55 protein-coding genes (1 of these 55 only partly in view) are annotated in these 57,671 nt (G+C 46.6%); 27 read left to right on the top strand and 28 right to left on the bottom strand.

The features are described 5' to 3' along the window. Nucleotides 1–16: 16 nt before the first annotated feature. Nucleotides 17–1,087: a tellurite resistance TerB family protein gene (locus DF182_RS14205; protein WP_113616251.1), complete on the bottom strand. Its 1,071-nt coding sequence runs from the start codon at nt 1,085–1,087 to the stop codon at nt 17–19. A gap of 41 nt (nt 1,088–1,128) precedes the next feature. After that, the gene (locus DF182_RS14200) at nt 1,129–1,614 is read right to left on the bottom strand and encodes an RNA polymerase sigma factor (protein ID WP_113616250.1); all 486 of its coding nucleotides are present in this window, start codon (nt 1,612–1,614) and stop codon (nt 1,129–1,131) included. A 385-nt stretch (nt 1,615–1,999) separates the two neighbouring features. Between DF182_RS14200 and kbl the strand changes: the two genes are divergently transcribed. The 4 genes from kbl (at nt 2,000) to DF182_RS14180 (ending at nt 6,172) form a co-directional block, all read left to right on the top strand. Next, a complete protein-coding gene (gene kbl, locus DF182_RS14195) occupies nt 2,000–3,187 on the top strand; it encodes a glycine C-acetyltransferase (protein WP_113616249.1) in 1,188 nt (395 codons plus the stop codon). 164 nt (nt 3,188–3,351) lie between these two features. Then, entirely contained in the window at nt 3,352–4,155 is an 804-nt protein-coding gene (gene blaOXA / locus DF182_RS14190) for a class D beta-lactamase (protein ID WP_113616893.1), read from the top strand. A 193-nt stretch (nt 4,156–4,348) separates the two neighbouring features. After that, the gene (locus tag DF182_RS14185; protein WP_113616248.1) at nt 4,349–5,371 is read left to right on the top strand and encodes a VWA domain-containing protein; all 1,023 of its coding nucleotides are present in this window, start codon (nt 4,349–4,351) and stop codon (nt 5,369–5,371) included. Between the two features lie 15 nt (nt 5,372–5,386). Continuing rightward, nucleotides 5,387–6,172 carry a tetratricopeptide repeat protein gene (locus DF182_RS14180; protein ID WP_113616247.1) on the top strand — a complete coding sequence of 262 codons (786 nt, stop codon included), beginning with the start codon at nt 5,387–5,389 and terminating at the stop codon, nt 6,170–6,172. A 500-nt stretch (nt 6,173–6,672) separates the two neighbouring features. On the opposite strand, the gene DF182_RS14175 is transcribed toward DF182_RS14180, so the two are convergent. Beyond that, nucleotides 6,673–7,536, bottom strand: coding sequence for a helix-turn-helix domain-containing protein (locus DF182_RS14175; protein ID WP_113616246.1), 864 nt, complete (start codon nt 7,534–7,536; stop codon nt 6,673–6,675). Nucleotides 7,537–7,663: 127 nt separating this feature from the next. Between DF182_RS14175 and ispG the strand changes: the two genes are divergently transcribed. The 3 genes from ispG (at nt 7,664) to DF182_RS14160 (ending at nt 11,131) form a co-directional block, all read left to right on the top strand. Further along, complete coding sequence (ispG, locus tag DF182_RS14170; RefSeq protein ID WP_113616245.1) at nt 7,664–9,625, top strand: (E)-4-hydroxy-3-methylbut-2-enyl-diphosphate synthase; 1,962 nt, start codon at nt 7,664–7,666, stop codon at nt 9,623–9,625. A gap of 80 nt (nt 9,626–9,705) precedes the next feature. Next, nucleotides 9,706–10,104 (top strand): hypothetical protein, encoded by a 399-nt coding sequence (locus DF182_RS14165; RefSeq protein WP_113616244.1) that lies wholly within the window; start codon nt 9,706–9,708, stop codon nt 10,102–10,104. Nucleotides 10,105–10,237: 133 nt separating this feature from the next. Continuing rightward, nucleotides 10,238–11,131: a LysR substrate-binding domain-containing protein gene (locus DF182_RS14160; RefSeq protein ID WP_113616243.1), complete on the top strand. Its 894-nt coding sequence runs from the start codon at nt 10,238–10,240 to the stop codon at nt 11,129–11,131. 26 nt (nt 11,132–11,157) lie between these two features. On the opposite strand, the gene DF182_RS14155 is transcribed toward DF182_RS14160, so the two are convergent. From DF182_RS14155 to DF182_RS14125, 7 genes are all read right to left on the bottom strand, one after another. Then, the gene (locus tag DF182_RS14155) at nt 11,158–11,694 is read right to left on the bottom strand and encodes a GNAT family N-acetyltransferase (RefSeq protein WP_113616242.1); all 537 of its coding nucleotides are present in this window, start codon (nt 11,692–11,694) and stop codon (nt 11,158–11,160) included. A gap of 25 nt (nt 11,695–11,719) precedes the next feature. Continuing rightward, nucleotides 11,720–12,466, bottom strand: coding sequence for a metal-dependent hydrolase (locus DF182_RS14150; RefSeq protein WP_161964143.1), 747 nt, complete (start codon nt 12,464–12,466; stop codon nt 11,720–11,722). 117 nt (nt 12,467–12,583) lie between these two features. Then, nucleotides 12,584–13,075 carry a lipocalin family protein gene (locus DF182_RS14145; RefSeq protein WP_113616240.1) on the bottom strand — a complete coding sequence of 164 codons (492 nt, stop codon included), beginning with the start codon at nt 13,073–13,075 and terminating at the stop codon, nt 12,584–12,586. A 127-nt stretch (nt 13,076–13,202) separates the two neighbouring features. Further along, complete coding sequence (locus DF182_RS14140; RefSeq protein ID WP_113616239.1) at nt 13,203–13,688, bottom strand: hypothetical protein; 486 nt, start codon at nt 13,686–13,688, stop codon at nt 13,203–13,205. A 129-nt stretch (nt 13,689–13,817) separates the two neighbouring features. Beyond that, a complete protein-coding gene (locus tag DF182_RS14135) occupies nt 13,818–14,297 on the bottom strand; it encodes a hypothetical protein (protein WP_113616238.1) in 480 nt (159 codons plus the stop codon). Next, a complete protein-coding gene (locus tag DF182_RS14130; RefSeq protein WP_113616237.1) occupies nt 14,288–14,767 on the bottom strand; it encodes an RNA polymerase sigma factor in 480 nt (159 codons plus the stop codon). Before DF182_RS14130 ends, DF182_RS14135 begins: the two co-directional genes overlap by 10 nt. Before the next feature lie 131 nt (nt 14,768–14,898). After that, complete coding sequence (locus DF182_RS14125; protein WP_113616236.1) at nt 14,899–15,399, bottom strand: GNAT family N-acetyltransferase; 501 nt, start codon at nt 15,397–15,399, stop codon at nt 14,899–14,901. Nucleotides 15,400–15,562: 163 nt separating this feature from the next. On the opposite strand from DF182_RS14125, the gene DF182_RS14120 reads away from it, so the two are divergent. From DF182_RS14120 to DF182_RS14110, 3 genes are read left to right on the top strand one after another with little or no spacing between them, the layout of a single operon-like run. Further along, nucleotides 15,563–16,834: an acetyl-CoA hydrolase/transferase family protein gene (locus DF182_RS14120; RefSeq protein ID WP_113616235.1), complete on the top strand. Its 1,272-nt coding sequence runs from the start codon at nt 15,563–15,565 to the stop codon at nt 16,832–16,834. Nucleotides 16,835–16,859: 25 nt separating this feature from the next. Beyond that, nucleotides 16,860–17,867 (top strand): lipid A deacylase LpxR family protein, encoded by a 1,008-nt coding sequence (locus DF182_RS14115; RefSeq protein ID WP_113616234.1) that lies wholly within the window; start codon nt 16,860–16,862, stop codon nt 17,865–17,867. Nucleotides 17,868–17,899: 32 nt separating this feature from the next. Then, on the top strand, nt 17,900–18,439 hold the full coding sequence (locus DF182_RS14110; protein ID WP_113616233.1) for a hypothetical protein: 540 nt from the start codon (nt 17,900–17,902) through the stop codon (nt 18,437–18,439). A gap of 4 nt (nt 18,440–18,443) precedes the next feature. On the opposite strand, the gene DF182_RS14105 is transcribed toward DF182_RS14110, so the two are convergent. Further along, nucleotides 18,444–18,908 carry an SRPBCC family protein gene (locus DF182_RS14105; RefSeq protein WP_113616892.1) on the bottom strand — a complete coding sequence of 155 codons (465 nt, stop codon included), beginning with the start codon at nt 18,906–18,908 and terminating at the stop codon, nt 18,444–18,446. A gap of 108 nt (nt 18,909–19,016) precedes the next feature. Between DF182_RS14105 and DF182_RS14100 the strand changes: the two genes are divergently transcribed. Further along, entirely contained in the window at nt 19,017–20,480 is a 1,464-nt protein-coding gene (locus tag DF182_RS14100) for an Ig-like domain-containing protein (RefSeq protein WP_113616232.1), read from the top strand. A 63-nt stretch (nt 20,481–20,543) separates the two neighbouring features. Beyond that, a complete protein-coding gene (gene recR, locus DF182_RS14095; protein WP_113616231.1) occupies nt 20,544–21,161 on the top strand; it encodes a recombination mediator RecR in 618 nt (205 codons plus the stop codon). A 102-nt stretch (nt 21,162–21,263) separates the two neighbouring features. On the opposite strand, the gene DF182_RS14090 is transcribed toward recR, so the two are convergent. Beyond that, the gene (locus tag DF182_RS14090; protein WP_113616230.1) at nt 21,264–21,476 is read right to left on the bottom strand and encodes a hypothetical protein; all 213 of its coding nucleotides are present in this window, start codon (nt 21,474–21,476) and stop codon (nt 21,264–21,266) included. A 414-nt stretch (nt 21,477–21,890) separates the two neighbouring features. Between DF182_RS14090 and DF182_RS14085 the strand changes: the two genes are divergently transcribed. The 6 genes from DF182_RS14085 to DF182_RS32865 all read left to right on the top strand — a co-directional run bounded on the left by DF182_RS14085 (nt 21,891) and on the right by DF182_RS32865 (nt 27,790). Then, nucleotides 21,891–22,907: a homocysteine S-methyltransferase family protein gene (locus DF182_RS14085; protein WP_113616229.1), complete on the top strand. Its 1,017-nt coding sequence runs from the start codon at nt 21,891–21,893 to the stop codon at nt 22,905–22,907. Nucleotides 22,908–22,949: 42 nt separating this feature from the next. Then, entirely contained in the window at nt 22,950–25,724 is a 2,775-nt protein-coding gene (gene metH / locus DF182_RS14080) for a methionine synthase (RefSeq protein ID WP_317048422.1), read from the top strand. An 86-nt stretch (nt 25,725–25,810) separates the two neighbouring features. After that, nucleotides 25,811–26,575: an exodeoxyribonuclease III gene (locus DF182_RS14075; protein WP_113616227.1), complete on the top strand. Its 765-nt coding sequence runs from the start codon at nt 25,811–25,813 to the stop codon at nt 26,573–26,575. Between the two features lie 49 nt (nt 26,576–26,624). Then, entirely contained in the window at nt 26,625–26,927 is a 303-nt protein-coding gene (locus tag DF182_RS14070; RefSeq protein ID WP_113616226.1) for a DUF4286 family protein, read from the top strand. Nucleotides 26,928–27,243: 316 nt separating this feature from the next. After that, the gene (locus tag DF182_RS14065) at nt 27,244–27,513 is read left to right on the top strand and encodes an HU family DNA-binding protein (RefSeq protein WP_012788562.1); all 270 of its coding nucleotides are present in this window, start codon (nt 27,244–27,246) and stop codon (nt 27,511–27,513) included. Between the two features lie 151 nt (nt 27,514–27,664). Further along, the gene (locus DF182_RS32865) at nt 27,665–27,790 is read left to right on the top strand and encodes a 30S ribosomal protein THX (protein WP_113616225.1); all 126 of its coding nucleotides are present in this window, start codon (nt 27,665–27,667) and stop codon (nt 27,788–27,790) included. Nucleotides 27,791–27,870: 80 nt separating this feature from the next. Here the strand turns inward: DF182_RS32865 and pdxH are convergent, their stop codons facing one another. Continuing rightward, nucleotides 27,871–28,518, bottom strand: a complete 648-nt coding sequence (gene pdxH / locus DF182_RS14055; RefSeq protein ID WP_211327108.1) for a pyridoxamine 5'-phosphate oxidase — start codon at nt 28,516–28,518, stop codon at nt 27,871–27,873. An 86-nt stretch (nt 28,519–28,604) separates the two neighbouring features. Here pdxH and DF182_RS14050 point away from each other — a divergent pair, with 86 nt between their 5' ends. Next, on the top strand, nt 28,605–29,720 hold the full coding sequence (locus DF182_RS14050; protein WP_113616224.1) for a DUF3298 and DUF4163 domain-containing protein: 1,116 nt from the start codon (nt 28,605–28,607) through the stop codon (nt 29,718–29,720). Nucleotides 29,721–29,800: 80 nt separating this feature from the next. Here DF182_RS14050 and pyrH read toward each other — a convergent pair whose 3' ends face one another. The 6 genes from pyrH to DF182_RS14015 all read right to left on the bottom strand — a co-directional run bounded on the left by pyrH (nt 29,801) and on the right by DF182_RS14015 (nt 34,651). Further along, nucleotides 29,801–30,514, bottom strand: coding sequence for a UMP kinase (gene pyrH, locus DF182_RS14045; protein WP_113616223.1), 714 nt, complete (start codon nt 30,512–30,514; stop codon nt 29,801–29,803). Nucleotides 30,515–30,714: 200 nt separating this feature from the next. Further along, nucleotides 30,715–31,539: a translation elongation factor Ts gene (gene tsf / locus DF182_RS14040; RefSeq protein WP_113616222.1), complete on the bottom strand. Its 825-nt coding sequence runs from the start codon at nt 31,537–31,539 to the stop codon at nt 30,715–30,717. A 114-nt stretch (nt 31,540–31,653) separates the two neighbouring features. After that, nucleotides 31,654–32,658 (bottom strand): 30S ribosomal protein S2, encoded by a 1,005-nt coding sequence (rpsB, locus tag DF182_RS14035; protein ID WP_113616221.1) that lies wholly within the window; start codon nt 32,656–32,658, stop codon nt 31,654–31,656. Between the two features lie 62 nt (nt 32,659–32,720). Then, nucleotides 32,721–33,110 carry a 30S ribosomal protein S9 gene (gene rpsI, locus DF182_RS14030; RefSeq protein ID WP_078669826.1) on the bottom strand — a complete coding sequence of 130 codons (390 nt, stop codon included), beginning with the start codon at nt 33,108–33,110 and terminating at the stop codon, nt 32,721–32,723. A 14-nt stretch (nt 33,111–33,124) separates the two neighbouring features. Then, a complete protein-coding gene (gene rplM, locus DF182_RS14025; RefSeq protein ID WP_113616220.1) occupies nt 33,125–33,568 on the bottom strand; it encodes a 50S ribosomal protein L13 in 444 nt (147 codons plus the stop codon). Nucleotides 33,569–33,958: 390 nt separating this feature from the next. Further along, the gene (locus tag DF182_RS14015; RefSeq protein WP_113616218.1) at nt 33,959–34,651 is read right to left on the bottom strand and encodes a zinc metallopeptidase; all 693 of its coding nucleotides are present in this window, start codon (nt 34,649–34,651) and stop codon (nt 33,959–33,961) included. Between the two features lie 555 nt (nt 34,652–35,206). Between DF182_RS14015 and radA the strand changes: the two genes are divergently transcribed. The 6 genes from radA to DF182_RS13985 all read left to right on the top strand — a co-directional run bounded on the left by radA (nt 35,207) and on the right by DF182_RS13985 (nt 41,392). Next, entirely contained in the window at nt 35,207–36,586 is a 1,380-nt protein-coding gene (radA, locus tag DF182_RS14010; RefSeq protein WP_113616217.1) for a DNA repair protein RadA, read from the top strand. A gap of 26 nt (nt 36,587–36,612) precedes the next feature. Beyond that, nucleotides 36,613–37,302 (top strand): ComF family protein, encoded by a 690-nt coding sequence (locus DF182_RS14005; RefSeq protein WP_113616216.1) that lies wholly within the window; start codon nt 36,613–36,615, stop codon nt 37,300–37,302. A 110-nt stretch (nt 37,303–37,412) separates the two neighbouring features. After that, a complete protein-coding gene (locus tag DF182_RS14000; RefSeq protein ID WP_113616215.1) occupies nt 37,413–37,934 on the top strand; it encodes a glutathione peroxidase in 522 nt (173 codons plus the stop codon). Between the two features lie 164 nt (nt 37,935–38,098). Continuing rightward, complete coding sequence (locus DF182_RS13995) at nt 38,099–38,596, top strand: hypothetical protein (RefSeq protein WP_147243437.1); 498 nt, start codon at nt 38,099–38,101, stop codon at nt 38,594–38,596. Between the two features lie 34 nt (nt 38,597–38,630). Then, nucleotides 38,631–39,770, top strand: a complete 1,140-nt coding sequence (locus DF182_RS13990) for a DNA polymerase III subunit (RefSeq protein WP_113616213.1) — start codon at nt 38,631–38,633, stop codon at nt 39,768–39,770. A gap of 146 nt (nt 39,771–39,916) precedes the next feature. Further along, nucleotides 39,917–41,392: a PSP1 domain-containing protein gene (locus tag DF182_RS13985; protein ID WP_113616212.1), complete on the top strand. Its 1,476-nt coding sequence runs from the start codon at nt 39,917–39,919 to the stop codon at nt 41,390–41,392. 189 nt (nt 41,393–41,581) lie between these two features. Here the strand turns inward: DF182_RS13985 and DF182_RS13980 are convergent, their stop codons facing one another. Further along, nucleotides 41,582–42,634: a nucleoid-associated protein gene (locus tag DF182_RS13980; RefSeq protein WP_113616890.1), complete on the bottom strand. Its 1,053-nt coding sequence runs from the start codon at nt 42,632–42,634 to the stop codon at nt 41,582–41,584. A 146-nt stretch (nt 42,635–42,780) separates the two neighbouring features. Between DF182_RS13980 and DF182_RS13975 the strand changes: the two genes are divergently transcribed. Further along, nucleotides 42,781–43,656 (top strand): SMP-30/gluconolactonase/LRE family protein, encoded by an 876-nt coding sequence (locus DF182_RS13975; RefSeq protein WP_113616211.1) that lies wholly within the window; start codon nt 42,781–42,783, stop codon nt 43,654–43,656. Nucleotides 43,657–43,814: 158 nt separating this feature from the next. On the opposite strand, the gene DF182_RS13970 is transcribed toward DF182_RS13975, so the two are convergent. The 8 genes from DF182_RS13970 to lptB all read right to left on the bottom strand — a co-directional run bounded on the left by DF182_RS13970 (nt 43,815) and on the right by lptB (nt 56,887). Beyond that, on the bottom strand, nt 43,815–46,841 hold the full coding sequence (locus DF182_RS13970; protein ID WP_245957440.1) for a glycoside hydrolase domain-containing protein: 3,027 nt from the start codon (nt 46,839–46,841) through the stop codon (nt 43,815–43,817). A gap of 126 nt (nt 46,842–46,967) precedes the next feature. Continuing rightward, nucleotides 46,968–48,455 carry a RagB/SusD family nutrient uptake outer membrane protein gene (locus DF182_RS13965; protein ID WP_211327107.1) on the bottom strand — a complete coding sequence of 496 codons (1,488 nt, stop codon included), beginning with the start codon at nt 48,453–48,455 and terminating at the stop codon, nt 46,968–46,970. A 24-nt stretch (nt 48,456–48,479) separates the two neighbouring features. Next, nucleotides 48,480–51,647, bottom strand: a complete 3,168-nt coding sequence (locus tag DF182_RS13960; protein ID WP_161964142.1) for a TonB-dependent receptor — start codon at nt 51,645–51,647, stop codon at nt 48,480–48,482. 247 nt (nt 51,648–51,894) lie between these two features. Then, a complete protein-coding gene (locus tag DF182_RS13955; protein ID WP_113616209.1) occupies nt 51,895–52,992 on the bottom strand; it encodes a FecR family protein in 1,098 nt (365 codons plus the stop codon). A gap of 71 nt (nt 52,993–53,063) precedes the next feature. Beyond that, nucleotides 53,064–53,696: an RNA polymerase sigma-70 factor gene (locus tag DF182_RS13950; RefSeq protein WP_211327106.1), complete on the bottom strand. Its 633-nt coding sequence runs from the start codon at nt 53,694–53,696 to the stop codon at nt 53,064–53,066. A gap of 107 nt (nt 53,697–53,803) precedes the next feature. Beyond that, a complete protein-coding gene (gene fabG / locus DF182_RS13945) occupies nt 53,804–54,553 on the bottom strand; it encodes a 3-oxoacyl-[acyl-carrier-protein] reductase (protein ID WP_113616208.1) in 750 nt (249 codons plus the stop codon). A gap of 17 nt (nt 54,554–54,570) precedes the next feature. After that, on the bottom strand, nt 54,571–56,103 hold the full coding sequence (locus DF182_RS13940; protein ID WP_113616207.1) for a GH3 auxin-responsive promoter family protein: 1,533 nt from the start codon (nt 56,101–56,103) through the stop codon (nt 54,571–54,573). Between the two features lie 22 nt (nt 56,104–56,125). Beyond that, nucleotides 56,126–56,887 (bottom strand): LPS export ABC transporter ATP-binding protein, encoded by a 762-nt coding sequence (gene lptB, locus DF182_RS13935; protein ID WP_113616886.1) that lies wholly within the window; start codon nt 56,885–56,887, stop codon nt 56,126–56,128. 172 nt (nt 56,888–57,059) lie between these two features. Between lptB and metF the strand changes: the two genes are divergently transcribed. Next, a protein-coding gene (gene metF, locus DF182_RS13930; RefSeq protein ID WP_113616206.1) for a methylenetetrahydrofolate reductase [NAD(P)H] crosses the window boundary here: on the top strand, nt 57,060–57,671 show its 5' portion. It continues 342 nt past the right edge of the window; only the first 612 of its 954 coding nucleotides appear in the window; its start codon is at nt 57,060–57,062; its stop codon lies off the right edge, out of view.

Raw genomic sequence — 57,671 nt, 5'->3', positions numbered from 1 at the left:
TGTTTTTACCATCATTTTATTTATTCCTTTTTCGGGAGAAAAATTTTGCAACATTGGTGACTTTGTCCAGAATACGGCTGTCACTTCCGCTGACAGATAGGATCAGTTCTCCTTTTATCGGAGAAGGAGCAGGTGTTGCGGCTACCGGGCTTGCAGCAACGGTTTTGCTGGCTGCCGGGATATTAGCGGCCATTACCGTTTCCCTGGGGTGATTGTTATCTGCCGGACTCGAGGCAGCAATACCGGTATTCTGCAGGTGTTTTTCCACTACTTCATCGGATGTATTCCGGGGAGAAGGCAGTGCTGAGATCACAGGGGCCTCTGCCGGTGCAGGTGCTACTGCTACAGTATTGTTTGCTGCTGTACTAACATCCGGAGTAGAAGAAGTGTTCTTTTTAGCCGGGACAATTTCCTTTTTTCTGATGTTCAGCCGGGCTGCTTCACCAGCGCCTGCTGTCCGGGCAGCGGCTGCAACGGCCGGGGACTCGTGTGGTACTGGGCTGGCAACCGGAGCCTCATGCATTACCGGTGCTATAGTGTTATGAGCCATAGGGCTGGTCACAGACTGGCTGGTATGCCGGTTACCGGCAGGCAGCAGCCAGATCAGCAATCCTGCTACCACAGCAGCGGTAGAGGCTGCCCCCCACCAGTAGGCCGGAATAATCCGTCCTTTGCTGGTACTGCGGTACAGACTGGCTTTGTTTTCAAATACTATCCGGTGGTCTGGTTCCAGTTTGACCAGCTGCAACAGAGCCAGCTCCTGTTGTGCCTGGGGCTGATGCTGCAACCAGGACTTTAACCCGGCTGTTTCTTCAGCAGACAGCTCTCCGTCTACCAGGCTCAGCATCAAAGACTCGTAATCTGTGGTCTCAGCAGAGGAAGTCCGGTATAGGGCTGCTTTATTATCGAATACCAGCTGCTCATCGGGCGCCACGCAGATATTTTCCAGCAGTTCCAGCTCAGCCCGCAGTTGTGGGTGCTGTTCCAGGAACTGCATAAGGGCAGCTTTCTCCGACTCATTCAGTTCATTATCCACATAACTGAGCAGGTAGGACTCGTAATTTGATATGTTAATACCTACAGCCAAAAAATCTATTTATTATTAATCAATTAACAATTATAAAAATTTTATATAACGTTTTCCATCTTTACCAGGTAATTTTTCAGATGTATCCTGGCCCGATGGAGGTAAACCTTTACCTGAGAAGGATTCAGCTCCATAATTTCCCCGATCTCTTCATAGCTGTAACCTTCATAGTCCTTCAGCAACACCAGCGACCGCTGCACCTCACTTAGATTAGCTAATGCCCTGGCAATCACTTCTTTAGCATTATTAATCTTATGATCTGCCACCTTCATCTCATCTCTAAATTCATCTACCAGTGTTACCCGCTTTGTTTTACGTACATGATCGATCATATTATGGTACGCAACTGTAAACAGGTATGACTTTGCCTTTTCAAAAGGCACATCCTGACAGTGCTTCCATAATATTTCGAATGCGTTCTGTACTACGTCTCTGGCATCCTCCGCATGATCCAGATTTTTAATAATAAAGCGGAATATATTGTCCGAATACAGATCCACACATTTATTGTACTCCTTTTCCGTCATTCCGGTTGGTGCGGGATTTTTGTGCTAAGTTCCGACATTTACTTTTAATACCTATCATGGCCATCATCCAGCCTTACCCACACCTTCTCATTCATTGGCATCCTCATTTCTGATTTGCATAGCAGGAAAAGTATCTTAAAAACTGATCATCAACCCATTATCCAGCATATCATTATTTTATCTGTTTTTCTCCGGTTCAATCTCCAGTTTTCCGCTACATGGCATCGTTAAGCATGATAGTACTATGACGGAATGCTGCCGGCAAATGTTACACCTCGGTCAAACTTTTTACAGTCGAAGCCCTTACCTGTTCATGCCACACATAATCGTAATACATTTATTGCCTATAACTTTGCAAAAGCGTTATTAAAATATTGTACTTACTATGAATGAGAAGTTTATATCCCGTTTACGGGAAGAACTGGAGGAAATCAACAATGCCGGTCTGTATAAGAGAGAACGTATCATTACGTCTGAGCAGGGAGCAGAAATACAGGTTGGCGGTAAGACTGTCGTGAATTTCTGCGCCAATAACTACCTGGGACTGTCTTCCCACCCAGCTGTGGTAAAGGCCGCCAAAGAAGCCATCGACACCCATGGCTATGGCATGAGTAGTGTCCGCTTTATCTGCGGTACTCAGGACATACACCGTGAGCTGGAGCTGAAAATCGCCAAATTCCTGGGCACAGAAGACACCATTCTGTATGTGGCCGCTTTTGATGCCAACGGTGGCGTATTTGAGCCGCTGTTTGGTGAACAGGACGCCATTATCTCTGACGCCCTGAACCATGCCTCCATTATCGACGGGGTACGTTTGTGTAAAGCACAACGCTTCCGTTATGAACATAACAACATGGCCGACCTGGAAGCCAAGCTGCAGGAAGCCAAAGACTGCCGTAGCCGTATCATCGTTACCGACGGCTCCTTCAGCATGGACGGAACCATCGCCCAACTGGACAAGATCTGTGAACTGGCCGATAAATATGACGCTATCGTTATGACCGACGAAAGCCATTCTTCCGGTTTCCTCGGCAAAACCGGCCGTGGTACCCACGAATACCGTAATGTAATGGGCCGGGTAGACATCATCACCGGTACCCTCGGTAAGGCCCTCGGCGGTGCTTCCGGAGGTTTCACCAGCGGCCGCAAAGAGGTGATCGACCTCCTGCGCCAGCGCAGCCGTCCGTACCTGTTCTCCAACTCTGTGGCGCCCAGCATCGTAGGTGCTTCCATCGCTGTACTGGATATGCTGAGCGAAACTACCGCCCTGCGCGATAAACTGGAGTACAACACCAAATATTTCCGTACCAAAATGACGGAAGCCGGCTTCGATATCAAACCCGGTGACCACCCTATCGTACCCGTAATGCTGTACGACGCCGTGCTGAGCCAAAAGATGGCAGAAAAACTGCTGGAAGAAGGTATCTACGTGATCGGCTTCTTCTTCCCCGTAGTTGCAAAAGGACAAGCCCGTATCCGCGTTCAGCTCAGCGCTGCCCACGAACAGGCCCACCTCGACAAAGCCATCACCGCATTTACCAAAGTAGGCAAGGAACTGGGTGTGATCAAATAATCACAACCCATTGAAAATAAAGGACCAAGCCGTTTCTATAGCCTCCAGGACTGAAGTCCTGGGCTATTAGAAACGGCTTGGTCCTTTTCAGGAGACAATTCTCTAATCGTAACTTTTCTTCCCTACTTTTGCACCTGATTAATTTACCAAATCTCATTATACTGATGAAACGACTCGGCTGGATGGTATTAGCGCTGGGGCTTCTGATGACGGCCTGCGCACCGAATAATGTCAAGGAAGAAAAAAGCTGGGAAAAATATTTTACCCAGTACAAGGTGGAAGGCACCTTTATGTTATTCAACAATGCCCAGGGAACATTTAAAGTGTATAACCTGGACAGGGCCAAGGAACGTTTCCTGCCAGCATCCACCTTCAAGATCTTTAACTCCCTCGTAGGTCTGCAAACCGGTGTGATCTCCGATACCAGCATGGTCATTCCCTGGGATGGCGTTACACGCCCCGACCTGGAATGGAACAAAGACATGAGCATGCAGGAGGCCTTTAAAGTATCGTCTGTTCCTTACTTTCAGGAGGTGGCCCGCCGCATCGGCAAAACCAATATGCAGTTATGGCTCGACTCCGTAAAATACGGTAACATGAAAATCAGCCGTATCGATACCTTCTGGCTGGACAATTCCCTGCAGATCTCCTCTGATGAAGAACTGGGCTTTGTAAAAAAACTGTACTTCGATCAGCTACCTTTTGCCAAAACCAACATGAAAGCAGTACGTGACGTGATGCTCATGGAAAAAACGCAGAAGTATGAGCTGTCTTACAAAACCGGATGGGGCATTGTAGGACCTAAACAGATTGGCTGGGTAGTAGGCTGGATAGAGGAAAACAGACATCCCAGCTTCTTTGTGCTCAACCTGGAGAGCGAAGATCCGAAGTTTGACATGACCAAAGCACGGATGGATATTCTCCGGAATATCCTTACAGATGCCGGTTATTTTAAAGGCGAAATGTAATCAACAAAGGCTTTCTATAAAGCAGGAAAGGAGCGAAAGGAGCGAAAAATTTTCACGCTCTTTCGCTCCTTTCCTGCTTTATAGCCCATCTCTGCGTTAAAAAAAACCTAAACCCCTATCCCCGCTCTTGTAATACGTGACAAAAAAATTATTTTTGAGATCTTGCCCTGGGCAAGCGATCTTAAAATTGTATATGTTACGTTTTCAGCATAGTGAATATTTATGGGCGCTGACTTTATTGCTGGTACTGCAGCTGGCGTTCCTGGGCGTGTCCTGGTGGAAGCGACGCTCCATACGCCGCATGGGTGATCCTGCCCTGGTAGAGAAACTGTTTACCGGCTACTCCCGCAAACTGTTTGTGTTTAAATTTCTGCTCATTTTCCTGGCTTTCTTTTTTGGTGTGCTGGGACTGGCCAATCTGCAGAAAGGCAGCCGCATGGAAAAAATCACCCGTAAGGGAGTAGATGTAGTAATCGCCCTCGACGTGAGTAAAAGTATGATGGCCACGGATATTCAGCCCGACAGGCTTACCCGTGCCAAACAACTGATCAGCAAGTTGATGGACAAACTCGACAACGACCGTATCGGCCTGGTTGTATTTGCCGGCAACGCTTACCTGCAAATGCCGCTCACCATCGACTACTCCGCTGCCAAAATGTATCTCAGCACCGTATCCCCCGATATGATCCCTACACAGGGTACTGCCATCGGACAGGCTATTCAGGTAAGTGATGATGCATTCAACAAAAAAGAAAGGAAACACAAAGCGCTGATCATCATCTCCGATGGAGAAGACCATGATGAAACAGCCCTCCAGAAAACCAAAACAGCTTTTGATAACGGCGTAGTCACCAACACCATCGGTATCGGCTCCGTAGCCGGATCCCCACTCCCCGACCCGGAAACAGGCGGTTACAAAAAGGACCGGGAAGGCAATACCGTTATCTCCAAACTCAATGAAGGTGAACTGAAAGGGATCGCTGCCGCCGGTAAAGGTATTTATCAGCATCTGGACAACAATACCGATGATGTGGTGAACTCGCTGGTAAACAAGATCGACAGCATGGAACAGAAAGAGTTCGGGGAAAACGTATTTACAGATTATAACAGCTATTTTCAATATTTCCTCGGCCTGTGCCTGGTGCTGTTGCTGATTGAATTTTTTATTCCTGAAGTACGCCGCCAACGCGTACCCGCAGAAACAGCCACCGCTTAATTTATACAACGGATCATGAAAATTACTTTTATAAAACAAACCTGTTTCATCATCGCCATTATGCTCAGCGGCTTCTCGGCCTTTGCGCAGAATGGCACCAACAAGTTTATCCGTAAAGGCAATGAACTGTATCAGAAACAGCTGTTCAGCGATGCAGAAGCCAACTACAAAAAAGCGCTCGAACAAAACGCTCAATCTGCAGTAGGTAGCTATAACCTGGGCAACTCCCTCTATCAGCAGAAACGGTACGACGATGCGCGTACCCAATACGCCAACAGTCTTAAAACGGCCGATAACAGCCACATCAAATCAGATGCTGACTATAATATCGGCAATACCTTCATGGAAGCAAAAAAGTGGGAAGAAAGCATCAAGTCTTACAAACAGGCGCTGAAAATAAACCCTTCCGATGAGGACGCCCGCTACAACCTGGCTTATGCCCAGTCTATGCTGAAAAAACAGCAGGACAACAAAGACAAGAAGGATAACAAGGATAAAAATAAAGACAAGAATAAAGATAAAAATAAGGATAAGGATAAGGATAAGGACAAAGACAAGGATAAAAACAAAGACGAGAAAAACAAGGATCAGAATAAAGACCAGAACAAAGATCAGAACAAAGACAAGAATAAAGATAATAAAGACCAGCAGGAGCAACAAAAGCCTGAACCGCAGCCTAGCAAGCTGAATAAACAGGAAGCAGAACGTTTATTGCAGGCCCTGTCCCAGGAAGAAAAGAAACTGCAGGACAAAGCCAAAAAGATAAAAGGTCAGCCTGTTCCGGTAGAGAAAGACTGGTAAAATACCTTATACTCAACAAATGGTTAGAATCCGGTAGTACCGTTGGTGCTGCCGGATTTTTTATGGCACAAAAAAACCGGAACAGGAATATTCCGGCCATTTTACCTAAACCTACAACAGTTACGCATGGTAACAGTACCTTGCGACTGTAATAAAGTAAGGAGGAGATGCCTGCGTCCTGACTGGTTACTCTTTACCTGTTTCTCCAGCCTTAACATTCATTTATTCATCTTTTGTTATCAGCAAGCATCCCCCCACACTTTAAAACACACATATTTTAAACAGCATGATGCTGCATCACATTTTTCTGTGGTTTTGCTGGCATAGACCATCACTTTTCGGGAAGACAGGTGCTGGCCGGGGAGCAATTCTCTTCTTACAGCACAGTAATTTTTGTGGGCAACCTCAGCATGATTTTCTTTTTTTAAAGCATCCAATAAGTACACAAAGCTAAGCAGCAGGTATCCAACCTGCTAGGACAATTAAGCTATTAACTTGGACTATTTGAACATCATGTCCCGGAAATCCTGAGGAGAGATGCCGGCATTATTTTTAAAGAAGCGACTAAAATAGGCAGGGTCTTCAAATCCAAGCTCGTAGCAGATCTCTTTCACGCTTTTATGGCTGAAAGCCAGGTTACGCTTGGCCTCCAGCACAATACGGTCATGTAACAGCTCCGTTACCGTACGTCCGGTAGTTTCCTTGGTGATCTCGTTAAGCCTTTTAGGCGTGAGGGCAAAAGCATTAGCATAAAAAGCTACCTGATGCTCTCTTTGATAATGTTTCTCCAGCAGACGGCGCAGTTGTACCACCCGGGCATCATGGTGATCAGGCCCCATGGCTTCTGTGGCATTCCGCTTTTTTTCTCTTTCTGCGAGTAGTAAAAAAGCGTTGAGATAATGTTTGATAATGCTGCGACTGTTGGTCCCGGGCACCCGCTGTTCCCTGCTCATCAGTTCTACCAGGCCCATCAGTGAAGGGATGGTATTTTCTCCGATGGAGATCGGTCCATAGCCATGCCAGTTATCAAAAAGGTTGGAAAAATCGTACAGGGTTTCCTTATCGTGTTTGTTGGCAAAATAAAAGCGTTCTGAAAAAAGCAGGCAATAGCCTTCTCCTTCGCAGTCCAGTTGGTGAACCTGTCCGGGGCGGAGCAGGAACAACATGTCATCTTCCAGTTCATACCACACAAAATCCACCATGTGGCGGCCACGGCCCCTGGTAAACCACAGGACCTGGAAGGTGTGATGCCGATGAGGCTGATTAGTGATGTCTGTCACATACGTCCCCAACGGTGAGATGTTGAACTGTGTTTTCAGCGGTCCATCCTGATAAGGGATGTCCAAGCCTTTATTGATTAACATATGTGTTTCAAAATTAACGGATTACTCTTCTTACCCACCACCGTTCGTGGAATTTAATGTAGCTTTAAGGCAGGCGGCAATTGCCACCCAGGTTTATTAACTTTGCACCTGCAGAAAACAAACACGTATGCAGCTTTATTGCAACTCATTAACAGAATACAAGCGACTGGCCACACTGGAAGTAAAAGTAGGTGACCTACTCATCGGCAACTTCAACCCTATCCGTATCCAGACAATGACCACCACAGACACCATGGACACAGCAGCCACTGTGGCTCAGTCTATCAGGTGTATCGAAGCAGGGGCTGAACTGGTGCGTATCACCGCTCCCAGCAAGAAAGAAGCCGAAAATCTGTTACATATTAAAAATGAGCTCCGTCGCCAGGGATACCATACTCCCCTGGTAGCAGATATACATTTTACCCCCAATGCGGCAGAAATAGCCGCCCGTATTGTGGAAAAAGTAAGGATCAATCCCGGCAACTACATCGATAAAAAGAAATTCGAAACACTCGAATATACTGATGCAGAATACCTGGAAGAAATAGACCGTATACGGGAACGTTTTACTCCGCTGGTAAACATCTGTAAGGAATATGGTACCGCCATGCGTATTGGCACCAACCATGGCTCCCTGAGTGATCGTATTATGAGCCGTTACGGAGATACACCCATGGGCATGGTAGAAAGTGCCATGGAGTTTCTGCGTATCGCCGAAGATCTTCATTACCGGAATATCGTGCTGAGCATGAAAGCCAGCAACCCTCAGGTAATGGTACAGGCCTACCGGTTGCTGGTACAAACCATGCAGCAGGAACTGGGGCATTGTTATCCACTGCACCTGGGTGTTACAGAAGCCGGCGATGGAGAAGACGGCCGTATCAAATCCGCCATCGGGATAGGTACCCTCCTGGAAGATGGTGTAGGCGATACCATCCGGGTGTCGCTGACAGAAGATCCGGAGTTTGAATTGCCCGTATGCCGCGATATTGTTAAACGGTATACCAACAGACAACCGGAACAAGCAGCTTCTACCCATCCGATCGGTACGCTTCCTTACTCTCCCTACTCCTACAAACGCAGGGAAAGCAATGCAGCCGATAATATCGGCGACAAACAGGTGCCGGTAGTAGTAGCAGACTATCAGGGGAATACCCATCTCCAACCATCAGACCTTAACGCTATCGGCTATACATATGATGAACCATCCGATAAATGGAACATCGCCGATGCCGCTGCAGACTATATCTATTGCGGTGCTCAGACGCCATCTTTTGCACTGCCGGGAACACTTCAGGTAGTGGTAGATGCCGCCCACTGGCAAACCCTGGCAGACAAACAGGCTGCTGTGCCGTATTTCGATGCCGGCACCTATCAGGATGCCATCGCCGCCGGCCAGACCGGACCAAAGAACTTTGTGGCCGTTGCCTGCGACAACCTCGACACAACAACCGTGAACGAACTGCTGAAGCAGCTGCAGCATCCGGACATTGCCCGCGCTACCGTCCTGATACCCTATGCTACCGGGCACAACGCCATGGCCAGCATCAGAAGGTTCTTTATCCTGCTGGCAGAAAACCAGCTGACAGTACCGGTGATTATTCACAGCATCAGCCAGCATGCAACTGCAGACGAACACCTGATCCATCATGCCACCGAGGCCGGCGCCCTGCTGCTCGACGGCTTTGGAGATGGCCTCTGGTTGAGCAATCACGGTCCTGCTCAACACGCTACCGTCAACAATATTGCTTTCGGTATTCTGCAGGCTACCCGTACCCGCATCTCCAAAACAGAATATATTTCCTGTCCTTCCTGCGGCCGCACTTTGTTTGATCTGCAGGAAACTACCGCCCGCATCAGAGCGGTGACTCATCACCTGAAAGGTGTTAAAATAGCCATCATGGGCTGCATCGTAAACGGCCCCGGAGAAATGGCTGACGCCGATTTCGGTTATGTAGGCAGCGGAGTAGGAAAAATCACGCTCTATAGAGGAAAAGAGATTGTAAAACGTGGCCTCAACAGCGATGTAGCAGTTGACGAGCTCATCAATCTTATCCGTGAAAATGGCATGTGGGTAGATAAGAATTAATTATTAAATATTGCTTAAAATGAGGGGGTAAAATATTTTATCCTCAATAAAAAAGCTTAATTTTTGACAAAACATTTCTTATGAAAAAGTTCCTCACAGGTGTTCTGGCAATGTTTATGGGCTTAACCGTAGCAATGGCGCAGGCTCCTGCCACCACCACCCAAAAAGAAGCTAAATCTAAAGCTAAAACAGAAGAAAAGGCAGCTAAGAAAGAAGTTGCCAAAAAGGACAAAGAAGTAAAAGCAGCTACCAAAGAAGCAGCTAAGCCTGCCCCAGCTGCAAAAGAAGCTGCAAAACCAGCCGCTTCCGCACCTGTAGCGAAAACAGAACATGTTACCAAAAGCGGTACTCCTGACAAACGTTTTAAAGAAAACAAAGGTGCTACCACTACTCCATCAGAAGGACCTAAAAAGAAAGACGGTACTCCTGACATGCGCTACAAATCCAATAATACAAACGCAGGAAAGAAAAAATCCTGATTTTATAAGAGCTAATTAGCATAAGGATTAAACCTTCAGTGGTTTAATCCTTATTTTTTTACCTTTAACGGGATAACACGTTATCTGCCAAACAAACCAACCACGGCCCTCTAAAAAACAGTACTTTTATTGCATGTTCGATTTCAGACTCAGGGTATTCCATACCGTAGCCAAAAGGCTCAGCTTCACCAAAGCAGCAGAAGAATTGTATATCTCCCAACCAGCTGTTACCAAACATATCCATGAACTGGAACAACAGTTGGGCATGGCCCTGTTTGAAAGGATCGGCAACCGCATCAAACTCACCCGCGCCGGACAACTTGTACTGCATCATGCAGAGATCATCTTCACCGATTACCGCAATCTGGAATACGAAATCAACCAGCTGAAACATACACAGGGTGGCTTGCTGGCCATCGGCGCCAGCACTACCATCGCACAATACCTGATACCACCGCTGCTGGCCAAATTCAATCAACGGTACCCCGATGTAAAAACATCGCTGAGCACCGGCAATACTGAGCAGATTGAACAGGCCCTCTTTGAAAAGAGTATTCTGCTGGGCATCATCGAAGGCAGCTCCAAAAACCCATTGCTGAAATATGTGGAGTTTGCCCGTGATGAAATAGTGCTGATCGGCAATCCCAAACATCAATACGGCAACGGAGAACCGCTTACTGCCAATGACCTGAAAACGATCCCGCTACTGATGCGGGAACATGGTTCCGGTACCCTGGAGGTAATCACCGATGAACTGAAACGATTGAAACTGAAGATCACAGACCTCAACGTAGCCATGTATATGGGTAGTACCGAAAGTATCAAATCTTACCTCCATCATTCTTCCTGTGCAGCATTTATATCATTACAGGCGGTACAAAGAGAAGTGGAAGCCGGCGAATTTGTAGTGCTGCCGGTAAAGAACTTCAGGGTTATCCGTAAACTGCATTTCACTTATCTACAGGGCTTACAAGACAAGCTGGCACAGCTTTTCATCAAATTCGCCAAACAACATATAACGGAGTAGTCTTTCATACAAAACATGACATCAGGCTATTTTATGTCTTTGCGCAGTGCGGTAAAATCCTTCTCCAGCAACTGCCAGCGAATCATATAGTCATAAATACCTGTTTGTCGCATTCCCAGGCGCTGCAATACTTTTCCGGAGGCGATATTACTGATATCGCACTCTGCTTCGATTCCTTTTACAGCAGGTTGCTGAAAGGCCCAGTCAATCAATGCGGTGGTGGCTTCCTGCATATATCCCTGGTTACGGTGATCCGGGCGTAGGGAATAACCTATTTCCACCATTCCATTTTCATCGGGGCGTCCTTTAAATCCAATATCTCCCAGTACCGTTTTACTGGTAGCTGAGACGATCACCCAAAGTAACCAGGGAAAAGATTTGGGATCATGCTGCAGTAGTTTTATGAGATGTGGCAGTAATTCTTTCAGTTCAGCCTGCGGCCAATCCGGAGGTATCTCCGCATTGAGTGTAGCAGCGGCCTGTGGATCCTGCAGATAGATCGCAGTGATTAGAGGCAGGCGGCAAGGGTATATTAATAAGCGGTCTGTGGTAAGGGGTAACATATAAGGATGGTTTTAAAAAGGGCAGCTACCGATGGGGCTGCAGGATAGCAAGGTCCAGTTCGTCCCCTGACTTAAGTGCATGTATCTGCAGGCGCTCCTGGTCTTGTGTCAGCTCTTTCAGCCGCTGCGGAGTACCGGTCAGCGTGGGCATGGTACCATAATGGCAAGGGATCACATGTTTTACTTTCAGTAGCCGGATAGCAAAAGCGGCTTCCAGGGGCCCCATCGTATAGCGGTCACCGATAGGAAGGATAGCGACGTCTGGTTCGTAGATTTCGCCTAGTAATGCCATATCACTGAAAACAGAGGTATCTCCTGAATAATAAACAGAGACATCATCGCTCATCCAGATGATAAAACCATTGGCAGCGTGTGTATAGCCGATTTTACCATCGGGCTGGTATACCTGAGCAAAATGGAAGGCGTTGGTCATCGTCACCTTTGTATGCAGGATGGATACGGTACCGCCGGCATTCATCTGTTCGAATACATGTTCCGGAACACCTTGATCCTGCAGGAAAAGCCGGACGATGGGGTTAGCGATTACTTTAGGGGAGTGTGTACGGATCAACTCAATGATTTTACTATCAAGGTGATCGCGGTGGCCATGTGTAATCAGGATCAGGTCTATTTTTTCCGGGAGGGTATAACCTTCCGGCAGGGCCGGATTACCGGTAAACCAGGGATCTATTAAGATCGTATGATCTTCCGGTGTTGTTAGTTGAAAGCTGGCGTGTCCCAGGAATTTGATTTTGGAGTTTTGCGTGCTCATATTCATCCGGTTTTTTACCTTATCTAAATATACTATTTCTTCCAAGACACCGGTAAGGAAAAAAAAATCCTGCCCCGGAATAACCAAGGCAGGACGGTTTTGTATAAACGGGTAAAATTATCTCCGTTGCAGGCTGTAGATGATAGCAGCAGATTTGCCTTCGAAGTTTACGTTTGCTCTCCAGGTCATTGCGCTACCAGCTTCTGTTACTTCCATCAGGTAACCACTGGTTACATTTTTAGCTTTTGTGCCGCTGTACAGTTTTTTGAACCCGAACATGGTCACATTACCCTGTTTGGTCAGTGTCCATACGATGTTCTGGGTAACCGGGCTGCAGCCTTCGGCAGTAGAAGATAATGTATAGGAACCATTTGCATTATTGTCAGGTAATACCCACTGGCTACCGATAAAGCATTTGGCATTAGCCTCATCAAAAACGGTTACTTTGGCATTATCGGGGATACCTTCATAACGGATGTCCGTCAGTACCCAGTTGCCTTTTACAGCGCTTTTGTTAATATTAGTGGTAACACCCTGTTTAGGGGAACAGGCAGTACCGAGGATTGCGACCAGTGCCAGAAACAATGCTGCTAATGATAAATTTTTCATGGATTAATGAATTTGTGATTAAAGCCTCTTTGTATTCAAACAGCTGTATTCAAATAAGGTTTAGCTGCCGGAATGCGGTGGCAAGTTCAGCATTTACAAGAAACGTACCAAATGAATACCTGAGTGATCAGTGGCCGGACGGGGGTAATAATGCTTCAGCGGGGGTTTTGAGTTTTATCAGAACTTGTTCCAGCTGGGAAGTTCGTTGGTACAGATACCAGGTACTGGCGGCCAGTGACATGGTGAGTACACAGAGGGCGAGGAAAGCGCAGCGCCACCAGATGCTGACGGAGATCTGCCGGTTCCATCCGGGTTTAATATTGATATAAACGGGATCGGTGGGTGGAGGATTGTGTTGATGCCTGCTATAATAGGATTCGTGATGTTTATAGCGCCTGGCCTGTTCCATCACATCATCTTTCAGGTGGGCGGGAGGTAAAACAGCTTCTGCCAGGATCTGTTTTTCGATCCGCAGCTCTGCTTCCGCTATTTCCTGTTCCAGTATAGGGTGTAATCTTCTCATGTACATTAATTCCCTTTCCTGCTCAGGTGTGGCAAGGCCGAGTAAATAACGCTCAATTACTCCACTGTCTATATAGTTTTTTAAGTCCAAAGCACTGATTTAAAAAACCGCATACCATCAAAAGACATGATTGATAAACACAATATTTACGAACCGGAACGGCTGGTTGGATTGTAAAATGAGAAAATAATTTAAAATAACGATTGGCAGACAGGAATATTATATATAAAAAATATTTTCTTTTTGCTGATGTATAAAAGTGGTAACAACAGTACGTTCCTGTTCTTTTTCCTTTTCCTGCCGATATTTCAGATAATAGAAAATGGCAAAGAAGAGGAAGATTTTGGAGAGAATGAAGATGATGATGAAGAAGATTTTCCACCAGCGGTGTACGGAGATATGACTGCCGTCTTTTGGCTGGATATTGATAAAAGTATAGTTGGAAGACTGTGAATCGGCGCCTGCGCCGGCATATTCCCAGCGGACTTTTTGCAGTACCCGTTCCCGTGTTATCATCGGGGGCAGGACCGCTTCATCAAAACAGGCTTTTTCCAGGCGCCGTTCCACCAGTTCAACTTCGGTGTCCAGCTCCGGGAATAGCTTTCTCATATGTTCCAGTTCTTCCACCTCTGTTTCGGAGGCAAGTCCAAGCACATAAGATTCGATGATGCCGCTTTCTATGTAAAATTTTAGTTCCAATTGTCCTTTAAAAATTTTCTGAAGGCTTTCATTGCTTCCCCCAGTATTTCATTTACCTGCCCCTCCGGCATTGCCAGCATACGGGCTATTGTCGTGATTGATAATCCTTTAAAATAACTAAGCCGGAACACCTGTTGTTCCGATGCTGGCAGTATGATATAAAACTGCTGTAAAATACCTTCTTCTTTCTTCATCAGCTCTGTACCCGTGAGCGCTGTTTCCGGAATGGCCTCCTTAATGGCCAGTTCCCTTGTTTTACGCAGTAACCAGGCAAATAAAGTGCGGTAACCTGATGAATGGAATGCGTTAATATGCTGGAACACCCAGGCAAAAACCTTTATGATTACATCGTTGGCCCTATCTTTTATAGGCACCAGCTGCAGCACAACTCCATACAGTGCGCCGGCGTAACGATCATAAAGCAGCTCCTTTGCTGCAGGATCCCCTGACACCAGCCTTTCAATAAGCATTTGCTCACTTATATGTGTCAGATCTCTCCTCAAACAGTTGTGCTACCTATTTAAGTTTGCTAATATAAGCAATCTGTTGATTGTATTCTGCTGCAATTTATTCACATCTAAAGCTGAATTGGACAATCATCTTATAAAGCCATCTTGTAGAGCCAGTATTGTTGTCCGAGTATCTGTGGTAATTCCCGTATCAGAGAGAAGCCAAGCTGATCATACATCCTGCGGGCGCTCGGCATCATGGTGCTGGTATGCAGTCCCAGGATTTTCTCACCTGAATTCCGTGCCTGTTCTATCGCTATTTCCATCAGCCGCCGGCCTATGCCCATCCGCCGGAAGGCAGGGTCTACTCCCAGCCGCCGGATATGCGCCCAGTCTGCCGGATAAATGGAAGTAGCCATACCGGAAGGCACCAGAAAAACGACGCCTACCAGCTGGTCGCCCGACCAGCAAACAAAAGTAGCCGAGCCCTTCATGAGCGAGGTCAGATTTTCCATGTCTGACTGATTTTTATGCATGGTATTCCAGTGGGCAGGCTCCAGCACATCGGCAAATTCGCCGTAGCTTAAAAGAGAGAGGTCGCGTATCGCCACAGCATCTGCCAGCGTGGCCATTTGATAAACAAGAGTATCCATTACTGAGTTTCCTGATGTTTGTTTAATCCAACAAATAACGATAGCTGGTTGTTGGATTAATACAGCGTGTACTAAAAGTACAAAACATGATATAACTCATACATGATTTAACTCATAAATATTCTTTTCAACGCACGATAAATTTGTTCAAAACAACGAAGGAATGTCATATACTACTATCGAGAATGCCGTGCAACTTATTCAGTCTGGTCAAACCGTGTTTATCCACACCGCTGCAGCCACTCCCCGGGAACTTGTGAAAGCCATGTCTGCCCGCAGCCATGAGCTGCAACAGGTAAGGCTTGTGAGTATTCATACCGAATGGGATGCCCCCTATGCGAGTCCTGAGCATGCCCATGCTTTTCACATCGATACTTTTTTTGTTGGCAAGAATATCCGTAAAGCTGTCAATGAGGGAAGGGCCCACTATATCCCCATGTTTCTCAGTGAAATACCCCGATATTTCAGGACCCTTGAACCCGGCATTGATGTGGCACTGATTACAGTATCTTCTCCCGACAAAAACGGGTATTGTACACTGGGGGTTTCCTGCGATGTGTCTAAAGCTGCTATTGATGTAGCAAAAGTTATTATTGCAGAAGTAAATCCGAATATGCCAAGGGTGCTGGGTGATGGTGTAATCCATATTTCCCGCATCACAGCAGCGGTAGAGGTAGACTATCCCATCTATACACAAACGATACATCCACCAAGTGATGTGGAACGCTCCATCGGCAAACATGTGGCTTCGCTGATAGAGGACCGGGCTACCCTGCAGATGGGCATCGGTGGTATACCTAATGCAGTGCTGCAATGCCTTTCCGGTCATAAAGACCTGGGCATCCATACGGAGATGTTTTCCGATGGCATTATAGACCTGGTAGAGCAGGGTGTTATTACCAACAGGTATAAAGCTATTCATCCGGGATTGCTGGTATCAAGCTTCGCCATGGGTAGCCGTCGGCTATATGATTTCATGGATAACAACCTGATCATCCGGCTGATGGATGTGGAGTATGTGAATAATCCAACTACCATCCGTAAGAACCCCAAAGTGACTGCTATCAATAGTGCGATAGAAATTGATATTTTCGGACAAGTATGTGCTGACTCTATCGGGTTCCGTCAGTACAGTGGTGTTGGCGGTCAGATGGATTTTATGCGTGGAGCAGCCCTCTCCGCCGGAGGGAAGCCCATTATTGCCATCCCGGCCGCTACCTCAAAAGGGATTTCCCGAATCGTCTCAAGATTGCAGCCCGGTGCCAGTGTTGTTACTACCCGTGCCCATGTGCACTATGTGGTGACGGAGTATGGCATCGCCCATCTGCTGGGCAAAAATCTGAAACAACGTGCGCAAGCGTTGATCAATATAGCCCATCCAGATCACCGGGAACAATTGCAGAAAGACGCTTTTGAAATATTTAAAGTGTTTTAGGAAACCATGATTAAAACGATGGCCTATGAAAAGTTTTTTGTGGGGCATATGCATTTTTCTCAGTACGATAACCATCGCACAGGCACAGATCACTCAAGATGCCACCAGACTGCTGCGTGTACATGAAGATGACGACTTCTTCAATTTTTGGGGCCGGGGAACAGACAGGGCATATACAAACGGCACCTGCTTCGGCTATGTATACATGAAGAAGAAAAAATCCTCCTTTATCGATAAATGGATATTTCCTACTGCCGGCCCCAATTCCATCAACGTGTTTGAATGGGATGGGATGCAATTGATGTTCACACCCGATGATCTGTCTGATCGCAAGTTCATTCCGGGGGATTTCTATTATTCGGCAGCTGTAGTGGCTACACATGGCCTGACCTCCTACAATCCTGTCAAAAAGTACCGGATACATTCCGAGCTTGTGTTTGGGATAATGGGCCCCTGGGCACTGGGCGAACAAGCCCAGACCTTTGTACACAACCTGCTCGGGGATCAGCCTCCCCGGGGATGGGCCAACCAGCTCCCTAATGCCCCATTGCTCAACTACAATATTTCCTATGAAAGAATGTTATGGCATCCACGCCCAAGCCTGGAAGTAATCGGAGGGTTTTCTGCCAGTGCTGGCACCATGATCGATGCAGTCAGCACCTGGGGATATGCCAGGTTCGGGCTTATCAATCCCTATTTCGGCGACCCGGACCTCCATACCGCCACCCGCAGAAAGTTCCAGCTTTACCTGATGGCCAGACCCCAGTTCTCCATCACCGCATACAACGCCTTGCTACAGGGCGGCCTCTTCAGATCTTCAGATGCAGATTTTGAAGAACACAGAAAACTCCAGACGTCCCATATGAACCCCTTCATAATTGGTATGGACTATGGCTTTGTTATAGGAATAGGACGCACGACTATCAGCTATACCCAGCAAACTTCCAGCCCCTGGATGAGCACTACCCGCAAACACTCTTTTGGCAATATCACTTTGTTAATTCCCATCTCCAAAGCAACACATTTCCCATAATCGTATTAACTTAACATAAAAGAAAAACTGTCATGAACCTCCGTCTTTTTTTTCCTGCAGCGCTCACCATTCTGATAGCCTCCTGCGGAGGACCTTCCCAAAAAAACAATATCCCGGTTGCCGTTACTAACGACACTGCTATTAATGTACAGGCAGATGCATCCAGCAGCCTTGATGTACAGCCACTCAGCGGCTATTTTGTCAAAAACAATATTAAGGTAACAGACAGCCTTACCTACTGGCTGATTGACAATCCCGCCACCTTCGACAGTATTTTCGGTATGGCCCAAACCATGAACAACAAAATTGACCGTCCGGATTTCGGTACCCAGATGGTGGTGGCAGTTACCATGCCGGCTACTTTCTATGGCACACAGATACAACTGTCTTCTGCTACCGCAGATGACCTGACCAACAATGCAGAAATGCACTTTGTGACCAGCTCTCAGGCACAAAAGGGATCTTCCAGCATTGTTCCGCTCTGGCTGGGCAGCATCCCTAAAACCGGGAAAAGCGTTATTAAAGTGTATACCGGCGATCAGCTCGCCACTACATTTAAAGCGAAAGAATAAAGGGTTATTTTCCAAAGAGGTCTTCCACGACCCGGAGTCTGTAGGCAAAAATATTCTCCAGCTGGCGCCGGACAAACAGTACATGGGCCAGGCGTCCCAGCCATCCCAGCGGGAGACGGTAGTGTACCGTATCCTGCATCTGCACTCCTCCCGGCACTTCCACAAAATGATGTCCATGGTGCCAGAGGCGGTAAGGGCCTACCCGTTGTTCATCTACAAAATAATCATGCTGCTGTACATGGGTAATTTCCGTCACCCATTCCATCGGAATACGGGCTATGGGGCATACGGTATAAGTGATCATCTGGCCGGGATAAACCCGTCCTTCATAAGGAGGTGATGTAACCCGGAACCGCATATAGGCAGGAGTGATCCTTTCCAGGTTGTTGGGATTGGAAAAGAAGTCCCACACCACTTCCAGCGGGGCCGGTATAAACTGGGTCTGTTGCAGCAGATAAACACTAGGCATAAGGTAAAGATAAGAAATGGCGCCTGTCGTACCGGGCTGCCAAAAGAAAAACAAAGCTTTCAGCCGTTTTCGTAAGTTTGCAGCATTATTTTTAATCCGACCGGTAATATGCATCGATATATCAGGAGCTGGGCATTCTGGCTGATTTCTTTAATGATCGCTATTTCGCTGACCCGTTGTGCCAACATAGTGCCTCCTGGCGGGGGGCCGCGTGACAGTATTCCTCCCAGGCTGATGGCTGTAAATCCTCCCGACTCCTCCCTGCACTTCAAAAACAAAAAAGTATATTTTGTATTTGATGAATTTGTGGAGCTGGATAACGTGAACGATAAACTCATCGTATCTCCTACCCTGAAACGCACGCCTATCGTAACAGCCAAGTTACGTACGGTGACCCTGGAGCTCAAAGATACGCTGCAGGCCAACACTACCTACACCTTCAACTTTGCCGATGCTATCCGTGATATCAACGAGCGGAATATGATCGCTGAATTTCAGTATGTAGTGTCTACGGGCAATTATCTGGATAGCCTTCAGATAAAAGGACATCTTATCGACGCCGAAACCGGCCGGGTAGACAGTAACGTAGCCGTGATGCTGTACCGCAACCTCGAAGACTCCATTGTATCGAAGGAAAAACCAGTATACTATGCCAAAACAAAGAGCGATGGCTCCTTCTGGTTCAAAAACCTGGCTCCCGGCACCTATAAGATCTTCGCACTGAAAGAAGAAGACCGCGACCTTCAGTATAATCAACCTTCAGAGATGATCGCTTTTATAGAAAAGCCGATCGTGATCGAGACAAAGAACCTCTCTGATGTAAACCTACTGCTGTTTATGGAGCGTGATAGCACCATCAAACAAGCACCTGAGCCGGTAGATTCTCTGGACCTGGAGCAGGAACAAGAGAAAGAAAAGGAAAAAAAGAAAAAAACGCCAAAACTGCAGGCTAGCCCCACGTTGGATGGAGGGCTGCAGGAACTGCCGACACCTTTACAGCTGACATTTAACCTGCCTCTGCGCTCGCTGGACAGCTTGAGAATGACACTGGGAGAAGACAGTGCCTACACTCCGGTTACTTTCCACAGCAGTATGGACTCTACCAATACCAAACTTTTTGTGCATTATCCCTGGAAAGAAGGCTTACCATACCGCCTGATTATTCCGAAGGATGCAGCCACCGATACGACAGGTCAACAATTTGTCAAAGCAGATACAATCAGCTTCAAGACGAAAAAAGCCAGTGACTATGCTATTTTCGGAGTTACGCTCAAAATCAGCGACAGCACCAGGAACGCCATCAATGACGATTCCATGCATTATGTGATACAGCTGGTGCAGGATAAAACCATCAAGTATTCCGGGACAGCAGTAAATGGCACCTGGCTTCAGAAATTTATCACGCCTGGTGAATATGAGGTACGGGTACTGCTGGATGCCAACAACAATGGCAAGTGGGACCGGGGACAATATTACAAGGAGCCCAAGCGGCAGCCGGAAAGGGTGATCCTGATACCAGGCAAGCAGAACCTGAAGGCATACTGGACGCTAAAACCAACGATAGAAATATAATTTAAACAGATGCACGGGCCAGCTCATGCAGTGGTACCGTGCCAATATTCCTAACTTTGCAACATGGTATTTTCCTCCGCGCTGATTGAAAATGCAGTTAATGAATTCGCCAAGCTGCCGGGCATCGGTAAAAAAACAGCCCTGCGCCTGGTATTGCACCTGTTGAAACAGGAGACAGTACAGGTACAGCAGTTTGGGGAGGCGATCGCCCGTATGCGGCAACAGATCCGGTTTTGCAAGGTATGTCATAATGTTTCCGATGAGGAAATATGTGGCATCTGCAGCAGCCATTCCCGGCAGCGGCATGTGGTATGTCTGGTGGAAAGTATCCGTGATGTGATGGCGATTGAAAATACCCAGCAGTTTAATGGCCTGTATCATGTGTTGGGCGGTATTATCTCCCCTATTGACGGTGTTGGTCCGGAACAGTTGAATATCCAGTCGCTGGTGGAAAGAGTGCAGCACCAGGGGGTGGAAGAGGTGATTATGGCACTCAGCCCCACTATTGAAGGAGACACTACCATTTATTTCCTCTCTAAAAAACTGAAGGATTTTCCGGTGAAGATTACCACGATAGCCCGTGGTATTGCATTTGGTGGAGAGCTGGAATATGCCGATGAGATGACGCTGGCCAGGTCTATCTCTAACAGGCTGCCTTTAGACAGTTACGTCAAACAATAAATCAATAATGCGGCGGGGAATCTCTCCCCGGATAAAAATAAAATACGGGCGTTGAATAACGCCCGTCTTCGTTTAACCTGTAATTCCACGTTATGAAAAAGGTTAGGGTACGTTTTTTTCAGGCGTACCCTGAAATATTGTATGATTGGTTTCTGATTGTTTCTGCCGCTCCTTCCAACGCTGCATTTCGTGCTGATTCAGGAAGGATATCCTGAACACTGTCGGCTCACTCCCATCATTCACTTCCGGAACTGGTTGCAGTCCCAGACCAGCCAGGTGCTTCCTGAGCGCATGGATATGTTCTGCTATCGTCATGACGAAAAAACTTTGTTTAGTTGTAATAAAAACCGGGAAGAACTTTTAATGATAGACTTTTTCTGCCTTAACAGCAGCACCCCGAAGGACAACAGGCATAGGGCTGGCAGGGTGCCATGGCCGGGTTCAACATCATATTCAGGTTTCTTTGTTGCATTGTGTTTTCTATTACCCTACAAATATAGTAGACTTTATAGACTTTCACCAAATAAAAATTATGATATAGACAAAATCTATACAAAAGACATATAATATAACATGATGATTAAAGATTAGGGCAACCAGGCCAGCACAGACAAATAAGCGTTTTAAGATATTAAAATAGCTTATCTTTACGGGATATACGGGGGTGGATTTGTTTATTGTTCGACCCTGTTACAACCTAAAACAGCAACTAATAAACATCTTACAAACATGAAATCTTTACAAGACTGCGCTAATGAGCGTGTGCTCATCATTGACGGTGCCATGGGCACCATGATCCAGCGGTACAAACTCCAGGAAGAAGACTACAGAGGCCCTCGTTTTGCCAATTACCACAGTGATCTCAAAGGCAACAACGACCTGCTTAATCTCACCCAGCCACAGATCATAGAAGCCATTCACAAGGAATATCTCGAAGCAGGAGCTGATATTATTGAGACCAATACTTTCAGCAGCACTTCCATTGCCATGGCCGATTATGACATGCAGGAACTGGCCTATGAGCTGAATGTGGCTGCAGCCAGCATCGCTAAAAAAGCTGCTGCTGAATATACAGCCAAAAATCCCGACAAACCCAGATTTGTAGCTGGCGCCATCGGCCCGTTAAATAAAACGCTATCCCTCTCTCCGGATGTGAACAATCCCGGCTTCCGCTCTGTTACTTTCGACGAAGTGGCTGAAGCCTACGAAGAACAAATCAGGGGTCTGAGTGATGGTGGTGTAGACATTCTGCTCATCGAAACCATTTTCGATACGCTCAACTGTAAAGCGGCCATCTATGCTATTAAAAAGTATTTCCGGGAATCCGGCAAGCCGGAAGTGCCGGTTATGATCTCCGGCACCATTACGGACGCCTCCGGCAGAACCCTGAGTGGTCAGACACTGGAAGCTTTTTATATCTCTGTGATGCATGCCAACCCCTTCTCTATAGGCCTCAACTGCGCCCTCGGCGGACAACAGATGCGCCCGTATGTAGAGGAACTGTCTAACATAGCCAGCTGTTATGTTAGCTGTTACCCCAACGCCGGCCTGCCTAACGCCTTCGGTGAATATGATGAAGAGCCGGAAGACACTGCCTGCATTATTGAAGACTTCGCCTCCTCTGGCTTTGTGAATATTGTAGGAGGTTGCTGTGGTACTACACCAGACCACATCCGCCATATTGCCGAACACGTAAAACATATCCAGCCCCGTCGCAAGCCGGAACTGATAGACTCTCTGGCATAAACGGACACACAGGTTTTCATGTAAACACGAGTATTTGCAACCATGAGCGCTACAAGTATACACTCCAATACGACTAACGAAGTAATGATCACAGACACCGATATAGCCCCTTCAAGGGTAATCAGGCCTTTTATGCGCTTAAGCGGCCTCGAACCGCTGGTGGTAAGGCCTGAAACAAATTTTATCAACGTTGGGGAACGTACCAACGTTACCGGTTCCAAAAAATTTGCCCGGCTGATACGGGAAGGACTTTATGAAGAAGCATTATCTGTAGCCCGCCAGCAGGTGGAAAACGGCGCCCAGATCCTGGACGTAAACATGGACGACGCCCTCCTGGACGGAGAAGCCGCCATGTCTACCTTCCTTAAGTTACTGGCCGCAGAACCAGATATCTCCCGTATTCCCATCATGATCGACTCCAGTAAGTTCAGTGTTATTGAAGCCGGCCTGAAATGCGTACAGGGTAAATGTGTGGTCAACTCCATCAGCCTCAAGGAAGGAGAAGCCAAATTCATTGAGCAGGCCCATATCTGTAAAAGCTATGGCGCTGCAGTGGTAGTAATGGCCTTCGATGAACATGGCCAGGCCGACACCGAAGAAAAAAGGGTCAGCTTCAGCCACAGAGCCTATAAAATACTGACACAAGTAGTAGGCTATGATCCGCAGGACATCATCTTCGATCCTAATATCTTCGCTATCGCCACCGGTATCGAAGAACACAATAACTACGCAGTAGAGTTTATCAACGCTACCCGTCGTATTAAAGAACTGATGCCACTGGCAAAAATAAGTGGTGGTGTCAGCAACGTTTCCTTCTCTTTCCGTGGCAACGAAACCGTGCGGGAGGCCATGCACTCCGTGTTCCTGTACCATGCCATCAAAGCTGGTATGGACATGGGCATCGTTAATGCCGGTATGCTGCAGATATATGATGACATCGAACCACAACTGCGCGATCTTTGTGAGGACGCCATACTAAACAGAAGAGAAGATGCTACCGAAAGACTGATCCAGTTTGCCGACACTGTAAAGGCAAAAGGCAAAGTGATAGAGAAGGATGAAACCTGGCGCCTGGGCTCTGTGGAAGAAAGACTGAGCCACGCACTGGTAAATGGTATCACCGATTATATTGAAGCCGATACAGAAGAAGCCCGTCAGAAATATCCCCGTCCGCTGGACGTGATAGAAGGACCACTGATGGACGGTATGAATATAGTAGGTGATCTGTTTGGCAGTGGAAAAATGTTCCTGCCACAGGTGGTGAAAAGCGCCCGTGTAATGAAAAAATCCGTAGCCGTTCTCACTCCTTTTATCGAAGAAGAGAAGCTGCGCAACCAGGCTGTCAATGGCGGAGAAATCAAGTCTGCCGGCAGAATCCTGCTGGCCACTGTAAAAGGGGATGTACACGATATCGGTAAGAACATCGTTGGTGTAGTACTGGCCTGTAACGGATATGAAATCATTGACCTCGGTGTAATGGTGCCTGCAGAAAAAATCCTGCAGGCTGCCCGCCAGGAAAAGGTAGATATCATCGGCCTCAGCGGCCTGATCACCCCCAGCCTGGACGAAATGGTGCATGTAGCCCGTGAACTGAAAAGGCAGGACTTCGATATCCCGCTGATCATCGGCGGAGCCACTACCTCCCGTACCCATACCGCGGTGAAGATCGCACAGGAGTATGCACATGGAGTAGTACACGTACTCGATGCTTCCCGCAGCGTGACCGTAACCGGCAGTCTGCTCAACAAGGCCCTGAAAAAAGACTTCCTGGCCACCATACAGGAAGAGTATACAAAACTGAACGAGTCTTTCAGAAACAAAAAACCCGTTAAGCAGTACCTTCCATTTGCAGCAGCACAGCAAAATAAAGCAGCCATCAATTGGGATGCTTTCACTCCGGTGAAGCCCCGGTTTACCGGCATCAAAACCTTCGAAGACTACGATCTCGCAGAGATCGCCCAATACATTGACTGGCAGCCGTTCTTCATCGCCTGGGAACTGCATGGTAAATTCCCGCAGATCCTGACCGACGAAGTAGTAGGCCAGGAAGCCACCCGGCTTTACAAAGATGCCCGTGAACTGCTGGACCGGGTGATCCGCGAAAAATGGCTGGGCGCCAAAGCTGTCATCGGTATTTATCCTGCCAACAGCGTTGCCCCCGATACCATCCAGGTGTCGCCGGAGCAGGCGGAGATAGCACCAGTAAAACTGGAGTTCCTCCGGCAGCAGATCAAAAAAGCGCCCGGACAGCCCAACCAATCCCTTGCCGATTACATTGCCCCTGCATCTGCCGGTAAAACAGATTATATCGGCGGATTCGCTGTTACAGCGGGTATCGGCATCGAAAAATGGTTGGAGAAATTCAAGGAAGAACACGACGATTATAACAGCATTATGCTGAAAGCGCTGGCAGACAGGCTGGCAGAAGCTTTTACAGAACTGATGCACGAGCGCGTACGTAAAGAGTTCTGGGGATATGCCAGCGAAGAGCACCTGAGCAATGAAGCCCTGATCCGGGAAGAATACGCCGGTATCAGGCCGGCACCAGGCTACCCTGCCTGTCCGGAGCATACAGAGAAATACAAGCTGTTTGAGCTCCTCGATGCCACCAAAAACACCGGCATCACCCTCACAGAATCTCTGGCTATGTATCCTGCCGCCAGCGTAAGTGGATGGTATTTTGCCAACCCTGAGGCAAAATATTTCGGCCTCGGTAAAATTGAAAAAGACCAGGTGACCGACTACGCCGACCGTAAAGGCTGGAGTGTAGAGGAAGCAGAGAAGTGGCTGCGTCCCAACCTGGAATATGACATATAATTAATCAATTGCAGATAACACATTATGGACTTGGGCGAAGAGCAGATCTTCGCCCAAATTCGTAATTCCCTTTAAACATCTTCAACATGAGAATCATATCCTACAATGTGAATGGCCTCCGTTCGGCTATGACTAAAGGTTTTACAGAATGGCTGCAAACAGACCCTGCTGATGTCGTTTGCCTCCAGGAAATCAAAGCCCACCAGGACAACGTGGACTTCAAAAAGTTTGAAGAGCTGGGTTATGAACATTACTGGTTTCCCGCCCAGAAAAAAGGTTACAGCGGTGTTGCGGTTCTTACCCGCATAAAACCCGATCAGGTACACTATGGTAGTGGTCATGTCCAGAGCGATGCAGAAGGACGTTTTATCCGCCTTGATTTCGGTAATCTGACCCTGATCAATACCTACTTCCCTTCCGGTACCAGCGGCGATGAACGGCAGACCTATAAATATCAGTGGCTGGATGAGTTTTTTGAACATCTTGATGAGCTGAAGAAAACACGGCCCAACCTGGTGCTGTGCGGGGATTACAACATTTGTCACAAGCCTATCGACATACATGATCCGGTGAGCAACAAAAACTCAACCGGCTTTTTACCAGAAGAAAGGGCCTGGATGGACCGTTTCTTCGAAAGCGGTTTTGTGGATTCCTTCCGGCAGTTTAATCCAAACCCGCACCAGTACAGCTGGTGGAGCTTCCGTGCCAACGCCCGGAACAATAACAAAGGCTGGCGCATAGACTACATCAACGTTACAGCTCCCTTGAAGGAAAAGCTGAAACACGCGACTATTTACCAGGAAGTAAAACACTCCGACCATTGTCCGGTATTCCTGGAACTGGCGTTATAAGCGGTTTTAGCTCATTCAGACAGATGGATTTTTTATTGAGAGATATACCATGATCATTTATAATGTTACAACAAAAGTAGCCACAGATGTGCATCTACAGTGGCTACAATGGATGCAGGAAGAGCATATTCCTGCAGTATTGAGCACCGGTCTTTTCAGCGATTCCCGTATCTGCCGGTTGCTGGAGCAGGACGATTCAGAAGGACCAACTTACGTTACACAGTTCTTCACCGATAGTCTGGAGCACTACCAAACCTTTCAGGCAGTGCAGGCAAATACCCTGCGGCAAAGGGGTTACGACCTTTTCGGTGACCGTTTTATCGCCTTTCACACCGTTATGGAGAGCATTTAATTGATGCTTAACAATTAAATTTATCCACAGGAAATTCACTATTTTCAAGGTGTCCGGACTTTGGTACAATACTTGAAATGAACCTGCGTTTAATGATAAAAAGCCGGGAAAGTTGCTATGGGCCACAGTTCTGTAGAAAGCTGCTAAAGTTTCATCCTTTAGCACTCAGGACCCCAATCAGCTGTAACCGTTACCAGTAGCCTTTTTCAGCCGATAAAATTTTCTATAAAAAAGTTGTAAAAAATTTGGTAATCTGATAAAACGCGCTATATTTGCTCACATCAAACATTTTTTCACTAGTTAAATCTTACTAACTATGAACAAAGCCGAATTAATCGACAAGCTTGCTAAAGACGCAGGTATCACTAAAACCCAAGCTAACGAAGCGCTGGATTCTTTCACCAAAGCTGTTGCTGACACCCTGAAAAAAGGTGGCAAAGTAACTTTAGTTGGTTTTGGTACTTTCTCCGTTTCTAAACGTGCTGCACGTAACGGTAGAAACCCACAGACTGGCCAGATCATCAAGATCAAAGCTAAAAAAGTTGCTAAATTCAAAGCTGGTAAAGCTTTATCCGACAAGCTCTAATCAGTTAGCACAACTTATTCAAGCAAGGAACAATCATGTTTCTTGCTTTTTTTTTATATAAAAGCCAGGCTGTAGACTATTTAAGCGAATTGGCGTATTTTGCAGCCTGATAACATCATTTTACAAAACCACAAATTTCAAATTATTTGTTATGGGTAGAGGAGATATTAAAACCAAAAAAGGTAAAATCTTCAGCAAATCTTTCGGTAAAGTTAGACCAGCAAGAACCAGGAAATCTGCTGCTGCAGCGGCTCCTAAAGCTGAGAACAAAGCTTAATGATAAAGGGATTTGATGATTGGAAATGTAATATTGTAATACATATCCATCACCAAATCCCTCCATACTATCTTCACTGGTTATGGTGCCAGTCTTTCTATCTTCCAGCTGCCATCTGCAGTAAGGGTATACAAAATACGGTCGTGTAAGCGGCTGCTTCTTCCCTGCCAGAATTCTATCACTTCCGGCTTCACAACATATCCACCCCAGTAATCGGGCCTTTGAGGCGCTTCCTGTTCACATTTTGCGGCTACCTGCGCTACCTGCTCTTCCAGGAAAGTACGGCCGGAAATCACCTTGCTTTGCGGCGAAGCGATAGCTCCTATCCTACTGCCCAGCGGACGGCTGTTGTAATACTCATTGCTGACGGCCGCAGCAGCTTTGGTAACGGTACCCTCTATACGTACCTGCCGCTCCAGTTCACGCCAGAAAAACAGCAGCGTCACCCGAGGATTCTCTGCCAGCTCGTGACCTTTACGGCTTTCATAGTTAGTGAAAAACATAAACCCTTCTTCATTAAAACCCTTCAACAATACAATACGGGCTGAAGGACGGCCATCCGGGGTACTGGTAGCCAGTGTCATGGCATTAGGTTCATCTATCTCGCTGGAAAGAGCATCCTGCCACCATCTTTCGAATTGCTGCAGAGGACCAGGCGCTACATCACTCTCATCCAGGGAGGCCAGCTTATAGTCTTTTCTCAGATCAGCTACTTTCTGGTTCAACATGTTGTAAATATTTAATTGGTTCAAACCTGTAAACAAAGGTATGGAAGGATAATAGTAATTTTGGGCGACCTGATATAAATCATAGTATGAAAAGAGTACTCCTATTACTATTACTGGCTGGTGGCTTGTTGCCTGCCTGTAATAGCGGCAAGCAAGAAAAGGCTAAAAGTGACAGCACCAGTATAGTGGTACCGCTGGCCAGCACCCCGTATTATTATACCCAGCTGAAAGGCGCCATAGGAGATCGGCATATCACCATGCAACTGATGAAAACAGCTCCTAACCTGTACCGTGGTTATTATTGTTACGACAGTACCGGCGTTCCCATCAGTATATGGGGAAGCCAGGATGCAGACCAGGTAAAGATTTACGAAGATAACAGCAATCGGGAGGAAGAACGTTTTTTCGGAGGCACACTCAACGATGATGGTGTCTTCAAGGGAGTATGGCATGGCGACAGTACATCTTATCATTTTGAGCTGCATACAGATCTTCGGAAAGCACAGCAGTTGCAGGTTTTCTACAGTGCTGATTCTATCAGGCTGCTTCCCTCCTTTGCGGGCTCACCACTGGGAGTTGCTTCCAATAGTATTATCTGGCCAGACTCCAGCACAGACAGTACCCTGTCGGCATTTCTCCGTAGGGAGATCACTGGCGACGTACGCATTAGCGATCCTCAGCAGTTTGTAAGAAGAGCCATTGATTCCTTTGTGACCAGTTATCGTATAGCCGCCAAGGATGCCGATACCAGCGATATAGCAGACGGACAGTCTGCTTCCTGGAACTGGACTACAGAAAGCGATATGAAGGTAGTATGGAACACCTGGCCTTTGCTGGTGATAGAGAAGTATGCCTACGATTTTACTGGTGGAGCACATGGCAACTGGGGAGCTACCTATCAAACGCTGGACCTCTCCAAACACAAAGTGCTGACACCAGACGACTTCTTCAAACCGGGTTATAAGGACGTGTTGTCTCCCTTGCTGGATAAGGCTTTCCGGAAGAAGTTCCATATAGATGAAGATGAGTCACTGGATCAGAGTCTGCTGGTAAAGACGATAGTCCCCAATAACAACTTTATTGTTACAGGTAAGGGGGTTGCTTTCAGTTATGTACCCTATGAGATAGGGCCATATGCGTTGGGTCAGGTAACGTTGTTTATTCCGTTTACGGAGCTGAAGAGTGTTATGAAGAAACAGTAACAGACAAGGATATTAAAAAGACAAAGACCTGAGCGATGATGGACATTGCTCAGGTCTTTGTCTTTTAGAGAAATGGTATCTTAACCTTTCACCAGGGTACCTACGTTTTTGCCCATGATTACGTTCAGGAGATTACCTGGTTTGTTCATGTCAAATACGATGATAGGCAGTTTATTTTCCTGGCAGAGGGTGAATGCTGTCATATCCATTACGTTGAGTGATTTCTGATATACTTCAGAGAAGGTAATGGTTTCGAAGCGGGTGGCGGTGGCATCCTTTTCAGGGTCGGCGGTATAGATACCGTCTACGCGGGTTCCTTTAAGGATTACATCGGCCTGTATTTCGATAGCACGGAGTGATGCGGCGGTATCGGTAGTAAAGTACGGGTTACCGGTACCGGCGCCGAATATAACCACGCGACCTTTTTCCACGTGGCGGATAGCGCGGCGGCGGATATAAGGTTCTGCGATTTGTTCCATTTTGATAGCTGATTGGAGGCGGGTATAGAGCCCTATTTTCTCCAGTCCGCTTTGCAGGGCCATTCCGTTAATCACGGTGGCGAGCATGCCCATATAGTCACCCTGGGCTCTTTCAATGCCGGTTTCGGCTTCATTCATTCCACGGTAGATGTTACCACCACCGATGACGATGGCCACCTGAACACCCAGGTCGGTAACAGCTTTGATATCGTAGGCATACTGGGTAATTACCTTATGATCAATACCATAATTTGCATCTCCCATAAGGGCCTCACCGCTCAATTTGAGCAAAATACGCTTATACTTTGGCAACATGACGCTATAAAATATTGTAAGATTGTGATTTGCTAATGTAATTACGGTATCCTAAGATACAATTAAATGGCAAAAAGCTGCAAGGGAAAGCAAAATGTCGATGATTTTGTTGTTATGCAGGTGTATGCCGTCGACTGGATTTACAGTGCGCAAAAAAAAGGAGAGAACCGTATTCTCTCCTTTTTAATAATATGATTGTATTAACCTAAAGCGATTCGCTTAAAGCTGTTTACTTTCAGGTCAGCATCTACTGATTTCAGGTAATCTGCTACGGATTTGTTGTTATCCTTAACAAAAGCTTGTTGCAGCAGGGTGCTTTCTTTGAAGAATTTGTTCACTTTACCGGCAGCGATTTTCTCAGCCATTTCAGCTGGTTTACCTTCTGCTTTTACTTGTTCAACAGCGATTTCTTTTTCGCGTGCGATTAAGTCGGCAGGAACGCTGTCAGCATCAACAGCGATTGGGCTCATAGCAGCGATCTGCATAGCGATGTCTTTACCTACTTCTTCAGAAACAGGTTTAGAGAAAGCTACGAGTACACCCATACGGTAGTTACCGTGGATGTAGGCAGTAACGCCACCAGCTTCTACGAATTCGAATTTATTCAGGGTGATTTTTTCACCGATTTTAGCAACCTGGTCGTTTACTTTATCAGCAACGGTAGCGCCATCCAGTTCAGCGGCGTTCAGGTCTTCAATAGTTTTGATACCTTTAGCCAGAGCCAGATCAACGATAGCCTGTGCAAATTTCACGAAGTCTTCGTTTTTAGCTACGAAGTCAGTTTCACAACCCAGACCTACTACTACACCGGATTTACCATCAGCAGCTACTTTAGCGATGATAACACCTTCTTTAGTTTCGCGGTCGGAACGGAGAGCAGCTACTTTTTGACCTTTCTTACGCAGGTAGTCTACTGCTTTTTCGAAATCGCCTTCACTTTCTACCAGTGCTTTTCTGCAATCCATCATACCCGCACCAGTTTGCTGACGCAGTTTGTTTACATCAGCTGCTGTAATTGTTGCCATGAGCTATATTGATTTAAGAGTATTAAAGTTTTGTTTCGGGATTTAATTATCTAAAATGCAGCGAAGGGTGTCTTCGCTGCATTTTAGATAAAATATCGAGAGTATCGATTGATATTATTTACCGGCACCTGGTTTTCTAGGAGCACCGCCGCCAGCGTTGGCAGGACGACGTTGTCCGCCACCACCTTGACCGCCACGGTTGCCACCCTGGCCACCACGGTTACCACCCTGGCCACCGCCACGGTTACCACCCTGGCCACCACCACGGTTGCCGCCACCCTGGCCACCGCCACGGTTACCGCCACCCTGGCCGCCGCCACCTTGGCTTCTGCGACCTCTTTCACGATCTTCACCGCCTTCTACTTCGAATTTGCGTGCTTTATCGTCTGCTTCTTCTTCCTCTTCTACTTCTTCAGATTTCTCAGTAGCTCTTTCAGACAGACCTTCTGCGATTGCTGCGCAGATGTAGCTGGTGATGATAGCGATAGATTTAGTAGCATCATCGTTCGCAGGGATAGCGAAGTCAACTTTGCTAGGATCGGAGTTGGTATCTACCATACCGAAGGTAACAATGCCCAGACGTTTAGCTTCTGCCAGAGCAATGTGTTCGTGGCTGATATCCACCATGAACAGAGCGGCTGGAACACGTGCCAGTTGGGCAATACCACCCAGCACTTTTTCCATTTTCTCTTTATCACGGCTTAAAGTCAGACGTTCTTTTTTAGTGATGTTGTCGAAAGTTCCGTCCTGCAGCATTTTTTCGATGCTCTGCATTTTCTTCACACTCTTACGGATAGTAGAGAAGTTGGTGAGCATACCACCTAACCATCTTTCTGTAACGAAAGGCATGTTGATGTTACGCGCAGCGTCTGCTACGATTTCTTTCGCTTGCTTTTTAGTAGCAACGAACATGATCTTTTTACCGCTTTTTGCGATAGATTTCAGGGCAGCTGCTGCTTCCTGTAAACCTTCAACGGTTTTGTTCAGATCAATGATATGAATACCTTTCTTTTCTGCGAAAATATAAGGCAGCATTTTAGGATTCCATTTCTTCTTCAGGTGACCGAAGTGAACACCTGCCTCCAGTAACTGCTGCTGCAATGAGGTATTATTTTCCATGTTTATATTGCTCAATTAAAAGGATCAAATAATGTTTAGCGATAATAGCTAAGTACTCAAAATTAGCGTTTAGAGAACTGGAAGCTTCTTCTTGCTTTCGCTTTACCTGGTTTCTTACGTTCTACGCTTCTAGGATCACGTTTCAGCAGACCTGCTGCTTTCAGTGCGGGACGGAACTCGATGTTCACTTCGCACAGTGCACGCGCAATACCCAGTTTAATCGCTTCCGCCTGTCCTTTAATACCGCCACCCTGTGCATTGATCTTTACGTCAAATTTATCGAGCGCATCGATGGTTTTGAAAGGGAGCTCCACCTGATTTTGCAGGTAGATCAGAGAAAAGTAGTTTTTATAATCCTTGTCGTTAACAGTAATGTTACCGGTACCCTTGTTGATATACACGCGGGCAACAGCTTCCTTACGACGACCTATTGTATTTTTTTGCTTTTCCATGTATCAGAGAAAAATTAGAAAGTTAATGGTTTTGGTTTCTGCGCTGCATGAGGATGTTCTGTGCCGGCGTATACAAACAGTTTTTTGTACATTTTACGACCGAGACGGTTTTTAGGCAACATACCTTTGATCGCCTTTTCAATCATTACCTCTGGACGGCGACGGATCAGATCCTTAGCCAGTTCAATTCTCTGACCACCTGGGTAACCAGTGTAGTGCATGTATTCTTTTTCCGCCATTTTATTGCCGGTCAAAGCGATTTTCTCCGCATTGATCACGATGATGAAATCACCACAATCAGTATGAGGCGTATAGTAAGGTTTGTTTTTACCTCTCAGTATGGCTGCCATCTTCGCACAAACTCTTCCGAGCGTCAGGTTGGTAGCATCTACTATATGCCAGTCGCGCTTTACGTAAGCGTCGTTAGCTGATTTAGTTTTAAAGCTTAATGTGTTCATTGTTGTATACGATAAAAGTTACGTCTTGTAAACAATCCCCTGTTGTGGGGAGTGCAAAGGTACATTCCGCATTTTTAATAACCATACATTTTAGTGCTTTTTTTACAGCACACCTTTGTAATTGATTGATTTTCAATAAAAATTTTGTATAAAAGTTATTAACACAGAATTGTAATGCATTATGATTATCCTGATAATCTGATGTGCGAAGATAAAACCGGAGGCCTATCACCGTTTGGTTAATGACCCCCCTGAACGACTCAAAAAACATCAATGCATTTATAATTAATTATATACACATTACATATATTCCACACTTTATTTAAGAATTTCATATATCTCGGTCCATATAGTAATGCATGAGTACGCATGGTCCCAGAAACAGCAGCATCAGCGGCTCCTGTCCCGTGCTCCCATATATATAAGAATATACTGGAACAGGGTAGCCAGGGAGGCCAGTGCAGCTACTACATAAGTCATGGCTGCCCACCAGAGGGCGTCCTTGGCTTTATCATGTTCCTGAGGCTGCATCACCTGACTCCTGTCGAGCCATGCCAGTGCACGGCGGGAAGCATCAAACTCCACCGGCAGCGTAATCAGGGCAAAAAGGGTGGTAATACCAAAAAGGATAATACCGCCCAGTAGCAGCTGAGGAAACCTGTTAATCAACAGGATTCCGGCCAGCAATACCCATTGTACCAGCGAGGCACTGAACTGTACCGCCGGCACCAGCCGGGAACGGAGCCCCAGCCAGGGATAGGCGGCAGCATGCTGTACCGCATGGCCACATTCATGGGCCGCCACGGCAGCGGCTGCCACATTAGCACCCTCATATACGTCCGGGCTCAGGTTGACCGTTTTATCAGCCGGATTATAGTGATCTGATAAAAATCCATCCACAGACAATACCTGCACATCGTAAATATTATTGTCCCGCAGCATCTTTTCGGCGATCTGCTTTCCGGTGAGCCCGGATGAAGTAGGTACCTCGCTGTAAGTCCGGAACTTATTTTTTAAAACATAGCTTACAAGAAAGCTGATCCCCACAAAAATCAGCGAAACAAACATGATTCCTGGTGTCATACTTTATGAAATTTGGTCCTAAACAGGCACAAATATCCGTCCAGACAACCCGTTTTAAGTTTTATTTAAGACTTTTCCTGACAACCCTGCCTGTCTCTTCCATCGCACAAATTTAACACTGCCATTTTGTCTATTTTACGTAAAAAAGCATGAAAATACGGCCGGTTTGGCAGCCGGGAGCCCACATCTTATGTTAATTTTTTCATATGCAAAAATCATCAACATCAACCCTATTTATCAACATTTTACGAGTTGCCAATGAAAGTAATATTGGACAAAACAGCGCCTGAAACAAGCGATGGCAGCCACTTTCTTACATTACGAAAATCAATCAAAAGTTATTCACATCAATTAAATAAACTTTTTTATTCTGAAGCCATTTTGTAATTTAGACCTGAATTTAATGGGTTAGTAAGTAGAAAGAGTCAACGGAATCTTCCGTTTGGCTCTTTTCTCTTTTAAAGACTTTCTTCCCCCCTTTTTAACCCCTCTTTTAACATTTCAACCCCATATTTTTTAAAACCACTTACTTTGTAACTCCTGTTTAAAAATTTTATGAGTAAGATAAGAACCGCTTTTTTTTGCCAGCAATGTGGATACGAATCTGCCAAATGGAATGGTAAATGTCCGAGCTGCGGACAATGGAACACCTTCGTGGAAGAAAGAGTCCAGAAAGACATTCCCGGCAAACAACAACACGACTGGAAAAACAACGACGGCCCCAACGGCCGCACACAGAAAATCATTAACCTCTCTGAAGTCATCACCAATGAAGAAAAACGTTTATTAACTCCCGACAACGAATTAAACCGTGTGCTCGGAGGCGGTATCGTAGCCGGTTCACTCGTACTGGTAGGTGGTGAGCCAGGCATCGGCAAATCCACACTGTTCCTGCAGAATGCCCTTCAACTGAAAAATATTAAGATACTTTATATCAGCGGTGAAGAAAGTGAACAACAGATAAAAATGCGGGCAGACCGCATCCAGAATTCCAATGACCAGTTTTATCTGCTCACTGAAACATCCACACAAACCATCTTCTCCGAAATCAAAAAACTACAGCCTCAGCTGGTGATCGTAGACTCTATTCAGACATTACATACCCCCCTGATAGAATCGGCTCCCGGCAGCGTATCCCAGATCAGGGAAACTACCGCCGAGCTGCAACGCTTTGCCAAAGAGAGTAATATCCCCGTCTTTCTTATCGGTCATATTACCAAAGATGGTTCCATCGCAGGCCCGAAAGTACTGGAACACATGGTAGACACCGTATTACAATTTGAAGGTGACCAGCATTATGCCTATCGCATTCTGCGCACCATCAAAAACAGGTTTGGCTCTACCGCCGAACTGGGCATCTATGAAATGACCGGCACGGGGTTAAGACAAGTCACCAACCCTTCTGAAATACTCATCTCCCAGCGCGACGATCTGCTGAGTGGTGTAGCTATTGCTGCCACCATGGAAGGCCTCCGCCCTTTGCTCGTAGAAGTACAGGCACTGGTCACCCAATCCGTATACGGCACACCACAACGTACCGCTACCGGCTTTGACCTGCGCCGCCTGCAGCTGCTGCTGGCCGTACTGGAAAAACGCGGTGGCTTCCACTTCGGTGTAAAAGATGTTTTCCTCAATATCGCCGGTGGCTTACGGGTAGAAGATCCGTCCATCGACCTTGCGGTGCTTTGTGCTTTGCTCTCTTCTTATGAAGATACCGCCATCGCCAATAAAATATGCTTCGCCGGTGAAGTAGGACTGAGTGGCGAAATACGCGCTGTCAACCGCATAGAACAACGTATTGCAGAAGCAGAAAAGCTGGGCTTCCATAAAATATTTATCTCCCGTTATAATAAAAAAGGAATCGATCTCAGTAAATTCAACATAGAGGTAATCCCTGTTGGCAGAGTGGAGGAGGTATATCAACAGTTGTTCTGATATTCCATACATATAATACTGACCCAATGTTTGCTCGTTTGTTATCCCCATTGTTACAATTATTCTATCCGCATTGCTGTGAGATATGTGGCGAGGAGTTGTCTCCAACAGATAACCTGTTGTGTCTGCATTGCCGCGACAACCTGCCTGTTACAAACTTTCACCGTTATGAAGGCAATCCGGTGGCGCATATTTTCCGCGGGCGCCTAGATATTGCACATGCCACCGCTGCCTATTACTACAGCAAGTCATCCGGATTGCAGCTGCTGATACATCACTTCAAATACCGGCAGCGAAAGGACATCGCCACCTGGCTAGGCACCCAGGCCGGTTATATGTTGAAGGAATGCAATTGGATAACGGAGATAGATATGATGGTACCAGTACCACTGTTTCCCCGCAAGGAAAAACAGCGCGGTTACAATCAGGCAATGCTGCTGGCCAGTGCTATGGCCGGCGTGATAAACCGTCCGGTATTACCGCGGGCACTGAGCAGACTGCAGTATACCGATACACAAACCAGGAAGGGCCGGATTAGTCGCTGGGATAATGTAAAAGATGTATTCAAAGCAGACCCCGCATTACTAACGGGCAGGCATGTACTTTTAGTAGATGATGTAATCACTACCGGCGCCACTACCGAAGCAGCAGGACGTGCCCTGCAGGAGGCAGGCGCAACGGTAAGTATCAGCTGTCTGGCCTGGGCCTTTGGCTAACAAAAAGTTAATTCAATTTATCGACTGGGATAATTATCTTTACACTGGCGTTGATTGCCACGCGCCATCGCGTTTCAAAAATCCGATTTCACCCCTCTAAAAATATTTTTATGTTTAAAGCGGCCTTACTTTCAGTCCTTCTTTTCTTTGCCGGTCCACGCATCTACGATTTCAAGGTGGATAGTCTTGATGGAAGCAAGATTGACTTCTCCCGCTTCAAAGGCAAAAAAATTATGATTGTCAATACAGCCTCTCTTTGTGGCAATACCCCACAATATGCAGCGCTGGAAAAAATGTATCAGAAATATCAGAACAAACTTGTGATCGTAGGTTTCCCGGCGAACAATTTCGGTTCGCAGGAACCAGGCAGCAATGCTGAGATCAAAACTTTTTGTACCAAACAGTATGCAGTTACCTTTCCAATGGCCGCCAAGATATCTGTAAAGGGAGATGATATCCATCCTCTGTACAAATGGCTGCTGGAAGAAAGCAAGGCCAAACACCTGGAACCTGCCGACGTTAAATGGAATTTCCAGAAATATTTGCTGGATGAAAAAGGAAACCTCGTAGCTGTGTTTTCTCCCAAAACGCAACCGGATGCACCTGAAGTAATTGCTGCTATCGAGAAGTAGCCATTACTCTTTTACACCTTTTGCCAACTCAGTGTAATAAAAAATTACACTCCTGCGTATATACTTATACGTTAGCGCACCGTCATTATTACAACAGTGGATATATATAGTAAATGAGAAACCGACATTCCGTAGCCCTAAGGAAAACCGCAGTTCCGGTTTTTATGGCACTTGTATTGTGCCTGGCCGCTTGTCAGCATGACATCGAGACTCCTGTTCTTTCCTGTCCGGGCATAACTGTTACGGGCACGATACAGAACACCACCCGCCCCATGAACCTTAGCACCAGCACGATTTTCCGGCAACAGCTGGATGGTGGTGGCACCAAAATGCTGAGCATGGAAGCCGTGAGTGACAGTTTTAAACTAGTTCTCAACCTGATGGATGGTCCTTATCCGGACGCTACCATAGGGAACGACAGCCTTAAACTGAAGACCTATGTGTATTCCAAAACAGCCCGGTTGCAGAGCGGCCTGGTCGTAGCGGCGATCAGTAATATGGGAGTTTATAACTATTTAAACACAGACACCTCCAGCATCACCCTGGACTTCATCAATACCAAATTGAAGAAAGTAAGCGGACACTTCTATTTTGAGGCCGATGGACACAAGGTGACCGGCTCCGGTGAATTCAGGAATGCCTGTTATGTGACGTTGCCCTAGTCATGGATTAGCCCCTTTTCAGTATCTTGCGACCATGCTTTTCTCTGAAATTATAGGACAGGCAGCTGCCCAACAACAACTGATTCAATCCATACAACAGAACCGGCTCAGTCATGCGATGATATTACTGGCACCTGAAGGGGCCGGTGGACTGCCCCTGGGGCTGGCCTTTACCCAGTATCTTGTGTGTGAAAACAAACAAACACACGATGCCTGTGGTCGATGCCCGGCATGTCTGAAAGCATCCCAATATATACATCCCGATATTCATTTCTCCTATCCGGTCATTCCCCGGAAACCAGGAGACAAACCTGTTAGTACAGACTATATTTCCGAATGGAGAGAGTTTGTGGCGACCAACCCGTATGGCAACGCCTATGACTGGCTGCAGTTTATCGGAGCAGAAAACAAACAGGGTAATATTACCGCCAGTGAATGCCAGGATATCATCCGCAAACTGAACCTCAAAAGTTTTGAAAGCGGTTACAAGATCCTGGTGATGTGGATGCCGGAGTACCTGGGCAACGAAGGTAACCGCCTGCTGAAGCTGATTGAAGAACCTCCTGCCAATACCCTTTTTATTCTGATTGCCGAAAATCAGGAACAGATCCTGGCTACCATCCTGTCACGCACACATCTCATCAAAATAAATCCCCTGCAACGGGATGAAATGGAAAAAGCGCTGGTGGAAAGAGCCAAAGTGCCTGCCGCCAGAGCTCGGCAAGTAGCCACTATCACCGCTGGCAACTACCGGGAAGCTATCTTCCTGCTTCAGAATTCAGACGATGATTATCACGAGCTGTTGCGTAACTGGCTCAACTATCTGTTTACAGGTAACCGGGTAGCGTTGCAGGAATGGATAGAAGGGATTTCCAGCGCCAAAACAGGCCGTGAAAACCAGAAACAGTTCCTGCGATATTTTATCAATCTGCTGGAACATACGCTGCGGTTGCGGTACCTCGACAAGACACAGCTGGCATTTTCGGATGAAGAGGTAGACTTTGCCACTAAACTTTCGAAGCTGGCCGACCTGGAGCAGACTGCGCAGATTGTGGAAACACTGGATAATGCTTATTATCATATTGAGCGGAACGCCAATGCAAAAATGTTATTTCATGCATTGTCTATCAAGCTACAATATATATTCAAAAAGAAACCTATACCAGTTCTGTAATAACGGGAAAGCCGCTCTCCTCTTGTCATTGCATTTCCTTACCTTTGTTATTTCCGGTCTTTTTGTTTTTCTGCGAGGAAAAACGTATTTTAAAGGATTGGAATAACCTGAAATGCTTATTTATAAAATTTAAACTAATTATTAATATGGCTTGTGCCGGATGTGGTACGGGTGTGGATGGAAAGCCGTCAGGATGCAAGAGTAATGGAGGATGCAGCACGGGAGGTTGTAACAGACTGAATGTATTTGACTGGCTGTCCAATATTCCACTTGGCGATAGCTTAGCACCATTTGATATTATAGAAGTGAGTTTCAACAATGGCAGCCGCAAGGACTTCTACCGTAATGTTACCAAACAGCTTTTTGATAAAGGCGAGATGGTGACCGTAGAAGGGGTTAGCGGTTTCGATGTTGGCACAGTAAACCTTACGGGCGAACTGGTAAAGCTTCAAATGAAGAAAAAGCGTGCGGAAGACACCCCCGAAATAAAAAAAGTTTTACGTCGTTCGAGTAACGACGACCTTCAAAGAATGGCCGATAATAAAGCCCGCGAAAAAGACGCACTGATAAAATCCAGAGCGATTGCACGCAACATGGGGCTCGAAATGAAACTGGCCGAAGTGGAGATACAGGCTGATGGCCGTAAAGCCACTTTCTTTTACACGGCTGATGACCGTGTCGATTTTCGCGAACTCATCAAAGTATATGCTTCTGAATTCCGGGCCAAGGTGGAAATGCGCCAGATAGGCGCCCGCCAGGAAGCCGGAAAAGTAGGTGGCATCGGCAGCTGCGGCAGGGAACTTTGCTGCGCTACCTGGCTGTCTGATTTCAAAAGCGTTAACACTACTGCTGCCAGATATCAGAACCTGTCTATCAACCAGGCCAAGTTATCCGGTCAGTGCGGACGCCTGAAATGCTGTCTCAACTACGAACTGGACACCTATCTGGATGCCCTGAAAGAATTCCCGGACGATGTAGATACCATCGAAACTTCCGCCGGCGTTGCCAACCTGCAGAAAAGGGACATCTTTAAGAGCCTGATGTGGTATTCCTATGAAGGTAGCAACAAACAATATCCGCTCACTATCACCAGGGCGAGAGAAATCCGTCAGCTTAACCGGCAAGGTATAAAGCCCGACGAACTCAAACCGGTGGAGGTAATGACTGCCAAACCGAAAGAGGCAGACCTTGGCTTTGCTGATGTAGTGGGCCAGATCAGCCTGAAATCGCTGGAAAAAACTGCGCAGAAACGCAAACAAAAAGATAAAGACCGCCAGAAACAACAAAAACCAGGCGGCGAACAAAAACCACAGGGTGGCGGTCCTAAAAACGAACAAAAGCAGGAACCCAAACAGGCTGCTCAACGTCATGAACGCCACGAGCGCCATCACCCTGAACGTAAAAACAAACAGGAAGGCCGTGGTAAACAAGGCCAGGGACAGCAGGGCGGTCAGCCTAAACCAGGCCGCGAACAGCAACCCCGGCAGGAACAAGGCCCTAAACCTTCTCCAAACCAGGGACAGCAGGGGCAGCAAGGACAAGGCGGACAACCTAAACAAGACCGTCGCCCACCCCGGCATAAACCAAGACCTAACCAGCCCAATAACAATAACAAATCATAAAAGCATAAAAAAAAGACAACCGTAATGGTTGTCTTTTTTGCTTAATTAAGTAGATATATAAAATAAAAGGCCGCCCAGATGAGGCAGCCTTTGTTAACAATTGGTTTTTGCTTATGAGAAAAACTTAAAAAATATTGTGGTCATCTCTCTCACCAATTCAACAACACGGCTACCTGTGGCCTCTACTGCTTATGTCTCGTTTTCAAACATCAGCTTATAGTAGTTCAGGTTTGTGGCTTCATCGAAACCGCGTTCAATCATTTCGCGGTTACCATGAATATAAATATGAAAGTTGCGATCCAGCTTCAGGATACTCTTAAATACCTTCTGTTGTTTCTTCACTGCTGGCGCTGATATTTCAAATTCGTCAGGGATCTCCTGCTGATAAGTTTGCTGGTATTCGTTCCTGTATTCCTTAAATGATGCAATCGCGTCGGGATGGCCTAATACCTCCTGTGCAAAATCTTCCAGCTGGAACTGCTCTTTCTCCTTAAAATAGGCGGCTGATTTATTTAACAGATCTACCTGGTCTACACGGTCCATTTCATATTCGGTTGGCAGCTTGTTGTGAATAAACTGTTTGCACATATTCACCGCAGTTTCTGTCTGATGGTAGCTGTCTTCACGGCGCTGCACCTGTAAAAACGCGTCTTTCCAATATACTGCTTCTGTTTGTTTGCTGATACTGTCAACTATGCTGACCTTATATCCGTTATCCTCTTCTGTATTAAAGATCAGACATCCTTTGTCAAGCTTATTGATATTGATACCATCTTCATAATTCACCTGATAGTTCTCATCAGATAAAAACACTTTCAGATAGGTATCCCGGTTTTCCGATTTGAATATGCCAATGGCTGCAACTTCCTCACCATCAACCTGACACTTGCTAAAGTAGGCTATATAAAGCTCTCCCCCTTTAACTTTTGGATGGGTGGAATGTTTATATAGATGTTTGGCGATATTAACAGACTGCTCCTGAAATTCATTCTGGTCAGTAAATATACGGCGACAATATTGAAATATTTCATTCAATTGTAAATCTGCCTCATGATAAAACCGGAAAAACTCCGCTACATTGGTAAAAGGCTGTATAAAATAAGTAATCAGCAGCTGAGCGATGGTCTCATCTTCCAGCTGTAATGGCGCCTTGGAACAAAGAAGCGGCTCTTCGTTAGCTGAGTTGCCCACCTTATGGATCGTAAGCTGTGAAAGGTCTTTAAACTCCGAAACATGAATCATGGGCGCAAAATTAAGAAATAAGTTGACAGTCCCCTCAGCACCTCCATCCCTGAAAAAACACCGCAGTCCCCACCACCCGCTCTCAGGGATATACATTAAAAAATCAGTAATTCTTGTTTAACTTAACCCCCCAAATATTCTAGCGCATGAAAAAATACCTGTTACTCCTGGCCATGGCGGCCGGTCAGCACCTCCCTTCGCTGGCCCAATCTGCCCACCCCCTCTATGAAGCCAGAGACCTGACTGCCGAAAATATGTTCTCCGTCAACATCGAAGGCCCTAACTTTGATAAAGCCGGTAATTTTTATGTTGTCAACTTCCAGAAAGATGGTACCGTCGGTAAAATCAATACCCAAACCGGCGCAGGTGAAGTATTCATCACACTCCCTGAAGGCAGCGTAGCCAACAGCGTCAACTTCAACAGCAAAGGAGATATGCTCCTCCCCGACTTTAAAGGACATAACATACTGATCGTCAATATGAAGACGAAAAAAATCAGTGTTTACACCCATTCCGATAAATTCAATCAGCCCAATGATCTCTGTATCAATAAAAGAGATCAGATCTTCGCCTCTGACCCGGCATGGGCCAGTAACAGCGGCCAGATCTGGCGCATCGATCCCAACCGCCAGCCAGTCCTCCTCGAAACTGGTATGGGCACCACCAACGGCATCACATTAAGCCCCGACGAAAAAACACTCTACGTCAACGAAAGCGTACAACGTAAAGTCTGGAAATACGATGTTGATAAAGCAGGTAACGTCTCCAACAAAACCCTTTTCACCTCCTTTCCGGACTACGGACTGGATGGCATGAAATGCGATGAAGCCGGGAACCTCTACATCGCCCGCTGGGGCAAAGGTGTTATCGCCATATTCTCTCCCAAAGGAGAACTTATCCGCGAAGTCCCCCTCAAAGGCAAACAATGCAGTAACCTCATCTTTGGAGGCAAAGACCGCAAAACGGTTTATGTGACGTTGCAGGACAGGAAATGTGTGGAGATATTCAACCGCAACCGGTGATAAATGCTGATTTTTTTGATGCTCCTGATGAGCGGAGATTGACGGATGATGCATATAATTGATAGAATTAATAAAAGCAAAGAGCCCTTTGAATCAATATCAAAGGGCTCTTTGCTTTTATCTTCGCTCATCAGGAGCATCAAAAAAATCAGTATTTATCAGCGGTTGGTGATAACCAGTAACAAACCTTTGTTTTTAGTCACCGGTATTTTTGCGTCTTTGCTGAATACCTGGCCTTGCTGAAAATTGCGTATATCCGGAGCAGTTATAACAGCTTTGGCTGGATCTATTCCCAGTGCTTTCCAGTCGATAGACAGCTGGATAGTAGTATCTTCTTTAGCCCAGCTGGCCAGGGATACCAGTACTGCACCATCTTTTTTATAAATAGTAGCCGGTACCAGCGGGTTATTGGTTTTAACAGGATTACTGTCTACCCAGTATCCGATCATCCGGGTTCCCTGCATACCAAAATCATCCCATACTTTCCAGATAGGGCGCGGGTCTGCATTATCTGACCACGGCATACGGTTGGTCATGCCATATACCATACCCCGCCATGGATTTCCTCCATCCTGCAACATCTCTCCCATCAGACCAAAAGGAATACCGCTGACCTCTGTCAGAAAGAAGTCGGGGTTGTTGTTTTCATAATCGAAATACTCACCAAACCAAAGCCTGTTCAGGTAAGGGAAGTGTTCCATATACAACATGGCGCTGTTGATAAAACCATCCGATTTGTTGTACTGATTGGCGGAGTGAAGGTCGATGATTCCCGGATGTCCGTTCTGTGTAAGCACCCGCTTGATACGTTTCATCGTCACCCTGTCAAAGGCCACATCATCCAGGTAAATACCATCAATGCCCACATTCTGCACCAGCCAGTTCATTCCTTCCACGTAGTAGTTATGCCAGCGGTTCATACCACTGTTGATAATGGCTGCATCTTTAAACTCCGGCACAAACCACGCAGCAATATAATCGCTGTCAACATGTTCCTGCAGCCAGGAGAAGCCACCACCCTTGCCCGGGCTGTAGACCTCATGTCCCAGACTGCGGAGCGGGAACGTTTCCCAGGCATGATTGGAAAGCTCACGCACGGTATTATAGATTTTTACTTTCAGTCCTTTGCTATGCGCCACATCAATATAGTCCTTCATCTTCTTCCACTCGATGAACGGATAGTTGATCCATGGATTGATATCATTGCCATGGTGGATATTGACTACAGTAGCACCAGTAGCTTTGATGCTATCCAGGTTATTATACTTGTGATAAAAGCGGGTGCTCCACTGAAAATCGGTGTTGATCGGGTGGAAAGGAGTAATGATCAGGTGGAAGTTGAAATACAGTGTATCGCCTTTGTGCAGCGTACGTTCGCCGCTGTAGCAGTTTGCCAGTATCGCCTTTCCTTTCTCACCGATAGTGATACCACCTTTGTCACCATTACCCCAGGAAGCAGGTAACAACAGTGGTTTCTGGAGATAGAAGTTGGTATTGAGCGGGCGTACATAATGTTGATCCCGGAGGGTAAACTGAAGGCCTGCGTTCACATCACCCAGCCAGGCACCATCCTGGTTTTTATGCTGCACATCCCATTTCCAATCGATTTTCTCCGGGCGCAGCCCACCTTTCTGATTAAGGCCCATCATATATTTCGCGGCACCTTTTTCAAACGGCAGGTGGAGTGTGATATCTTTCAGCGCTACATCTTCCAGTGCTGCCACTTTTACGATATAGTCCACGGAACCGTCAAACTCCAGCGAAGCCTGTACATCCATTTGCAGGCCAGTAGTGGTGTTGGTGGCTTTCCAGCTGATCTTTCCGGCTTCTTTGGTGATGAGCTGCCAGCCATTGCTCTTCCATTTCAGGTCCTTTCCATCGGCGGCAGCAATGAAGTGAAAATGTACCGGTTCTGTAAAGATGTTCTTCGCCTCTGATGACAGGGAAGTCATTTCCGGCGTAAAGAAAGTTTGTATCTGTGCAGGGAAACCGTCTTTATTGATACCCATCTTACGGCCCAGGAGACTGATCACGCTATCTTTTATTTCCAGCGGTGTGTAAGGAGCGATCACTGTATTTTCCTGTGCCATGGTGGAGTTCAGCCACTTCAGGCGAGTCTGTTTCCAGGGTTCATTAAATCCACTGTTGACCGCTGTTTTGCCTGTTACGGTGAGACTAAGCCTTATCGGCATGGCAGGCATTCCGTCGGGATGAATGGTGGCCACTCCTTTATAAACGCCAGGTGCGGCGCTGGCAGGTACGTCTATGCCACACCATATGGCCTGTACCGTTTCGGCAGGCACCTCTACTTTAGCGGTAAATGGTTTAGCGTCGTAGGTAGTACCGTTGGTATTGATACAATTGAGCTGCGCAGCCGGGATAGTTTTGCCGTCAGCTGTCTTCAGATCGTTGAAGGTAATGGTAACGTTTTTCAGTGCTTTCAGCGCGTAAATGCCCAGCTGGAAAGCGTAATACTCACCTTTGTCTGCCTGTCCGGAGAAAGCCTGTGACGGACCTTGTTGTATCCAACGCTGAGGAAGATCCTTCGTCATTCTGATGGGGAAGGCACGGTCTTCCGGGAATACGAGGTAGCCGGCACCCGGATGTTTCAACAGCAGCTGTTTTTCTTCAGCAGCGGTAGCAATCACTTCCATCGGATAAAAGGAATTGAAAGTATCGATAGCTTCCAGCTCACGCAGGGTGGCGTTGGGTTTTGGCGGAATGACCGCTGTTTTTGCCCAGCTATTGCCCGCAGTGTTTTCCGGTGTCAGATACACTCCTTTAGGGTAATTGGACCTTCCTTCATTTTTATAAGGCAGATAATAGATGTAATATGTTCCCTTGCCGGATGCGGCTTCAAAAAGAATGTCGCCCTGTTCGCGATTGATGGTCAGCGGCAGTACGTTATCTATTTTCTTTTTCGTTTGTGCGTCCTGGATGATGATACGTTTCTGTTCCGGGTGTTCGTCGCGACGGCGCCATGGGATGACTACACGGGCAGTTCCGGCGTTTCCGTTGAAGTTGACTACGGCGCGGTGATTTCCGAGGGAGTCGGCGTCCCAGCTGTTGTTACCGGCAGTATACTTCACCTGTTGCGCCATAGCGGCGCCAAAAAAGGAAAAGGTAAGCCCTGCCAGCATCAGTCCTTTCCGCACCAGGCGGAGATGGTGATTGCTCTGATACATGTAAGAGAATTGTTTTTATTTTTTCATTGTGTCACTGCGGGGCTGAATTTACGCAGGAAACCTGTTTTTTTCCTGATTATTATTATAAATGGAAAAGCCCCGCTGGGCGAGGCTTTCCGGTATTTTTTACTGAATCGGGTTCTGTACCAGGTTGGGGTCCAGCAGGATTTCCGACTCGGGAATAAAGTGTACCACTCTGGCGTCGGTGTATTTCACCGTCTGCGGATGGTCTGGCTGTACGCCCGGATAATCGCGGAAAAGGTTTTTGTTGTTCCGGAAAAGGTCGAATACACGATGTGTTTCAAAGGCCAGTTCCAGCCTGCGCTCGTCCAGTACTACATCCAACACAGTGGCATACCCCTGCATATTGCTGGAAGAGAAGAGTGCATTGCCACTCAGACCAGCTCTGGTACGGATGATGTTAACATCGTTCAGTGCTTCCATATCCTTACCCATCTTAGCATTGGCTTCTGCCCTGATCAGGTACATTTCAGCCAGCCTCAATACTACAGGAGAACTCAATGTAGGCACGTTGTCCTGATTGGAGTACTTGAGGATATACCATTTATTGATTCCGTTACGTTTAGCCATTACTTTCACACCACTCGCATCCAGAGAATCCTGGCCGTACTGATCTTTCAGGTATACTGGTTGTACAAAGGCATGCCTTACATCTTCCGGATATTTGTCGAGCAGTGCGCGATAAGAGTCAGAGGCGTATATCTCGCCATATCCTTGTCCACCAGGTGACATATAATACATGGAACCGATGGAGCTCCAGGTTCTGTCATCCTGTAAGGTATGATGGATGGCGAAGATGGTTTCTTCATTATTTTCATTGCTCTTGGTGAAGTAACGGGGAAGCTCTCCGGTGCCCAACAGGGTATATTTTTTACCATAGGTGATCACAGAATCTGCATAGATAGCAGCAGAGTCATTACGCCCCATATAGAGATAGGTGCGAGCCAACAGCGCCATGGCAGCGTTTTTGGTGGCATAGCTGTTGGTATTGTCGTTGTTCATCAGCTTTTTGGCGCGAGACAGATCTGCAACGATCTGTGCATATACTTCCTTCACCGTATTACGTTTAGGCATAGCCGTTATATCATACTTAGTGATAACGGGAACGCCTAAATTGGTTTCCGGGTTTTGCGCATAAGGCCGGCCAAAAGACCTTACCAGACCGAAATGTACAAAAGCGCGGATGAACAGGTTTTCACCAATCAGCTCGTTAATGGCGGCAGATTTACCTTCAGGCATTACTTCCAGTAACCGGTTGCAGCCATTGATCGCCTTGTATCCCATACGCCATATCTGCCTTGTATTTCCCTGATTGGTGATATGCCCGTAGGTATAAGAATAAAACAGAGGGTCGGTAGTAGCACCACTCAATGTAATATCATCACTTGGGAATTCTCCCATCTGAAAATAGTTGCGGGTAAAATCCTCTTCCTTCAGCAAAGCGTAGTTACCAGCAGTAGCAGCGGGCCATTTGGTTTCATCCTTCAGAATGCCATCATCGGGAATAGCACTATAAGGTTCTTTATTCAGAGAGCAAGACGCCGTGAGTGCTATCAGCGAGAGTCCTGCAAAATATTTTGATATCTGCTTCATAATAATTTTCGTTTTTGCGCCCTGTTAAAAATTGATTTCCAATCCGGCAAACCACTTGGTACTCATAGGATATTTAGTACCATTAATACCTCTGTCATCCACTTCCGGATCAATTCCGGAGAATTTGGTAAGGGTCCACAGGTTATCACCACCAACAGACACCCGTACGTTGTTTATGCGGGCGCGGTCCAGCCATTGTTTAGGCAGCGAATAACTCAGATTCACATTTCTCAGACGGAGATAACTACCGTTCTCCAGGAATCTGGAAGATGGTTTGTGCGCATTTTTGTTGCCGCCGATTTTATATTTCGGATGAGTAGCAACATCACCAGGGTTCTGCCAACGGTTCCAGCCTTTATCGAGCTGCATCATGTTGTAGGTATAATAAGCGCCATCGTTGTCCATCAGCTCACGGGTGCTGTTGTATACGTCATTACCCGATACAAAAGCCAGGAAGGCTGATAACTGGAAGTTTTTATAAGACCACATGTTGCGCATACCGCCAAAGAATTTAGGTGTAGCAGTACCCACCACCTGAAGGGTAGCTTCGTTATAGTTGCTGGTAGTGGTGTGGGTAACCTTTCCTTCAGCATCTGTTGTGAGTTTTTCCCACATCGGATTACCATTGGCCGGGTCTACACCTGCCCATTTACGCATGTAGAAGCTGCGCATATCCTGACCTTTCTGCAGAATGAAATAACCACTCAGTGGATCGGTGATATAACTTTTTCCACCATAGAGGTCCTGTACACTGTTTTTGTTGAAGCCGATATTAAAATCTGTAGTCCATTTAAATTCTCCTACGAAGTTATCAGTGCTAAGGTTAATTTCTATCCCTTTGTTCCTTACACTACCTATGTTCTGAGCGATGAAGCCATATCCGGCAGTACCAGGGAGCGGCACATTGAACAGCAGATCCTTGCTGTCTTTCTGATACAGGTCAACTGTCAGGTTGATACGGTTAAACAACCCGAGATCAAAACCGATGTTGGTATTGTAAGCTTTTTCCCAGGACAGATTAGGTACATTGTAAACGCCTGGATATGCACCAGGGAATCCATTGTATTGTGTATTGATAGCATATGCACCGATAGCTGCATAATCACCAATTTCGGCATTACCGGTAGTACCGTAGCTGGCACGTATTTTCAGGTTGGTAATAGCCTTGATTTGTTTGATAAAGTTTTCTTCTGAGGCAGCCCAGGATGCACCAAACGCGTAGAAGTTGCCATACTGCTGGTTAGCGCCGAATTTGGAAGAGCCGTCTCTTCTGAAAGAAGAAGTGAAGTAGTATTTGTAGTTGTAGTTATAGTTGGCCTGAATAAAGTAAGAGTTAAATGCACGGTCAGTTTTACCTCCTCCAATAGACATAGGGGAAGAAGTGGCGCCCAGTATATCTTTACCGGCGAGGATGCCCTTTCCTTTTGCATTGATGCTGTTCAGGTTGACCTGCTGGAATTCAGCGCCTACCAGTCCATCGATATTATGTACCTTATTGATGGTATAACGGGCCTTCAACAGGTTGGAACTGATGTACGCAGCAGAATCCTGGTAATAGTTATACAGGTTACCCCGATCGTCTGAACCGGCGGAAGTTCTCACGTCACCATTACTTTCATTGCGGTAATGATAATACTGCGCACGATTGGTGGTGCTGAAAGACAGCCATTTGGTAATGTCGTATTCCAGTTTCAGCAATCCTTCGAGTGACTGTCTTTTATTTTTATCGTAGTTGTATTGCTGATCGTACAGGAAGTTGGACATGTCACGGCCATACCAGTTGGCAGCTTCCAGTGGGTTCACGGGTTTGCCTTGCTGATCGTAGGCCTGGTCCCAGGGCAGGTTGGTGTAATACTGATACAATGATCCGCCGGAATTGTCCCGGTCTGATTGCTGAACACCCGCGAAATTAGCGCTGACACGGAGTTTTTCGGTGATGTTATGATCGATGTTCAGTCTGGCGCTGAAACGCTCTACGCCTGTTCCTTTCAGGATACCATCTTCTTTGTAATAGTTACCACCGAGGTAGAATTTTGTTTTTTCGTTGCCACCGCTGGTAGAAAGTTCATAGTTCTGGTTGGAAGCATTCTGGAAAGCGAGTTTCTGCCAGTTGGTATTAATGCTTTTGAGGGAAGGGTCCAGGGTTCTGCCGGCTGCAGTTTGCAGGTCGTAGAGCTGAGCGCCATCCATCAGGTGGAAATGGCCGGTATTGAGCTGAGCAGTTCCCACGTTGGTACGGAAATTCACCTGTGTTTTACCGGCTTTACCTCTTTTAGTGGTGATGACCATTACACCGTTGGCAGCACGGGCGCCATACAATGTGGTGGCTGCCGCATCCTTGAGAACGGTCACGGTTTCGATATCACTGGGGTTGGGCAAGCCACCGATGATACCATCTACAACTACCAGCGGAGCGTTACCCGCGGTGAGTGTACCATTACCACGGATACGGATTACAGGGGCAGCAGCGGGGTCACCGGAGCTATTGCCCACGAATACGCCACTTACTTTACCCTGCAGCATTTTATCTACGCTGGTAGCCTGTACATCCTTCAGTTTGGCACCACCCACTGATTGCGCAGAACCAGTAAGGTTTTTAACAGTAGTAGTGGTATATCCCATTACTACCACCTCTTCCAGTTTTTTAGTGTCGCCTTCCAGCTTCACGTTAATTTCAGTCCGATTGTTTACGGGCACTTTCTGTTGCACATATCCCATAAAGGAAACGATGAGCATACTGTTGCCGGAAGGTACCTGTACGGTATAGTGACCGCTGGCATCCGTTACAGCACCGCCAGTACTGCCTTCTATGGTAATGGTAACACCTGGCAGTGGCTCATTGGTAGCTGCATCAGTTATTCGTCCGGTGACTTTCATCTGCTGATTGTTGGCAGGAGTGATCACCACCAGATTGTTTTCCAGTACCCGATAAGTAACATTGGCGCTGGAAAGCAGCTGGCTGAGGACATCATTTATTTTTTTGTTTTTTACATCGACAGAAACTGATTTGTTGAGGTCAGCGAAGTTTTCGTTGTAAAAAAAGCGATAGCTGCTGGAGTTTTCAATAACCTTGAAAACTTCACGGACAGTTTTGTTTTCTACGTGTAATTCACTGATTTTTTCCTGAGCGGAGATGGTAGCAGATACCTGCAGGATACTTCCGAAAATCAGCAACCCCGTCATTCTCATCATAAGCAACGATTTTCGCCTGGGGCAAAGAAATGCCGCCAAGTTTAGAGTGGATTTCATAAACTTGTATAGATTTTAGTTAAACGATTAATTACGGCAGACTGTCCGTCGCAAAGACAGCATGCCCAAAAGTGATTTTCGTTGAGTTGGGGTAAGTCGCATTACCCCAATTTTTTTCAGTTGTTCTTACTGTTCATTCATTGGATTTTACAGGTGGAATAATTGTTTTTCATTTGCCTGCTTTTTGGTTTTATTTACTGTTTCGCAGGGCGTTGGCATATTTTTCTTTCAGTGCTTTGTCCTCTCTGATGGTTACTGTTCCTTCTTCTATTTTATAGTCCAGTGGTGCGGTAAGTTTCAGAATATTGAGTACCTGCTCCAGTGTCTCCTGGCGGAATGTACCGCTGAAGCGAAATGTTTTAAGTGCTTCATCCTTAAAGACCACGTTTACATTAAACCTTCGTTCCATGGTGATGGCCAGTTCTTCCAGTGATTGGCTGGTAACGATCCAGTTTCCATCTTTCCAGGCTGTGTATATCTCTGTATTGCTGACCTCTCTGGTTTCTACAGGGGTGATGGATGCCGCTGTTAGGGCAGTCGTTCCCTTTTGGTTGTTGCCAGCTACTGTTGCTGGTTGTTTGTATACAACGTGCTGGTGGGGTTTCAGCATTATTTTGAATGGACTGGCTGTCTGACTGCCGTCAATTCTTACTGCTCCGTCCACCAGTGTAGTTACTACACCTTTATCTTCCGGATATGCCTTCACGTTGAAGGAGGTTCCCAGCGCCAGTATTTTCAGATCAGCTGCATTTACAGTAAACGGTTTCCGTGGATCGGTATGAACTTTAAAAAAAGCTTCTCCTTCCAGTTTCACCTCCCTGCTGCGGCTATTGAAGGAAGAGGCGTATTGCAGGCTGCTGCCGGCATTCAGCCATACTTCAGTACCATCAGACAGTTCTATTTTGGTTGTTGCCCCTTTAGGGCTGGTCACTGTTACCAGTCCCTGTCCGTTGTCTCCTTTTTTAAGAGAGAGCCAGGCAAACACTACGCCGCCACCTAATACAAAAGGAAGTGTAAAAGAGGCTGCCATTCGCAGCACCTGTTTCCATCTTTTTATGGATACCGGAGCATTGATCTGTTGTAGTTCGTGCCAGGCCGCATCAGCATTATAATGCCCAGGGGTGGCGGTAGCCATCCAGACATCCCGCAGCGCTATAAAGTACGCGCGGTTATCCGGGCTGGCGTTGATCCATTGTTCCAGCGCTCTTTGGTCTTCTGTGGAGATGTTGCCTGATAAAAATTGTGCAATCAGGTCATCCATCCGCCCATTTGAATAGTTAGGCTGCATAGTTATAAAACAAATAGTAAGACAATTTTCTGGTCACAGCAGGGTGACAAGACTTTAAAAAAAATCCGGAATTATTTCAGCAGTGGTAGTAGTTCATCCCTCAAACGCTGCAGGGCGCGGGTCATCTGTGTTTTCACGGTATTTATGGAGATCCCCAGCTGGCGGGATATTTCGGGATAACTCAGTTGTTCGAAACGACTCAGGCGGAAGATGTCCTGGCACTGTGGTGGTAGTTTGCCGATGGCTTTCTCCGCCATCTGTTCCAGTTCTGAGTGTTCCAGCCGTTCTGCCGGCGAAGGTGCGGCGGGCATATTCATTAAGGTGATACGGGATTCCAGCTGTTGCAGTAGTTCATGGCCGTATCGTGCCCTGATCCTGTCCTGCTTGATATAGTTGAGACAATTGTTTTGAACGGCCCTGTACAGATAGGCTTTTGCAGATATTCGTATATCCAGTTCATCATAACGTTCCCAGATACGGAGGAAGGTGTCCTGTACAATTTCTTCCGCCAGTTCATGGCGGTTTACAAAATCAAAAGCGAAAGTACAGAGTGCAGCATAATGCGCTTTGAAGAGGCCTTCAAAAGCTGGTAGCTGGCGTTGATCCTGTTTAATATTTAAACTTACTTCCTCCAAAGTATGCTGGTCCTGTACAACTGATGGTATTTGCTCATTGTTCACCTCACTGTTCGATTCAATGTTCACTGCAGACAGATATATATTACACCGTCACGAAAAGATACAACAAGTTAACAGGATAAAAAAACGCGGGTGTTTTACCCGCGTTTTTGTTTTATATCTATTCAAGAATATTACATGCACAATCCGCCACAGGCGCTGATTGTCTGACCAGTCACATAGCTGCTGAGGTCAGAAGCCAGGAAGAGGCATACATTGGCGATATCTTCCGGAGTACCAAAGCGTGCCAGCGGAATCTGCTGGATATAACCAGTGGCAGCTTCTCCTTCTTTAAGATAGCTGGTCATATCAGTTTCGATGAAGCCGGGAGCTACGGCGTTGCAACGGATATTACGGCTGCCCAGTTCCTGTGCAATGGATTTGGAGAACCCGATGATACCGGCTTTAGAGGCGGCATAGCTGCTTTGGCCGGCATTTCCCATGATACCGATTACGGAGCTCATGTTGATGATGCTACCGGATTTAGCTTTCATCATAGGACGGATTACCTGTTTGGTCATGTTGTACACGCTCTTCAGGTTGATGTTCATCACCTCGTCCCACTGATCGGGGCTCATTCTCAGCAGCAGGTTATCTTTGGAGATACCTGCATTGTTTACGCAGATATCAATTTTTCCGAATTCTGATAGCACTTCTGATACCAACACTTCACTTTCTTCGTACACACCTGCGTTTGACTTATAAGCTTTTGCCTGTACGCCCAGCGCCCGGAGTTTATCTTCCAGGATTTTCGCTTTTTCATCAGAGCTTACATAGGTAAAGGCCACATTGGCTCCCTGTGCTGCAAACTTCAATGCAATCGCTTCTCCAATACCGCGGCTTGCGCCAGTGACAATCGCTACTTTGTTCTCCAGTAATTTCATGTTATAGTTGATAGGTTTTAAGTGTTCATATTCTCTGCCGCGAATTTCAGAATTTCTTCGAGATAATTGCGGTCATTGTTGAGGCGTGGCACTTTGTGCTGTCCGCCCAGTTTACCCTTACTTTTGAGAAATTCACAGAAAGTGCCTTTGGGCAATACATGTACTACCGGAGGGCGCAGGGCAATATTTTTATACCTTTTGGCTTCGTAGTCCGAGTTAATGGATTTTAATGTATTATCCATTACGGTGGTGAAGCTGTCCGGGTTTTCCGGTGCTATTTCAAATTCTATCGCCCATTCATGTCCGCCGTTACCATGGTCGCTGAAATATACGGGAGCAGCCGTATAATCGTTTACCACGGCACCGGTAACTTCGCAGGCTTTGGCGATGGCGGTGTCGGCATTTTCCACTATCACTTCTTCTCCGAAGGCGTTGATAAAGGATTTGGTCCGGCCGCTCACCTTAATGCGATAAGGAAGCAGGGAAGTAAATTGAATGGTATCACCTACCAGATAACGCCACAGACCACCATTGGTGCTGATAACGAGTGCGTAGTTTTTACCGGTTTCCACTTCCTGCAGCTGGAGTGTCCTTGGATGTTCCTTACCCAGTTCCTCCATTGGCATAAACTCATAGAAGATGCCATGGTTGAGGAACAGGAGCAATCCTTCTTCTCCTATTACGTCCTGGGCGGCAAAGAAACCTTCCGAAGCGTTATAGGTTTCCTGATAGTGCATCAGGGGATTGCGTATGAGTTTATTAAACTGTTCGCGGTAGGGAGTAAAGCTTACGCCACCATGCATGTACAGTTCCAGATTGGGCCATACATCAGCCAGGTTATCTTTTCCGGTCAGTTCAAAGATCCGTTTAATCAGTACGATGGTCCAGGTAGGAACGCCGGCAATGGAAGTCACGTTTTCGTGGATAACGGCATTGGCCATGCGTTCTATCTTTTCTTCCCATTCGTCCATCAGGGCGATTTCCAGGTCGGGAGTGCGGATCATGTTACCATAGAACGGCATGTTCTGCAGCATCACGGCACTGAGGTCTCCGAAGTAGGAATCGCTGTCTTCCGACAGTTTGTTTACCTGGTGGCTACCACCGATGACCAGTGATTTTCCGGTAAATACGTCGGAATCAGGGAAATTATTGTAGTACAGGGAAATAACATCCCGGCCGGAGCGGTAATGGCATTCGTCCAGGCTTTCCACTGTTACGGGAATAAACTTGCTTTTATCGGCGGTGGTACCGCTGGATTTTGCAAACCATTTGATCGGGGTGTTCCACAGCACATTCTGCTGTCCTTCCATGGTACGCTGTATATACGGTTTGATGGTATCGTAGGTATGTACAGGGACCCTTTGTTTATATTCCTCTATTTTATAGATTTTGGAAAAGCCGTATTGTTTGCCAAACTCCGTATACTGGGCGGCGCTGATAAGGTTTTGGAATACCTGCTGCTGCACCTGCACGGGATACTGCATGAAGTATACGATGCGTCCCATGCGCAGACGTGCGAGTTGTGATATGGCAGGACTTAAAATTTTCATATAGGATGCTGTGGCGTGTTTTTTATTGTTTAGCTGCTTCGTCCAGATAATTCTTTCTCCGCAGAACGAAATTCTGGCCAAGATACACTTTTCTCACCTGTTCATCCTCGGCCAGTTCTTCAGCTGACCCGGATTTCAGGATTTTCCCTTCAAACAATAAATAGGCCCTATCAGTAATGGACAAGGTTTCCTGCACGTTGTGGTCAGTGATCAGGATACCGATATTCTTGTATTTGAGTTTAGCTACGATAGACTGGATATCTTCCACGGCGATAGGGTCGATACCGGCAAAAGGTTCGTCCAGCAGGATAAACTTGGGATCTACAGCCAGTGCCCGGGCAATTTCGGTACGGCGGCGTTCTCCCCCGCTCAATACGTCTCCGGGGCTTTTACGGACATGCTGCAGGCGGAATTCACTTAAGAGTGCTTCCAGCTTGTCTTTCTGGGCGGCCTTTTTCAGATTGGTCATCTCCAGTACAGCGGCGATATTATCTTCTACACTGAGTTTCCGGAAAACCGAAGCTTCCTGTGGCAGGTAACCGATCCCCATTTTAGCCCTTTTATACATGGGTAACTTGGTGATATTGATATCATCCAGGTACACGTTGCCCAGGTCTGGCTTAATAAGCCCTACTACCATGTAAAAGGAGGTGGTTTTACCCGCCCCGTTAGGGCCGAGCAGCCCTACTATCTCCCCCTGGGATACTTCCACAGACACGTGGTTTACCACTGTTCTGGCGCCATAGCGCTTTACCAGCTGGTCCGTATGTATTCTTAATGCCATATGATCAAACTTAGCAAAATTAAACATTTCATTCACTTGGCCTAGTTATAGTTCTCTTAAGATGAAAAAACCTATGATATTGATGGGGGGATATATTATTTTTGTTCCCATAAATTCTCAGGAGGAATAAGGTTTGGACCAAACAGCCATTATTCCACAAAGCTCACAACCGATGAAAGTAACAGAACATATTGCCCGGGCGAAGGATACCCTGATATCTTTTGAAATCCTTCCTCCGCTGAAAGGTAAAAGCATCGAATCTATCTACGACCATCTGGACCCGTTAATGGAATTCAAGCCGGCCTATATCAACGTGACCTACCACCGCAGTGAGCATATGTTCAAAAAGAAGGCTGATGGCTCTTTTGATAAGGTGGAGATCCGCAAACGTCCCGGTACGGTAGGTATCTGCGCTGCCATCATGAACCATTACAACGTGGATGCCGTTCCTCACCTTATCTGTGGCGGGTTTAGCCGGGAGGAAACGGAAAACGCCCTTATAGACCTGAATTTTTTAGGAATAGATAACGTATTGGTACTCAGAGGAGATGCCCCTAAAAATGAAACTTTCTTCGAACCTGACCCACATGGGCATAGCTATGCGATTGAGCTGCTGGACCAGGTAGCCCATATGAATAATGGGATGTACCTGGAAAACGATCTGCAGGGTGGTGTAAAAACCAATTTCTGCATCGGTGTGGCCGGTTATCCGGAAAAACACTTTGAAGCGCCCAATATGCAGACAGACATGGGACATCTGAAACGCAAAGTGGAAAACGGAGCA

Origin of the sequence: Chitinophaga flava, from assembly GCF_003308995.1 — a bacterium.
Classification (GTDB): Bacteria; Bacteroidota; Bacteroidia; order Chitinophagales; family Chitinophagaceae; genus Chitinophaga; species Chitinophaga flava.
This window is presented reverse-complemented; position numbering and strand designations above follow the sequence as displayed.

Bases quoted from the DNA above. Each gene is read 5' to 3' on its own strand.
- DF182_RS14200 (WP_113616250.1), bottom strand. From the start codon at position 1,614: ATGACGGAAAAGGAGTACAATAAATGTGTGGATCTGTATTCGGACAAT.
- kbl (WP_113616249.1), top strand. From the start codon at position 2,000: ATGAATGAGAAGTTTATATCCCGTTTACGGGAAGAACTGGAGGAAATC.
- blaOXA (WP_113616893.1), top strand. From the start codon at position 3,352: ATGAAACGACTCGGCTGGATGGTATTAGCGCTGGGGCTTCTGATGACG.
- DF182_RS14185 (WP_113616248.1), top strand. From the start codon at position 4,349: ATGTTACGTTTTCAGCATAGTGAATATTTATGGGCGCTGACTTTATTG.
- DF182_RS14180 (WP_113616247.1), top strand. From the start codon at position 5,387: ATGAAAATTACTTTTATAAAACAAACCTGTTTCATCATCGCCATTATG.
- DF182_RS14175 (WP_113616246.1), bottom strand. From the start codon at position 7,536: ATGTTAATCAATAAAGGCTTGGACATCCCTTATCAGGATGGACCGCTG.
- ispG (WP_113616245.1), top strand. From the start codon at position 7,664: ATGCAGCTTTATTGCAACTCATTAACAGAATACAAGCGACTGGCCACA.
- DF182_RS14165 (WP_113616244.1), top strand. From the start codon at position 9,706: ATGAAAAAGTTCCTCACAGGTGTTCTGGCAATGTTTATGGGCTTAACC.
- DF182_RS14160 (WP_113616243.1), top strand. From the start codon at position 10,238: ATGTTCGATTTCAGACTCAGGGTATTCCATACCGTAGCCAAAAGGCTC.
- DF182_RS14155 (WP_113616242.1), bottom strand. From the start codon at position 11,694: ATGTTACCCCTTACCACAGACCGCTTATTAATATACCCTTGCCGCCTG.
- DF182_RS14150 (WP_161964143.1), bottom strand. From the start codon at position 12,466: ATGAGCACGCAAAACTCCAAAATCAAATTCCTGGGACACGCCAGCTTT.
- DF182_RS14145 (WP_113616240.1), bottom strand. From the start codon at position 13,075: ATGAAAAATTTATCATTAGCAGCATTGTTTCTGGCACTGGTCGCAATC.
- DF182_RS14130 (WP_113616237.1), bottom strand. From the start codon at position 14,767: ATGCTTATTGAAAGGCTGGTGTCAGGGGATCCTGCAGCAAAGGAGCTG.
- DF182_RS14125 (WP_113616236.1), bottom strand. From the start codon at position 15,399: ATGGATACTCTTGTTTATCAAATGGCCACGCTGGCAGATGCTGTGGCG.
- DF182_RS14120 (WP_113616235.1), top strand. From the start codon at position 15,563: ATGTCATATACTACTATCGAGAATGCCGTGCAACTTATTCAGTCTGGT.
- DF182_RS14115 (WP_113616234.1), top strand. From the start codon at position 16,860: ATGAAAAGTTTTTTGTGGGGCATATGCATTTTTCTCAGTACGATAACC.
- DF182_RS14110 (WP_113616233.1), top strand. From the start codon at position 17,900: ATGAACCTCCGTCTTTTTTTTCCTGCAGCGCTCACCATTCTGATAGCC.
- DF182_RS14105 (WP_113616892.1), bottom strand. From the start codon at position 18,908: ATGCCTAGTGTTTATCTGCTGCAACAGACCCAGTTTATACCGGCCCCG.
- DF182_RS14100 (WP_113616232.1), top strand. From the start codon at position 19,017: ATGCATCGATATATCAGGAGCTGGGCATTCTGGCTGATTTCTTTAATG.
- recR (WP_113616231.1), top strand. From the start codon at position 20,544: ATGGTATTTTCCTCCGCGCTGATTGAAAATGCAGTTAATGAATTCGCC.
- DF182_RS14090 (WP_113616230.1), bottom strand. From the start codon at position 21,476: ATGACGATAGCAGAACATATCCATGCGCTCAGGAAGCACCTGGCTGGT.
- DF182_RS14085 (WP_113616229.1), top strand. From the start codon at position 21,891: ATGAAATCTTTACAAGACTGCGCTAATGAGCGTGTGCTCATCATTGAC.
- metH (WP_317048422.1), top strand. From the start codon at position 22,950: ATGAGCGCTACAAGTATACACTCCAATACGACTAACGAAGTAATGATC.
- DF182_RS14075 (WP_113616227.1), top strand. From the start codon at position 25,811: ATGAGAATCATATCCTACAATGTGAATGGCCTCCGTTCGGCTATGACT.
- DF182_RS14070 (WP_113616226.1), top strand. From the start codon at position 26,625: ATGATCATTTATAATGTTACAACAAAAGTAGCCACAGATGTGCATCTA.
- DF182_RS14065 (WP_012788562.1), top strand. From the start codon at position 27,244: ATGAACAAAGCCGAATTAATCGACAAGCTTGCTAAAGACGCAGGTATC.
- DF182_RS32865 (WP_113616225.1), top strand. From the start codon at position 27,665: ATGGGTAGAGGAGATATTAAAACCAAAAAAGGTAAAATCTTCAGCAAA.
- pdxH (WP_211327108.1), bottom strand. From the start codon at position 28,518: ATGTTGAACCAGAAAGTAGCTGATCTGAGAAAAGACTATAAGCTGGCC.
- DF182_RS14050 (WP_113616224.1), top strand. From the start codon at position 28,605: ATGAAAAGAGTACTCCTATTACTATTACTGGCTGGTGGCTTGTTGCCT.
- pyrH (WP_113616223.1), bottom strand. From the start codon at position 30,514: ATGTTGCCAAAGTATAAGCGTATTTTGCTCAAATTGAGCGGTGAGGCC.
- tsf (WP_113616222.1), bottom strand. From the start codon at position 31,539: ATGGCAACAATTACAGCAGCTGATGTAAACAAACTGCGTCAGCAAACT.
- rpsB (WP_113616221.1), bottom strand. From the start codon at position 32,658: ATGGAAAATAATACCTCATTGCAGCAGCAGTTACTGGAGGCAGGTGTT.
- rpsI (WP_078669826.1), bottom strand. From the start codon at position 33,110: ATGGAAAAGCAAAAAAATACAATAGGTCGTCGTAAGGAAGCTGTTGCC.
- rplM (WP_113616220.1), bottom strand. From the start codon at position 33,568: ATGAACACATTAAGCTTTAAAACTAAATCAGCTAACGACGCTTACGTA.
- DF182_RS14015 (WP_113616218.1), bottom strand. From the start codon at position 34,651: ATGACACCAGGAATCATGTTTGTTTCGCTGATTTTTGTGGGGATCAGC.
- radA (WP_113616217.1), top strand. From the start codon at position 35,207: ATGAGTAAGATAAGAACCGCTTTTTTTTGCCAGCAATGTGGATACGAA.
- DF182_RS14005 (WP_113616216.1), top strand. From the start codon at position 36,613: ATGTTTGCTCGTTTGTTATCCCCATTGTTACAATTATTCTATCCGCAT.
- DF182_RS14000 (WP_113616215.1), top strand. From the start codon at position 37,413: ATGTTTAAAGCGGCCTTACTTTCAGTCCTTCTTTTCTTTGCCGGTCCA.
- DF182_RS13995 (WP_147243437.1), top strand. From the start codon at position 38,099: ATGGCACTTGTATTGTGCCTGGCCGCTTGTCAGCATGACATCGAGACT.
- DF182_RS13990 (WP_113616213.1), top strand. From the start codon at position 38,631: ATGCTTTTCTCTGAAATTATAGGACAGGCAGCTGCCCAACAACAACTG.
- DF182_RS13985 (WP_113616212.1), top strand. From the start codon at position 39,917: ATGGCTTGTGCCGGATGTGGTACGGGTGTGGATGGAAAGCCGTCAGGA.
- DF182_RS13980 (WP_113616890.1), bottom strand. From the start codon at position 42,634: ATGATTCATGTTTCGGAGTTTAAAGACCTTTCACAGCTTACGATCCAT.
- DF182_RS13975 (WP_113616211.1), top strand. From the start codon at position 42,781: ATGAAAAAATACCTGTTACTCCTGGCCATGGCGGCCGGTCAGCACCTC.
- DF182_RS13970 (WP_245957440.1), bottom strand. From the start codon at position 46,841: ATGTATCAGAGCAATCACCATCTCCGCCTGGTGCGGAAAGGACTGATG.
- DF182_RS13965 (WP_211327107.1), bottom strand. From the start codon at position 48,455: ATGAAGCAGATATCAAAATATTTTGCAGGACTCTCGCTGATAGCACTC.
- DF182_RS13960 (WP_161964142.1), bottom strand. From the start codon at position 51,647: ATGATGAGAATGACGGGGTTGCTGATTTTCGGAAGTATCCTGCAGGTA.
- DF182_RS13955 (WP_113616209.1), bottom strand. From the start codon at position 52,992: ATGCAGCCTAACTATTCAAATGGGCGGATGGATGACCTGATTGCACAA.
- fabG (WP_113616208.1), bottom strand. From the start codon at position 54,553: ATGAAATTACTGGAGAACAAAGTAGCGATTGTCACTGGCGCAAGCCGC.
- DF182_RS13940 (WP_113616207.1), bottom strand. From the start codon at position 56,103: ATGAAAATTTTAAGTCCTGCCATATCACAACTCGCACGTCTGCGCATG.
- lptB (WP_113616886.1), bottom strand. From the start codon at position 56,887: ATGGCATTAAGAATACATACGGACCAGCTGGTAAAGCGCTATGGCGCC.